The 57,058-nt window shown below is 59.3% G+C and carries 47 protein-coding genes, 3 tRNA genes and 2 pseudogenes (2 of these 52 running past the window's edge); 31 read left to right on the top strand and 21 right to left on the bottom strand.

Features of this window, described 5'->3' with window-relative positions; genetic code table 11:
• Window positions 1-750, top strand: the final stretch of a protein-coding gene (locus ACZ3GY_RS06525) for a UvrD-helicase domain-containing protein (protein ID WP_465909392.1). The gene continues 1,173 nt to the left of window position 1, outside the view; 750 of the gene's 1,923 nt are visible here — the last part of the coding sequence; the start codon falls outside the window, past its left edge; the stop codon is at window positions 748-750.
• Between the two features lie 44 nt (window positions 751-794).
• Here the strand turns inward: ACZ3GY_RS06525 and folD are convergent, their stop codons facing one another.
• Complete coding sequence (gene folD, locus ACZ3GY_RS06530) at window positions 795-1,649, bottom strand: bifunctional methylenetetrahydrofolate dehydrogenase/methenyltetrahydrofolate cyclohydrolase FolD (protein ID WP_465909394.1); 855 nt, start codon at window positions 1,647-1,649, stop codon at window positions 795-797.
• Between the two features lie 266 nt (window positions 1,650-1,915).
• On the opposite strand from folD, the gene ACZ3GY_RS06535 reads away from it, so the two are divergent.
• The 3 genes from ACZ3GY_RS06535 to ACZ3GY_RS06545 all read left to right on the top strand — a co-directional run bounded on the left by ACZ3GY_RS06535 (window position 1,916) and on the right by ACZ3GY_RS06545 (window position 2,252).
• Window positions 1,916-1,992: transfer RNA gene (locus ACZ3GY_RS06535), tRNA-Arg, on the top strand.
• Window positions 1,993-2,030: 38 nt separating this feature from the next.
• Window positions 2,031-2,106, top strand: a tRNA-His gene (locus ACZ3GY_RS06540).
• Between the two features lie 61 nt (window positions 2,107-2,167).
• Window positions 2,168-2,252 (top strand) — tRNA-Leu (locus ACZ3GY_RS06545).
• Between the two features lie 220 nt (window positions 2,253-2,472).
• Here the strand turns inward: ACZ3GY_RS06545 and ACZ3GY_RS06550 are convergent.
• The gene (locus ACZ3GY_RS06550) at window positions 2,473-3,357 is read right to left on the bottom strand and encodes a hypothetical protein (RefSeq protein WP_465909395.1); all 885 of its coding nucleotides are present in this window, start codon (window positions 3,355-3,357) and stop codon (window positions 2,473-2,475) included.
• A gap of 157 nt (window positions 3,358-3,514) precedes the next feature.
• Window positions 3,515-3,880 (bottom strand): site-specific integrase, encoded by a 366-nt coding sequence (locus ACZ3GY_RS06555; RefSeq protein WP_465910030.1) that lies wholly within the window; start codon window positions 3,878-3,880, stop codon window positions 3,515-3,517.
• Here ACZ3GY_RS06555 and ACZ3GY_RS06560 point away from each other — a divergent pair.
• The 8 genes and pseudogenes from ACZ3GY_RS06560 to ACZ3GY_RS06595 all read left to right on the top strand — a co-directional run.
• Window positions 3,798-4,213: pseudogene (locus tag ACZ3GY_RS06560) on the top strand (phage terminase large subunit family protein); the annotation flags it as partial. The gene ACZ3GY_RS06555 and the pseudogene ACZ3GY_RS06560 overlap by 83 nt on opposite strands.
• Window positions 4,214-4,226: 13 nt before the next feature.
• Window positions 4,227-4,346, top strand: a pseudogene (locus tag ACZ3GY_RS06565) (phage portal protein); the annotation flags it as partial.
• Between the two features lie 544 nt (window positions 4,347-4,890).
• Window positions 4,891-6,201: a trigger factor gene (tig, locus tag ACZ3GY_RS06570; protein WP_225832135.1), complete on the top strand. Its 1,311-nt coding sequence runs from the start codon at window positions 4,891-4,893 to the stop codon at window positions 6,199-6,201.
• A gap of 91 nt (window positions 6,202-6,292) precedes the next feature.
• A complete protein-coding gene (gene clpP, locus ACZ3GY_RS06575) occupies window positions 6,293-6,928 on the top strand; it encodes an ATP-dependent Clp endopeptidase proteolytic subunit ClpP (RefSeq protein ID WP_465909396.1) in 636 nt (211 codons plus the stop codon).
• 112 nt (window positions 6,929-7,040) lie between these two features.
• Entirely contained in the window at window positions 7,041-8,324 is a 1,284-nt protein-coding gene (clpX, locus tag ACZ3GY_RS06580; RefSeq protein ID WP_463564957.1) for an ATP-dependent Clp protease ATP-binding subunit ClpX, read from the top strand.
• A 149-nt stretch (window positions 8,325-8,473) separates the two neighbouring features.
• On the top strand, window positions 8,474-10,870 hold the full coding sequence (lon, locus tag ACZ3GY_RS06585; protein ID WP_463564956.1) for an endopeptidase La: 2,397 nt from the start codon (window positions 8,474-8,476) through the stop codon (window positions 10,868-10,870).
• 136 nt (window positions 10,871-11,006) lie between these two features.
• A complete protein-coding gene (gene hupB, locus ACZ3GY_RS06590; protein ID WP_172152308.1) occupies window positions 11,007-11,279 on the top strand; it encodes a nucleoid-associated protein HU-beta in 273 nt (90 codons plus the stop codon).
• A 217-nt stretch (window positions 11,280-11,496) separates the two neighbouring features.
• Window positions 11,497-13,356 carry a SurA N-terminal domain-containing protein gene (locus ACZ3GY_RS06595; RefSeq protein ID WP_465909397.1) on the top strand — a complete coding sequence of 620 codons (1,860 nt, stop codon included), beginning with the start codon at window positions 11,497-11,499 and terminating at the stop codon, window positions 13,354-13,356.
• Between the two features lie 142 nt (window positions 13,357-13,498).
• Here ACZ3GY_RS06595 and ACZ3GY_RS06600 read toward each other — a convergent pair whose 3' ends face one another.
• The 7 genes from ACZ3GY_RS06600 to gloB form a co-directional block, all read right to left on the bottom strand.
• Window positions 13,499-15,112, bottom strand: a complete 1,614-nt coding sequence (locus ACZ3GY_RS06600) for an ABC transporter ATP-binding protein (protein WP_465909398.1) — start codon at window positions 15,110-15,112, stop codon at window positions 13,499-13,501.
• 1 nt (window position 15,113) lies between these two features.
• The gene (locus ACZ3GY_RS06605; RefSeq protein ID WP_465909399.1) at window positions 15,114-16,133 is read right to left on the bottom strand and encodes an ABC transporter permease; all 1,020 of its coding nucleotides are present in this window, start codon (window positions 16,131-16,133) and stop codon (window positions 15,114-15,116) included.
• A gap of 1 nt (window position 16,134) precedes the next feature.
• Window positions 16,135-17,223, bottom strand: a complete 1,089-nt coding sequence (locus ACZ3GY_RS06610; RefSeq protein WP_465909400.1) for a microcin C ABC transporter permease YejB — start codon at window positions 17,221-17,223, stop codon at window positions 16,135-16,137.
• The gene (locus ACZ3GY_RS06615) at window positions 17,224-19,074 is read right to left on the bottom strand and encodes an extracellular solute-binding protein (RefSeq protein WP_465909401.1); all 1,851 of its coding nucleotides are present in this window, start codon (window positions 19,072-19,074) and stop codon (window positions 17,224-17,226) included.
• The gene (locus ACZ3GY_RS06620) at window positions 19,071-20,903 is read right to left on the bottom strand and encodes an extracellular solute-binding protein (RefSeq protein WP_465909402.1); all 1,833 of its coding nucleotides are present in this window, start codon (window positions 20,901-20,903) and stop codon (window positions 19,071-19,073) included. Before ACZ3GY_RS06620 ends, ACZ3GY_RS06615 begins: the two co-directional genes overlap by 4 nt.
• A gap of 107 nt (window positions 20,904-21,010) precedes the next feature.
• Window positions 21,011-22,567: a lytic transglycosylase gene (locus ACZ3GY_RS06625; protein ID WP_465909403.1), complete on the bottom strand. Its 1,557-nt coding sequence runs from the start codon at window positions 22,565-22,567 to the stop codon at window positions 21,011-21,013.
• A gap of 99 nt (window positions 22,568-22,666) precedes the next feature.
• Window positions 22,667-23,440 carry a hydroxyacylglutathione hydrolase gene (gene gloB / locus ACZ3GY_RS06630; RefSeq protein ID WP_465910013.1) on the bottom strand — a complete coding sequence of 258 codons (774 nt, stop codon included), beginning with the start codon at window positions 23,438-23,440 and terminating at the stop codon, window positions 22,667-22,669.
• A gap of 88 nt (window positions 23,441-23,528) precedes the next feature.
• On the opposite strand from gloB, the gene ACZ3GY_RS06635 reads away from it, so the two are divergent.
• From ACZ3GY_RS06635 to nudC, 7 genes are all read left to right on the top strand, one after another.
• Window positions 23,529-24,290 carry a methyltransferase domain-containing protein gene (locus ACZ3GY_RS06635; protein ID WP_465909404.1) on the top strand — a complete coding sequence of 254 codons (762 nt, stop codon included), beginning with the start codon at window positions 23,529-23,531 and terminating at the stop codon, window positions 24,288-24,290.
• A gap of 46 nt (window positions 24,291-24,336) precedes the next feature.
• Entirely contained in the window at window positions 24,337-24,789 is a 453-nt protein-coding gene (gene rnhA / locus ACZ3GY_RS06640) for a ribonuclease HI (RefSeq protein WP_225832163.1), read from the top strand.
• Window positions 24,782-25,525 carry a DNA polymerase III subunit epsilon gene (dnaQ, locus tag ACZ3GY_RS06645; RefSeq protein ID WP_225832165.1) on the top strand — a complete coding sequence of 248 codons (744 nt, stop codon included), beginning with the start codon at window positions 24,782-24,784 and terminating at the stop codon, window positions 25,523-25,525. The genes rnhA and dnaQ overlap by 8 nt, the downstream gene beginning before the upstream one ends.
• Before the next feature lie 115 nt (window positions 25,526-25,640).
• Entirely contained in the window at window positions 25,641-27,899 is a 2,259-nt protein-coding gene (locus tag ACZ3GY_RS06650) for an Orn/Lys/Arg family decarboxylase (RefSeq protein WP_463564948.1), read from the top strand.
• Window positions 27,900-28,093: 194 nt separating this feature from the next.
• Window positions 28,094-28,906, top strand: coding sequence for a crotonase/enoyl-CoA hydratase family protein (locus ACZ3GY_RS06655; protein WP_225832169.1), 813 nt, complete (start codon window positions 28,094-28,096; stop codon window positions 28,904-28,906).
• A gap of 38 nt (window positions 28,907-28,944) precedes the next feature.
• A complete protein-coding gene (locus ACZ3GY_RS06660; protein WP_225832172.1) occupies window positions 28,945-30,603 on the top strand; it encodes a FimL-related protein in 1,659 nt (552 codons plus the stop codon).
• On the top strand, window positions 30,603-31,433 hold the full coding sequence (nudC, locus tag ACZ3GY_RS06665) for an NAD(+) diphosphatase (RefSeq protein WP_225832174.1): 831 nt from the start codon (window positions 30,603-30,605) through the stop codon (window positions 31,431-31,433). The genes ACZ3GY_RS06660 and nudC overlap by 1 nt, the downstream gene beginning before the upstream one ends.
• Here the strand turns inward: nudC and ACZ3GY_RS06670 are convergent.
• Window positions 31,401-32,186 carry a TSUP family transporter gene (locus ACZ3GY_RS06670; protein ID WP_465909405.1) on the bottom strand — a complete coding sequence of 262 codons (786 nt, stop codon included), beginning with the start codon at window positions 32,184-32,186 and terminating at the stop codon, window positions 31,401-31,403. The genes nudC and ACZ3GY_RS06670 overlap by 33 nt on opposite strands.
• Before the next feature lie 98 nt (window positions 32,187-32,284).
• Here ACZ3GY_RS06670 and ACZ3GY_RS06675 point away from each other — a divergent pair, with 98 nt between their 5' ends.
• Window positions 32,285-32,932: a hypothetical protein gene (locus ACZ3GY_RS06675; RefSeq protein WP_465909406.1), complete on the top strand. Its 648-nt coding sequence runs from the start codon at window positions 32,285-32,287 to the stop codon at window positions 32,930-32,932.
• 11 nt (window positions 32,933-32,943) lie between these two features.
• Here ACZ3GY_RS06675 and ACZ3GY_RS06680 read toward each other — a convergent pair whose 3' ends face one another.
• From ACZ3GY_RS06680 to ACZ3GY_RS06695, 4 genes are all read right to left on the bottom strand, one after another.
• On the bottom strand, window positions 32,944-33,711 hold the full coding sequence (locus tag ACZ3GY_RS06680; protein ID WP_225832179.1) for an SDR family oxidoreductase: 768 nt from the start codon (window positions 33,709-33,711) through the stop codon (window positions 32,944-32,946).
• Between the two features lie 24 nt (window positions 33,712-33,735).
• Window positions 33,736-34,803, bottom strand: coding sequence for a phosphotransferase family protein (locus ACZ3GY_RS06685; protein WP_465909407.1), 1,068 nt, complete (start codon window positions 34,801-34,803; stop codon window positions 33,736-33,738).
• A gap of 189 nt (window positions 34,804-34,992) precedes the next feature.
• Window positions 34,993-35,304 carry an SCP2 sterol-binding domain-containing protein gene (locus tag ACZ3GY_RS06690; protein ID WP_463564945.1) on the bottom strand — a complete coding sequence of 104 codons (312 nt, stop codon included), beginning with the start codon at window positions 35,302-35,304 and terminating at the stop codon, window positions 34,993-34,995.
• Between the two features lie 57 nt (window positions 35,305-35,361).
• Window positions 35,362-36,060 (bottom strand): histidine phosphatase family protein, encoded by a 699-nt coding sequence (locus ACZ3GY_RS06695; RefSeq protein WP_463564944.1) that lies wholly within the window; start codon window positions 36,058-36,060, stop codon window positions 35,362-35,364.
• A 209-nt stretch (window positions 36,061-36,269) separates the two neighbouring features.
• Here ACZ3GY_RS06695 and sohB point away from each other — a divergent pair, with 209 nt between their 5' ends.
• Window positions 36,270-37,289, top strand: coding sequence for a protease SohB (gene sohB, locus ACZ3GY_RS06700; protein WP_042552598.1), 1,020 nt, complete (start codon window positions 36,270-36,272; stop codon window positions 37,287-37,289).
• A gap of 36 nt (window positions 37,290-37,325) precedes the next feature.
• Entirely contained in the window at window positions 37,326-38,318 is a 993-nt protein-coding gene (locus tag ACZ3GY_RS06705; protein ID WP_463564943.1) for a YhdH/YhfP family quinone oxidoreductase, read from the top strand.
• Between the two features lie 144 nt (window positions 38,319-38,462).
• On the opposite strand, the gene ACZ3GY_RS06710 is transcribed toward ACZ3GY_RS06705, so the two are convergent.
• A complete protein-coding gene (locus ACZ3GY_RS06710; protein ID WP_465909408.1) occupies window positions 38,463-40,841 on the bottom strand; it encodes a catalase in 2,379 nt (792 codons plus the stop codon).
• Between the two features lie 242 nt (window positions 40,842-41,083).
• Here ACZ3GY_RS06710 and ACZ3GY_RS06715 point away from each other — a divergent pair, with 242 nt between their 5' ends.
• Window positions 41,084-41,302 carry an AbrB/MazE/SpoVT family DNA-binding domain-containing protein gene (locus ACZ3GY_RS06715; RefSeq protein WP_465909409.1) on the top strand — a complete coding sequence of 73 codons (219 nt, stop codon included), beginning with the start codon at window positions 41,084-41,086 and terminating at the stop codon, window positions 41,300-41,302.
• 52 nt (window positions 41,303-41,354) lie between these two features.
• Here ACZ3GY_RS06715 and ACZ3GY_RS06720 read toward each other — a convergent pair whose 3' ends face one another.
• Together ACZ3GY_RS06720 and ACZ3GY_RS06725 are read right to left on the bottom strand one after the other, a co-directional pair.
• Window positions 41,355-41,852, bottom strand: a complete 498-nt coding sequence (locus ACZ3GY_RS06720) for a DUF934 domain-containing protein (RefSeq protein ID WP_042552602.1) — start codon at window positions 41,850-41,852, stop codon at window positions 41,355-41,357.
• The gene (locus tag ACZ3GY_RS06725; protein ID WP_465909410.1) at window positions 41,836-43,494 is read right to left on the bottom strand and encodes a nitrite/sulfite reductase; all 1,659 of its coding nucleotides are present in this window, start codon (window positions 43,492-43,494) and stop codon (window positions 41,836-41,838) included. The genes ACZ3GY_RS06720 and ACZ3GY_RS06725 overlap by 17 nt, the downstream gene beginning before the upstream one ends.
• Window positions 43,495-44,155: 661 nt before the next feature.
• Here ACZ3GY_RS06725 and ACZ3GY_RS06730 point away from each other — a divergent pair.
• From ACZ3GY_RS06730 to ACZ3GY_RS06740, 3 genes are all read left to right on the top strand, one after another.
• Entirely contained in the window at window positions 44,156-45,082 is a 927-nt protein-coding gene (locus tag ACZ3GY_RS06730) for a ZIP family metal transporter (RefSeq protein WP_465909411.1), read from the top strand.
• Between the two features lie 75 nt (window positions 45,083-45,157).
• Complete coding sequence (locus tag ACZ3GY_RS06735; RefSeq protein WP_465909413.1) at window positions 45,158-45,934, top strand: substrate-binding periplasmic protein; 777 nt, start codon at window positions 45,158-45,160, stop codon at window positions 45,932-45,934.
• Between the two features lie 38 nt (window positions 45,935-45,972).
• Entirely contained in the window at window positions 45,973-46,275 is a 303-nt protein-coding gene (locus tag ACZ3GY_RS06740; RefSeq protein WP_225832191.1) for a DUF1883 domain-containing protein, read from the top strand.
• A gap of 103 nt (window positions 46,276-46,378) precedes the next feature.
• Here ACZ3GY_RS06740 and ACZ3GY_RS06745 read toward each other — a convergent pair whose 3' ends face one another.
• Genes ACZ3GY_RS06745 through metH form a run of 3 tightly spaced genes read right to left on the bottom strand, consistent with a single transcriptional unit; the run spans window position 46,379 to window position 50,850 of the window.
• A complete protein-coding gene (locus ACZ3GY_RS06745) occupies window positions 46,379-46,798 on the bottom strand; it encodes a hypothetical protein (protein ID WP_465909414.1) in 420 nt (139 codons plus the stop codon).
• Window positions 46,799-46,825: 27 nt separating this feature from the next.
• On the bottom strand, window positions 46,826-47,137 hold the full coding sequence (locus ACZ3GY_RS06750) for a DUF5629 family protein (protein ID WP_463564935.1): 312 nt from the start codon (window positions 47,135-47,137) through the stop codon (window positions 46,826-46,828).
• Window positions 47,134-50,850: a methionine synthase gene (gene metH / locus ACZ3GY_RS06755; RefSeq protein ID WP_465909415.1), complete on the bottom strand. Its 3,717-nt coding sequence runs from the start codon at window positions 50,848-50,850 to the stop codon at window positions 47,134-47,136. The genes ACZ3GY_RS06750 and metH overlap by 4 nt, the downstream gene beginning before the upstream one ends.
• Window positions 50,851-51,049: 199 nt before the next feature.
• Between metH and ACZ3GY_RS06760 the strand changes: the two genes are divergently transcribed.
• From ACZ3GY_RS06760 to ACZ3GY_RS06780, 5 genes are all read left to right on the top strand, one after another.
• Complete coding sequence (locus ACZ3GY_RS06760) at window positions 51,050-53,329, top strand: fatty acid cis/trans isomerase (protein WP_465909416.1); 2,280 nt, start codon at window positions 51,050-51,052, stop codon at window positions 53,327-53,329.
• A 137-nt stretch (window positions 53,330-53,466) separates the two neighbouring features.
• Window positions 53,467-54,486 carry an acyltransferase family protein gene (locus ACZ3GY_RS06765; RefSeq protein ID WP_465909417.1) on the top strand — a complete coding sequence of 340 codons (1,020 nt, stop codon included), beginning with the start codon at window positions 53,467-53,469 and terminating at the stop codon, window positions 54,484-54,486.
• 71 nt (window positions 54,487-54,557) lie between these two features.
• On the top strand, window positions 54,558-55,142 hold the full coding sequence (gene nfuA, locus ACZ3GY_RS06770) for a Fe-S biogenesis protein NfuA (protein WP_225832197.1): 585 nt from the start codon (window positions 54,558-54,560) through the stop codon (window positions 55,140-55,142).
• Between the two features lie 207 nt (window positions 55,143-55,349).
• Window positions 55,350-56,351 (top strand): response regulator, encoded by a 1,002-nt coding sequence (locus ACZ3GY_RS06775; RefSeq protein ID WP_463564931.1) that lies wholly within the window; start codon window positions 55,350-55,352, stop codon window positions 56,349-56,351.
• Between the two features lie 5 nt (window positions 56,352-56,356).
• Window positions 56,357-57,058: the 5' portion of a GGDEF domain-containing protein gene (locus ACZ3GY_RS06780; RefSeq protein WP_463564930.1), read on the top strand. The gene runs 255 nt beyond the window's last position; only the first 702 of its 957 coding nucleotides appear in the window; it begins with the start codon at window positions 56,357-56,359; the stop codon falls past the right edge of the window.

Raw genomic sequence — 57,058 nt, forward strand, 5'->3', positions numbered from 1 at the left:
CCGCAGATCGTACAGTGGCTGCAGGCCGTGCATCGGCGCCTGGCTGGCGCGGCAACGGCGGTGAGCCTGATGGCCATCGGTGACGACTGGCAGTCGATCTATGGTTGGCGCGGCAGTTCGCCGGAGTTGTTCATGACCTTCGATCGGCACTTCCCGAGCAAAGGCAAGGGCAAGAGTGCGGTGCTGACGCTGCAGGCGAACTACCGCTCGATCGAGCCGGTGATCCGTGATGCCGAGTCGATTCTGCGCGAGGTCGCCTTCAAGCAGGAGAAAGCCACCGAGGCGATCAGGAGCGCGCCGCCCGGCGGGCATGGCGTACAACTGATAACACCATTCGATCTGGCCCGGCAGATGCCCGATCTGCTCAAGGAAATCGCCGCCCAGTGTGAGTACGCCAGCTCCATTGATTCCAAGGAGCGTACTGCGGTGCTGCTGCTGGGGCGGCGTAACGAGACGCTGAAGAATGTGCAGGCAGGGCTGGATCGCAAGCTTTCGGTAAAGGCCTACACCATCCATCGCGCCAAGGGGCTGCAGGCCGAGGTGGCGATCATCATCGACGACTGCCTGCCGCCAACGCCTCATCCGCTGCGCAACGCGCTGTACGCGTACTGCGGTTTCTTCGCCAACAGCTACGATCAGGCAATGGCCGACGAAAGCCTGCGTCTTGGCTACGTGGCGGTGACCCGCGGCGTGAGCCGGGTGCTTTGGTTCGTGCGCAAGCCTCAGGGGGCGACGAGCACACTGAAATAAAAACGGCGCCTCGAAGGCGCCGTTTTCATTACTGCGAGCCGCCATCAGGCGTGCAGATGTTCCGCTGCGTGCAGGGTGTTTTCCAGCAGGCAGGCGCGGGTCATCGGGCCTACGCCGCCTGGCACCGGGGTAATCCAGCCAGCGCGGGGCAGGGCGGTTTCGTACACCACATCGCCAATCAGCTTGCCGTCCGTCTGACGGTTGATGCCCACGTCGATGACGATGGCGCCTTCCTTGATCCACTCACCTTTGACCAGGCCGGGTTTGCCGGCCGCTACCACGACAATATCTGCCTGAGCTACGTGGCCGGGCAAATCCTTGGTGAAGCGGTGCGTGACGGTCACGGTGCAACCGCCCAGCAGCAGCTCCATGGCCATTGGCCGGCCGACGATATTCGAGGCGCCCACCACCACGGCATGCATGCCATAGAGATCCTGCCTGGTACTCGCCAGCAGGGTCATGATGCCCTTGGGGGTGCAGGGGCGTAGCAGCGGCATGCGCTGAGCCAGGCGACCGATGTTGTAAGGATGGAAGCCGTCCACATCCTTGTCCGGGCGGATGCGCTCGAGCAGCAAGGAGGAGTCGAGGTGTGCCGGCAGCGGCAGCTGAACCAGGATGCCGTCGATGCTGGTGTCTTCATTCAAGGAGTCGATCAGGGCGAGCAGTTCGTCCTGGCTGGTTTCAGCGCTCAGGTCGTAAGCGCGGGAAACGAAGCCGACTTCCTCACAGTCCTTGCGCTTGTGCGCGACATAAACCTCAGAGGCGGGATCGCTGCCGACCAGAATCACTGCCAGGCCGGGTGCGCGCAGTCCTTGCTGGCGTCTGTCGGCGACGCGCTGGGCGATCTGCTGGCGGATATTGGCGGCAATCGCTTTGCCATCTATCAGTTGTGCGGTCATTGCGCTTGGTTAACCATCGAAAGGGAGAAAAAAGGACGCGTATTCTCGCATGGCATTAAGGAGGGGCAAAGGCGCCAGAGAGTAGATTTGGTGTAACTCCTTTATCTAACTGAATTTTTTAGATTTGGGTGTTGACGACATAGGGGGCGCTCTATAAGATGCGCACCACTTGGCGAGCACAGCAAGTGACAGGGTAAAGCGGCAAAGGCAGCAACGAAAGTAGCCGCTCTAGTCGAAGCTTGAAGTCTGCTCTGGTGGATGGATAAGTGCCCGTAGCTCAGCTGGATAGAGCATCCGCCTTCTAAGCGGATGGTCGCAGGTTCGAGTCCTGCCGGGTGCGCCACTAGGTGAGTCGGCACAAGTAAGCAGTAAAGCAATATGGTGGGCGTAGCTCAGTTGGTAGAGCACAGGATTGTGGCTCCTGGTGTCGAGGGTTCGATCCCCTTCGTCCACCCCATATTCTGAAAGCGCCAGGCCCTAAAGCCTGGCGTTTTTGTTTGTAGAAAATGTATTACCACGCGGACGTGGTGGAATTGGTAGACACACTGGATTTAGGTTCCAGCGCCGCAAGGTGTGAGAGTTCGAGTCTCTCCGTCCGCACCATGTAAGTAGCTGATTCTAAAGGGCTGTAGGCTGATCGACCCTGAATTGGGAACGGATTTGGGAACACTCTGGGAATAGCGAACGAAAAAGGCAGCCTGAAAGGCTGCCTTTTGTCGTTTCTAGTGCCCCAAATTGCTTCGGACGTAGGCCTATCTATCGCTGAGTTGTCGATCAACGTGCAGGCCGCCCCTGTTCGGCTAGACCTGCATGATCACGTGTTCTATGCCCTTATCAACTGATCAGGGAAAGGATGTACGTCATCGGCTTGGATAACACCATAAGGGGTCAGCTGCCGTTGCTTCCTTCCCAGCCAAGAGCGTTTGCACTGAGAGTACGGCTCCATGTGCGCCTCTTCGAAGCCTGGGTAGGTTTCGAGCACCTCACGAACCATTTCATCAAATCGCTCTTCTGAAAACACTCGCATTGGCCCGCGTTGAAACATGTACCCGTACTGAAAGCCTGCGACCACAAATGGAGCATCGGGCTCTCCTATAAAGCAGTTCTCAACGTCGATTGGGATCAGCTCGCGGGGGCGATCCGGATGAAGCATGATGTTTTCCAGCCAGGGATCAAGGTGATAAATATTTAGCTGATTCAGGCCGGCAATCAGCTGAACGCAATCCGAAAGGAACTTCTCCATCTCATCTGGTTTGTCTTTGATGCTGTCAAGCCAGTCGATGCCGTTTACATACCCCTCAAGCAGATCGAAGAGGAGGTAGATCTCTTCAACAAGCCCCAGATTAGAGAGGCGATAGCCAAATCCCAAAAGGTCGGGTAGGCCACCTGAACGGGATATCACCTCGCAGCTATTGATCAACTCAGCGATTGGCCAATCCACTCCGCCGCGCCGCCGCTTTAGCCCAAACGTCATTCGCAAGCTGTGTTTCAGATCTCCTGCGGCAAAACGCTTAACGAAAAGACTTTCTTTATTGAGATGAAGTGCTTGGCTGGTACGCGACGCGTCAATTGACTGTTCGGAGACGCTAAGGTTGTTCAGTGCTGGCAGAAGTCCCTCAAGCTCGCACCCTTCGCGTAGGTGGAGCCTATATCTGCCGGAACTTTGTGAGACGCTAAATTTGTCAATATATTTTTTTAGATAGCGCATGAATCCTCATCTTGTTCAGCTCTTGTTCAGCTCTTGTTCAGCCAGCATACCTGTTGTGAAGAATTCGTGAATGACACCCCGTCTGACAACCGAATGAGCCTGCAATGGCTAGTTCTGTTTCAGTTCGTCTCAGAAAGGATTTTTTTGTGTCTGCGAGCTACACCTTCAAAGCATGCTTCAGGATGCCGGTCATGTCGGCGCCGTCACGGTTGATCCATTTGCCGTAGTGCCGCCAGATCATTGCGGTCGACGTGTGGCCCATCTGTTCCGCGATCCAGTCCATCGGCACCTCACTGGTGCTCAGAAGCTGGCTTGCGTAGGTATGTCGGCAGTTGTTCGGGCCGCGGTAGCGCACGTCCACCGCATGCAGGTGCGGCTTCCAGAAGCCCTTAGGCAGTATGTCCGAGCTTGAGTGAGCGGTGGTGGTGGTGGTGGTGGTGCAGGCGTTCAATAACTTGCTGATATGCCACTTCACGAATGATGGCGACAGCATCTTCCTGTTGACGATGCTGCAGCCGTGCATGGTGGATAGCTGGGATGTGTAGGAGGACTACAAGCCATTCGCGCCCAGACCGCTGGGCGAGCGGCAGGTGTGGATCGGTTATGACCCAGCGGAGACGGGCGGCAAGTTCTGCCTGATTGAAAAGCACCAGTTCCGGGGCATGGATTTCGAGGCGCAGGCCAAAACTATTGAGCAGATAACCAAGCGCTATTGGGTGGACTGCACCGGCATCGGTACCGGGGTATGGGCGCAGGTGTTGCTCAACTGGTTAAGCAGTTCTTCCCAGGGCTGCGGACGTTCAGTTACAGCCCGGAGGTGAAAACCAAGCTCGTGATGAAGGCGTGGGACGTTATCAGCCAGGAAGTTTACGTGCTGCCGGCGCAAGCACTACCAGAACGGCAATCATTCGGGGTTCATCCTGTACATGACGGACGCGGTGCAGGATGAATCGTTCGTCTCTGATCTGCGCGCGGCGATGAAGGACAGCTACTGACTTGGACAGATTGCCTTTGCTGGTGATTCTTGGTGAGTTGTCAGGTAATAAATTATTATCTGATTGTTTTTAAAGAGTTTTTATTTTTAGGGGCATTGCGCCGAGATTGAATAATGAGCTTACCTAGAAATTACCAAATTATTACCGTTAGGAAATCTAGGTAAACCTTTGATCTGTTTGGGTTTCAGCTCATAAATTCCACTCGATTACCAAAATTAACCTAAAAAGAGGGCTGAACTGAAAATTTGGTTGACCACGCCGGAGGCGCCTTTTAAAGTGCCGCTCCCCTTCGTTCTTGGGAACGACTTGGGAACAAATTCAGGCTGACGCTCTGAGCGCGAGCCAGAGAGAATGCGGGTTACACGTGTGGTGGGGGAGGCTGCGATGAGCTCGAGTCTCTCCGTCCGCACCATCTTTAGCGCCCCTCCCGTTTGCCACCTGCATCTAGGGTGACTTCTGCAACACCTCCCTCTAGAATGCATGCCCTTAAATGGGGTCGGTAAACGGCCGGCATACGTCTGTGCAACGAGGAATATCCATGCAAGTTTCTGTTGAAAGCACTTCCGCTCTCGAGCGCCGCATGAGCATTACTGTGCCGGCCGAGCGTATCGAGACTCAGGTCAACAAGCGTCTGCAGCAGACTGCACAGAAGGCCAAGATCCCTGGTTTCCGTCCTGGCAAGGTGCCAATGAGCGTGATTCGTCAGCGCTTTGAAGCCGATGCACGCCAGGAAGCCGTAGGCGACGTGATTCAGTCCTCCTTTTATGAGGCAATTGCCGAGCAGAAGCTTGCGCCTGCCGGTCAGCCGTCGGTCGAGCCGAAAGTGCTGGAGAAAGGTAAGGATCTGGAATTCATCGCTACCTTCGAAGTGTTCCCGGAAATCACCATCGGTGGTCTTGATGGCATCGCTATCGAGCGTCAGCAGGCCGAAGTGGCCGACACTGATGTCGATAACATGCTGGATATCCTGCGCAAGCAGAACACCCGTTTCGAAGCCGTCGAGCGTGCTGCCGAGAAAGACGATCAACTGAACATCGACTTCGTCGGCAAGATCGACGGTGAAGCCTTCGCTGGCGGTTCCGCTACCGGCACTCAGCTGGTTCTGGGCTCCGGCCGTATGATCCCAGGCTTCGAAGACGCCCTGGTCGGCGCCAAAGCTGGTGAAGAGCGCGTGATCAATCCGACCTTCCCCGAGGACTATCAGAACCTCGACCTGGCCGGCAAGACCGCTGAATTTACCGTCAAGGTGAACAGCGTCTCCGCTCCGCAACTGCCAGAGCTGAATGATGAGTTTTTCACTCTGTTCGGTATCAAGGAAGGCGGTCTGGAAGGTTTCCGCACCGAAGTTCGCAAGAACATGGAGCGTGAGCTGCGCCAAGCCATCAAGTCCAAGATCAAGAACCAGGTAATGGATGGCCTGTTGGCATCGAATCCGGTCGAAGTGCCTAAGGCGCTGATCGCCAGTGAAGTCAACAATCTGCGTGTGCAGGCTGTTCAGCAGTTCGGTGGCAACATCAAGCCTGACCAGCTGCCGGCCGAGCTGTTCGAAGAGCAAGCCAAGCGCCGTGTTTCTCTCGGCCTGATCGTTGCCGAAGTGGTCAAGCAGTTCGAACTGAAGCCTGACGATGCCCGCGTCCGTGAATTGATTCAGGAAATGGCTTCGGCCTACCAGGAGCCGGAGCAGGTCGTGGCGTGGTACTACAAGAACGACCAGCAGATGAACGAGGTTCGTTCGGTTGTACTGGAAGAGCAAGTTGTAGATACTGTTTTGCAGAAGGCTAACGTGACTGACAAGTCAGTCTCTTACGAAGAAGCAGTCAAGCCGGTAGAAGCTCCGCAAGCCGCCTGATCGTCTCTGCGCTAAGACGTACACCATAAGCCAGCCTTCGCGCTGGCTTATGCGTATTCAAGACATAACTATTTGGGAGTGACTGCAGAGCATGTTCCGTAATTCGTATATTCAGCAGAACTCTGATATCCAGGCCGCTGGCGGTCTGGTTCCGATGGTTGTCGAGCAGTCAGCTCGTGGCGAGCGCGCCTATGACATCTACTCGCGCCTGCTCAAGGAGCGAGTGATCTTTCTGGTGGGCCCTGTAGAGGACTACATGGCCAACCTGATCTGTGCGCAACTGCTGTTCCTTGAAGCGGAAAACCCGGACAAGGACATCCATCTCTATATCAACTCCCCGGGCGGCTCGGTGACCGCGGGCATGTCGATCTACGACACCATGCAGTTCATCAAGCCTAACGTGTCGACCACCTGTATTGGTCAGGCGTGCAGCATGGGCGCATTCCTGCTGACTGCCGGTGCGCCCGGCAAGCGTTTCTGCCTGCCGAACTCGCGTGTGATGATTCACCAGCCACTGGGCGGTTTTCAGGGGCAGGCGTCGGATATCGAAATCCATGCCAAGGAAATCCTCTTCATCCGCGAGCGTTTGAACACGCTGATGGCCAAGCACAGCGGGCACACCCTTGAGGAAATCGAGCGCGACACCAATCGCGATAACTTCATGAGTGCAGAGGCTGCTCTTGCGTACGGGTTGATCGACGAAGTCATCGCCCAGCGTCCTGCTTAAAATAAGCAGCTCTAAATAGGCGTGGTCGGTTGTATCGATCACTTGCGGGCTTGAAAAAGCCCGCAATAGCCTTCATCTTCTGTTGTAAGCCTATCGGATTTGGATCGAACGAATGACTGACACCCGCAACGGCGAGGACAACGGCAAGCTGCTCTATTGCTCCTTCTGCGGCAAAAGCCAGCATGAAGTGCGCAAATTGATTGCCGGGCCCTCGGTCTTTATCTGCGACGAGTGCGTCGACCTGTGCAACGACATCATCCGCGAGGAGGTTCAGGAAGCCCAGGCCGAGAGCAGTGCGCACAAGCTGCCGGCTCCCAAGGAGATCAGCTCGATCCTCGATCAATACGTGATCGGTCAGGAGCGGGCCAAGAAGATCTTGGCGGTCGCGGTCTACAACCACTACAAGCGCCTCAATCAGCGTGAGAAGAAGGATGACGTTGAGCTCGGCAAGAGCAACATCCTGCTCCTTGGCCCGACAGGCTCTGGTAAGACGCTGCTGGCTGAAACGCTAGCGCGGCTGCTGAATGTTCCATTCACCATCGCCGATGCCACCACCCTGACCGAAGCCGGTTATGTGGGTGAAGATGTCGAGAACATCATTCAGAAGCTGTTGCAGAAGTGCGATTACGATGTCGAGAAGGCCCAGATGGGTATCGTCTACATCGATGAAATCGACAAGATTTCCCGTAAGTCCGACAACCCGTCGATTACCCGTGACGTTTCGGGTGAGGGCGTGCAGCAGGCGCTGCTGAAGCTGATCGAAGGCACTGTCGCCTCGGTTCCGCCTCAGGGTGGCCGCAAGCATCCTCAGCAAGAGTTTTTGCAGGTTGATACCCGCAACATCCTGTTCATCTGCGGTGGTGCTTTCGCCGGTATCGAGAAAGTGATCCAGGGCCGCTCCACCAAGGGCGGAATTGGTTTCAGTGCCGAGGTGCGTACCAAGGATCTCGGCAAGAAAATCGGTGAGTCGTTACGCGAGATAGAACCGGATGATTTGGTCAAGTTCGGTCTGATTCCCGAGTTCGTTGGCCGCTTGCCGGTCATCGCGACGCTGGAAGAGCTTGATGAGGCTGCCCTGGTGCAAATTCTCACTGAGCCGAAGAATGCGCTGACCAAGCAGTACGGCAAGTTGTTCGAGATGGAAGGCGTGGATCTTGAGTTCCGTCCTGATGCTCTCAAAGCTGTTGCTCTGAAGGCGCTGGAGCGTAAAACCGGCGCTCGGGGTCTGCGTTCGATTCTTGAAAGCGTGTTGCTTGACACGATGTATGAGATTCCATCGCAATCGGACGTCAGTAAGGTAGTCATTGATGAGAGTGTCATCAATGGCACCTCCAAACCGCTGCTGATCTACGAGAACACTGAGGCGCCTGTTGCCAAGGCGGCGCCTGACGCGTAACGCGTCCGTCACATGTTGAAAGCAAGGGGCCTGCGGGCCCCTTTGTTTTTGCTGATAGCAGTGCTTGTTTTTTCCTGGGGCTACCCCCATCTTAACGTCAAGGGTATTCCCACTGTTTACGGCCGCAAGGCCGCTGTAGAGCCAAAATCATGAAGACAACCATCGAATTGCCTCTCCTGCCTTTGCGCGATGTCGTGGTCTATCCGCACATGGTCATCCCGCTTTTCGTGGGGCGCGAGAAGTCCATCGAGGCGCTTGAAGCCGCGATGAATGGGGAAAAGCAGATCCTGCTACTGGCCCAGAGAAATCCCGCTGACGATGAGCCGAGTGAAGAAGGGCTCTACCGCGTCGGCACCGTCGCGACTGTGCTGCAGTTGCTCAAATTGCCGGACGGCACCGTCAAGGTGTTGGTTGAGGGCGAGCAGCGTGGTGAGATCGAACAGTTCATTGAGGCTGACGGTTACAGCCGAGCCGAAGTTCAACTGCTTGACGAGGTCGATGCACCCGAGCGTGAGGCCGAGGTGTTCACCCGCAGCCTGCTGAGTCAGTTCGAACAGTATGTGCAGCTGGGCAAGAAAGTACCTGCCGAAGTGCTGTCGTCTCTCAACAGCATCGATGAGCCCAGTCGCCTGGTCGATACCATGGCGGCGCACATGGTGCTGAAGATCGAGCAGAAGCAGGAAATCCTCGAGATCGTTGATCTGCCAACACGTGTTGAGCACGTCTTGGCACTGCTGGATGCCGAAATAGATCTGCTTCAGGTTGAAAAGCGCATTCGCGGCCGCGTGAAGAAGCAGATGGAGCGCAGCCAGCGCGAGTACTACCTGAATGAACAGATGAAGGCCATTCAGAAGGAGCTTGGCGACGGCGAGGAGGGACACAACGAGCTTGATGAGATCAAGCGTCGCATCGAGAATGCCGGGCTGACCAAGGAAGCTTACGGTAAGGCTCAGGCTGAGCTGAACAAGCTTAAACAGATGTCACCGATGTCCGCTGAAGCTACGGTGGTGCGCTCCTACATCGACTGGTTGGTGAATGTGCCGTGGAAGGCACAAAGCAAAGTACGCCTGGATCTAACCCGTGCCGAAAGCATTCTGGATGCCGATCATTACGGCCTCGAAGAGGTCAAGGAGCGCATCCTCGAGTATCTCGCCGTGCAGAAGCGCGTGAAGAAGCTCAAGGGACCGGTTCTGTGCTTGGTTGGCCCGCCTGGCGTTGGCAAGACGTCTCTTGCCGAATCCATTGCCAGTGCTACCAATCGCAAGTTTGTGCGCATGGCCTTGGGCGGTGTGCGAGATGAGGCGGAAATTCGCGGTCATCGCCGTACCTATATTGGCTCCATGCCTGGTCGTCTGATACAGAAGATGACCAAGGTTGGTGTGCGCAACCCGCTGTTCCTGCTCGACGAAATCGACAAGATGGGCCAGGACATGCGCGGCGACCCTGCTTCCGCGCTGCTCGAGGTGCTCGATCCGGAGCAAAATCACAACTTCAATGACCATTATCTTGAGGTCGATTACGACCTGTCCGACGTGATGTTCCTGTGCACGGCCAACTCCATGAATATTCCGGCAGCCTTGCTGGATCGGATGGAAGTGATTCGCCTGCCGGGTTACACCGAGGATGAGAAGATCAATATCGCCGTCAAATACCTCGCGCCCAAGCAGATTCAGGCCAATGGACTGAAAAAAACCGAGCTGGAATTCGATAATGAGTCGATTCGCGACATTATTCGTTACTACACCAGAGAAGCGGGTGTGCGCAGCCTAGAGCGACAAATCGCTAAAGTCTGCCGCCGTGTCGTCAAGCAGCACATCAAGGAAAAACGCTTCCAGGTACTGGTAACGGCCGATATGCTCGAAGAGTATTTGGGCGTTCGAAAGCATCGTTATGGCCTTGCCGAGCAGCAGGATCAGATCGGTCAGGTAACCGGTTTGGCGTGGACTCAGGTGGGCGGTGAACTGCTGACAATCGAGGCCGCAGTGGTGCCTGGCAAGGGTAATCTGATCAAGACTGGCTCACTGGGCGATGTGATGGTCGAATCGATCACAGCCGCGCAAACAGTGGTGCGCAGCCGTGCTAAAAGCCTCGGCGTGGCTCCGGATTTCTACGAAAAACGTGATATCCACATCCACATGCCGGAAGGTGCCACGCCGAAGGATGGCCCGAGTGCGGGTGTCGGTATGTGCACTGCTTTGGTGTCGGCATTGACGCAGATTCCAGTCCGTGCGGATGTTGCAATGACCGGTGAAATCACCTTGCGAGGTCAGGTACTGGCGATCGGCGGTTTGAAGGAAAAGCTGCTTGCGGCGCATCGAGGTGGAATCAAAACGGTGATCATTCCTCAGGAGAATGTTCGCGATCTCAAGGAAATTCCGGAGAACATCAAGCAAGACCTGCAGATTAAACCGGTTAAATGGATTGACGAGGTCCTGCAAATTGCGCTGCAATACGCCCCGGAGCCCTTGCCAGACGCGGCTCCGGAGTTGGTTGCAAAGGATGAAAAACGCGAGACTGATTCCAAGGAGCGAATCAGCACGCATTAGCCGGCTGGCTTCCTTGACACTATTTTAGAGCCCTTGCTATAAAGCGGCTCTTACCCGTGTCGGCAGGCCATCCAGCACCCGATTCGCTTCCATTAAAATCAAGAAACAAACTCAACCGAAATTAAGGGGACTTAGAGTGAACAAGTCGGAACTGATCGATGCCATCGCTGCATCTGCTGATATCCCGAAAGCTGTTGCTGGCCGTGCGCTGGACGCAGTGATTGAATCCGTTACTGGTGCTCTGAAAGCTGGGGACTCCGTTGTACTGGTGGGTTTCGGTACTTTCGCTGTCAAGGATCGCGCTGCTCGCACTGGCCGTAATCCGCAGACTGGCAAGCCGATCAGCATCGCTGCTGCCAAGATCCCAGGTTTCAAAGCTGGTAAAGCACTGAAAGACGCCGTCAACTAAGCGTCTTCGGGCCTTTGCCCGCCGGGTCGGCTAACCCCGGCTCGGTTGTGGAGCGGCAATAAGACTATCTGGTCTGTGACGCCGGGGATTGTAGATTGATGATCCCGATCCGCTTCGCACGTTACGAGAAGGCGCATCCCAGGATGCGCCTTTCTTCTATCCGGAATTTACCCACGCTGCGCGGCCATTTTTAGTACGTGGTCGTTCTGGGGGAAGCATGCTGCAAAATATCAGGGACAATTCACAGGGTTGGATTGCCAAAACCATCATCGGCCTGATCGTCGTTCTTATGGCGCTGACCGGCGTTGACGCCATTATTACCGGTACCAGCAACAGCCAAAACGCTGCCGAAGTGAATGGTGAGGCAATCAGCCAGAACGAACTCAATCAAGCTGTGGAAATGCAGCGTCGCCAACTGTTGCAACAGCTTGGTCAGGAATTCGATGCATCGCTGCTGGATGAGAATCTGCTGCGTGAAGCTTCCTTGAAAGGGTTGATCGAGCGCTCACTGCTGGTTCAGGGCGCTGCCGATGCCAAGTTCGCCTTTTCTCAGCCTGCACTCGACCAAGTGATCGTACAGACGCCTGAGTTCCAGGTTGATGGCCGTTTCAACGCTGAACGCTTTGATCAGGTGATTCGTCAGCTCGGCTACAACCGCATGCAGTTCCGTCAGATGCTCGAGCAGGAAATGCTGATCGGCCAATTGCGTGCCGGACTGTCTGGCAGCGGTTTCGTCACCGATGAAGAAGTGACCGCATTCGCCCGCCTGGAGAAACAGACCCGCGATTTCGCCACCCGTACCATCAAGGTGGATGCCGGTGCGGTGCAGGTTAGCGATGATGACGTTAAAGCCTACTACGACGCTCAGCAGTCTCAGTTCATGAGCCCAGAGCAGGTGGTACTCGAATATGCGGAATTGAAGAAGGATGCCTTTTTCTCCGAAATTTCGGTTAGCGACGACGAGCTCAAAGCTGCTTACGAATCGGAAATCGCCAATCTGGCTGAACAGCGCCAAGCCGCACACATCCTGATTGAGGTGGGTGGCGACACCAGCGACGAACAGGCCAAGGCGAAGATCGAAGACGTGCAGAAGCGCCTGCAGCAGGGCGAAGATTTCGCTGCGCTGGCCAAGGAGTTTTCTCAGGATCCAGGTTCAGCCAGTGAGGGTGGGGATCTCGGTTACGCGGGCAAGGGTGTGTATGACCCCGCCTTCGAGGATGCTCTCTACGCATTGAACAAAGACGAAGTATCGGCACCGGTACGTAGCGAGTTCGGCTGGCATCTGATCAAGCTGTTGGGCGTGCAGGCTCCTGAAGTGCCGACACTCGCCAGCATGAAGGAAAAACTGGAAGCCGACCTCAAGACTCAGCGCGTCGAACAACGTTTCGTCGAAGCGACCAAGCAACTGGAAGACGCTGCGTTTGAATCCTCGGATCTGGCTCAGCCAGCCCAGGAGCTGGGCCTGAAAGTGCAAACAAGTGAGCCGTTTGGTCGTCAGGGTGGTGAAGGCATCGCCGGTAACCGCCAAGTGTTGCAGGCCGCTTTCAGCGAGGAAGTGCTGGAAAACGGTAGCAACAGCAGTGCCATTGAGCTTGATCCAAGCACGCTGGTAGTGGTTCGCGTCAAGGAGCACCGCAAGCCGCAGCAGCTGACGCTGGAGCAGGTGAGTGGCAGCATTCGCGAGCAACTGACCCAGACCCGTGCTAGCGAAGCAGCCAAGGCTGCTGGCGAGTCGCTGGTTACCGAGCTGCGTGACGGCAAGGGGCAGGTTCAAGATTCGGACTGGCAAGTGGTGGAGGCTGCTACCCGCAACCAGGAAGGTGTTGACCCGGCTGTGCTGCAGGCACTGTTCCGTATGCCCAAGCCGACTGGCGAAGCTTCAGAATTCAGCGGTATAGCGCTGAATAATGGAGACTTCGTGGTTATACGCCTGAAAGGTGTCAGTGAGCCTGAAGAGGCGCTGAGTGACGAAGAGAAGGCGATGTACCGTCGCTTCCTGGCCTCACGCAGTGGCCAGCAGGACTTCGCGGCCTTCCGCAAGCAGTTGGAAAGCAAGGCAGACATCGAGCGCTTCTAAGTGCCACTGCCCGCTTGAACAAACAAAGGCCCCGATTTTGGGGCCTTTGTGTTTTTGTGTGCTCCGTCTCGCCCAACTCACGGGCAAAGAAAAAGGCCCCGTCTTCCTGCGAAGCGGGGCCTTTTCTTTGCCCGTCATCAGTTCAAGCGCTGCTCGCTGGTAGGAGGAACGCTGCTTCCAGCAATTGCTGGGTGTAGGCGTGCTGCGGCGCCCGGAAGATCGCCTCGGCGTCACCTTGTTCAACCACCTGGCCCTGCTTGACCACCATCAACTGATGGCTGAGCGCCCGTACCACTGCCAGATCATGGCTGATGAACAGGTAAGTCAGGTTGTACTTGGTTTGCAGCGAGCGCAGTAGTTCAACCACCTGACGCTGTACGGTGCGATCGAGTGCCGAGGTCGGTTCATCCAGCAGGATCAGGGCCGGTTTGAGCACCAGTGCGCGAGCGATGGCAATACGCTGCCGCTGACCGCCGGAGAACTCATGGGGATAGCGATGGCGGCTTTCAGGATCCAGGCCGACCTCCAGAAGCGCTTCAGTGATGGCCTGCTCTTGCTCAGCGCCACTGCCGATGCCATGGATGCGCAAGCCTTCGCCGACAATCATACCCACGGTCATGCGCGGGCTGAGGCTGCCGAAGGGATCCTGAAATACTACCTGCATCTGGCGCCTGAAAGGGCGCACCAGGTTTTGCGACAGGCCATCCAAAGACTGCTTGTCGAAGCGAATGCCACCCTGGCTACCGATCAGGCGCAGAATGGCCAGCCCGAGGGTGGATTTACCCGAGCCGCTCTCACCGACGATGCCCAGGGTTTGGCCGCGCTGCAGGCTGAAATTGATGCCGTCTACCGCCTTTACATGATCGACGGTGCGGCGCAGCAGGCCTTTCTTGATCGGGAACCAGACACGCAGGTCATCGACCTCGAGCATGGTGTCGGCAGCTTGCGTCGCAACCGGGTTGCCATCCGGTTCGGCGGCCAGCAACTCGCGGGTATAGGGGTGTTGCGGGCTGGTGAACAGCGCCTCGCACTCAGCCTGCTCGACCAGTTCGCCGTTCTGCATCACGCAGACGCGGTGAGCGATACGCCGCACCAGGTTGAGGTCATGGCTGATGATCAGCATGGCCATGCCCAGGCGCGCCTGCAGCTCCTTGAGCAATTCGAGAATCTTCAATTGCACGGTAACGTCGAGGGCGGTGGTCGGCTCGTCGGCGATCAGCAGTTCTGGCTCGTTGGCCAGGGCCATGGCGATCATCACGCGCTGACGCTGCCCGCCGGAAAGCTCATGGGGCAGGGCCTTGAGGCGCTTCTGCGGCTCAGGTATGCCGACCAGCTCCAGCAGCTCCAGAGTGCGCCGTGTAGCCGCCTTGCCACTCAGGCCCTTGTGCAGGGCGAGTACTTCGTTGATCTGCTTCTCGATGCTGTGCAAGGGGTTCAGCGAGGTCATCGGCTCCTGAAACACCATGGCGATGCGGTTGCCACGGATGCCGCGCAACTTTTTCTCGCTGAGTTTGAGCAAATCCTGATCGGCGTAGTGAATGCTGCCACTGGGGTGCTGCGCCTGCGGGTAGGGCAGCAGGCGCAGGATCGAGTGGGCGGTGACTGACTTTCCTGACCCGCTTTCACCGACCAGTGCCAGGGTTTCGCCCCGGCGAATGTCGAAGCTGATGTTGTTGACCACCTGCCGATGGTTGTCGCCATTGACGAATGCCACGGACAGATCGCGCACTTCAACGAGGTTTTCGGGATCGGTCATCTTATTTCCTCGGGTCGAAGGCATCGCGGGCGGCCTCGCCGATGAATACCAGCAGGCTGAGCATGATGGCCAGCACAGCGAAGGCGCTCATCCCTAGCCACGGCGCCTGCAGATTGGATTTACCCTGCGCCACCAGCTCGCCAAGTGACGGTGAGCCGGCTGGAAGGCCGAAGCCGAGGAAATCCAGGGCGGTAAGAGTGCCGATAGCACCAGTGAGGATGAACGGCAGGAAGGTCATGGTCGAGACCATGGCGTTCGGCAGGATATGCCGGAACATGATCGAACCGTTACGCATGCCCAGTGCGCGGGCGGCACGCACGTATTCCAGGTTACGGCCACGCAAGAACTCGGCACGCACCACATCCACCAAACTCATCCAGGAAAAAAGCAGCATCAGGCCGAGTAGCCACCAGAAGTTCGGTTGCACGAAGCTGGCCAGGATGATCAGCAGGTACAGCACCGGCAGACCTGACCAGATTTCCAGGATGCGCTGCCCAGTCAGATCCACCCAGCCACCGTAAAAGCCTTGCAAGGCACCTGCCGCGACGCCGATCACCGAGCTTGCCAAGGTTAGCGAGAGAGCGAAAAGCACCGAAATACGGAACCCGTAGATCACCCGGGCAAGCACGTCGCGGCCTTGGTCATCGGTGCCCAGCCAGTTGTCCGCCGAGGGCGGAGCGGGGGCCGGCACCTTGAGATCGTAGTTGATACTGGAATAACTGAAGGGAATCGGTGGCCAGACCATCCAGCCATTCTTCTGCTCGATCAGCTCCTGGATATAAGGGCTCTTGTAGTTCGCCTGCAGGGGGAATTCACCGCCGAAGGTGGTTTCCGGGTAGCGCTTGAGCACCGGGAAGTAGAGCTCGCCGTCGTAACTGACGACCAGGGGCTTGTCGTTGGCGATCAGCTCGGCCCCCAGGGTCACGAAGAACAGGGCAAGGAAAATCCACAGCGACCACCAGCCACGCTTGTGGGCCTTGAACAGCTCGAAGCGGCGTTGATTGAGCGGGGAAAGTGCCATGTCAGCCCTCCCTGCTTTCGAAGTCGATGCGTGGATCGACGAGGGTATAGGTAATGTCGCCGATGAGTTTCACAACCAGTCCCAACAAGGTGAAGATGAACAGGGTGCCAAAGACCACCGGGTAGTCGCGGTTGATCGCCGCCTCGAAGCTCAGCAGGCCAAGACCGTCGAGGGAGAAGATCACCTCGATCAGCAGCGAGCCGGTGAAGAACAGGCCGATGAAGGCTGCCGGAAAACCAGCGATGATCAGTAGCATGGCATTGCGAAAGACGTGGCCATAAAGCACACGGGTGTTGCTTAGGCCCTTGGCCCGGGCGGTGGTCACGTACTGCTTGTTGATTTCATCGAGGAAGCTGTTCTTTGTCAGCAGGGTGAGGGTGGCGAAGTTGCCAATCACCAGTGCGGTGACGGGGAGTGCCAAGTGCCAAAAGTAGTCGAGCAGCTTACCGCTGAAGCTCAGTTCGTCGAAGTTGCTCGAGGTCAGCCCGCGCAGCGGGAACCAGTCGTAATAGCTGCCACCAGCGAATAACACGATCAGCAGAATGGCGAACAGGAACGCCGGAATCGCGTAACCAATGATGATCGCCGAGCTGGTCCATACATCGAAAACGCTGCCATGGCGTGTCGCCTTGGCGATACCCAGTGGAATGGAAACTAGGTACATGATCAACGTGCTCCATAACCCGAGGGAAATGGACACGGGCATTTTCTCCAGGATCAAATCGATGACCTTGGCGTCACGAAAGAAACTCTCACCGAAATCCAGTTGGGCATAGCTCTTGAGCATGATCCAAAAGCGTTCGGGCGCCGACTTGTCGAAGCCGTACATCTTCTCGATCTCGGCGATCAGTTCAGGATCGAGGCCCTGGGCGCCGCGGTAGTTGGAGCCCGCGGTTGCTACCTCACCGCCACCACCACCGGATATACGCCCCGTGGCGCCACCGGAGGCGGCATCGAAGCCTTCGAGCTTGGCAATCATCTGCTCGACTGGTCCGCCAGGTGCGGCTTGAATGATCACGAAGTTGATCACCAAAATGCCGAACAGGGTCGGGATGATCAGCAGCAAGCGCCGCAGGATATAGGACAGCATTTAGCGTTCTTCCTGCTCGGTGGTGGGCGTTTCTTCAGGAGTGACCACTTCGCCGACCGGCTTTTCCTGCCACCAGGTCATCAGACCGTAATCGTACAGTGGCGATTTCTCCGGGTGCCCGAAGCGCTTCCAGTAGGCCACGCGGTAGGCGTCGACGAAATAGTTCGGCACCACGTAGTTGCCCCATAGCAGTACGCGATCCAGCGCTCTTGTATGAGTGATCAGCGATTGGCGCGAGTCCGCACGGATCAAGCCATCGACCAATTGGTCGATGGCTGGGTCGCGCAGGCCGATCAGGTTGCGGCTGCCTGGATTGTCGGCGCTACTGGAGTGCCAGAACTCGCGCTGCTCATTGCCCGGCGAGCTGGACTGCGGCCAGATCGCCGAGGTCATGTCGAAGTCCCGCGAACGCAGGCGGTTGATGTACTGGGAGACGTCGACCCGACGAATCTGCAGGTCGATACCCAGTTCCGCCAGGTTGCGCTTGAACGGCAGAATCACGCGCTCCAGGTTGGCCTGGTGGTTGATGAATTCGAACGCAAGCTGGTTGCCATTGGCATCGACCATCTTGTCGTTCTCGATACGGTAACCGGCTTCAGTGAGTAGCTGATAGGCGCGGCGGGCCTGGTCGCGGATGATGCCGGTGCCATCGCTGACTGGGTTTTTGAAGGCTTCGGTGAACACCTGTTCAGGGATCTGCCCACGTAACGGCTCCAACAGCTTCAGTTCTGCTTCGCTGGGCAGGCCGTTAGCCGCCATTTCCGAGTTCTCGAAGTAGCTATGCGTACGCTTGTAGGCGCCGTAGAACAGCTGCTTGTTGGCCCACTCGAAATCGAACAGCAGGGCGATCGCCTCACGCACGCGTGCATCCTGGAACAGGGGCTTGCGGGTGTTGAAGACGAAGCCCTGCATGCCGGCCGGATTACGGTTGGGGAAGGCTTCCTGCACGAAGCGCCCGGCGCGCAGCGCCGGTGAGTTGTAGCCGGTGGCCCAATCTTTTGCCGAGTATTCGAGGTTAACGTCGAATTGGCCTGCTTTGAAGGCTTCCAGGGCGACGGCCATGTCGCGGAAGTACTCAATACGAATTTCGTCGAAGTTGTATTGGCCGCGGGCCACGGGCAGATCCTTGGCCCACCAGTCCTTGACCCGCTCGAAGCGGATCGAGCTGTTCGGTGAAAATTCGGCGATTCGGTAGGGGCCGCTGCCCAGAGGAATTTCCAGGCTGCCACGGGAGAAGTCGCGGCCAGTCCACCAGTGTTTAGGCAGGACTTGCAGTTGGCCAAGAATCAGCGGCAGCTCGCGGTTTCCGGCATGTTTGAAATTGAAGCGCACGGTGCGCGGGTTTTCGGCAATGACATCAGCGACATCGGCGTAGTAGTGGCGGTACATCGGATCGCCATGCTCGAGAAGGGTGTTGAAGGTAAAGATCACATCCTCGGCGGTGACCGGCTCGCCATCGTTGAAACGTGCCTTGGGGTTGAGGAAGAAGCGCACGTAGCTGTCATCTGCAGCCTTTTCCACTTTTTCGGCCAGCAGCCCGTACTCGGTGAAAGGCTCATCTGGAGAATGGTAGGTCAGGGTGTCATAGATCAGACCCAGGCGATCCGCCGCGTTGCCCTTGGGAATGAACGGGTTGAAGCTATCGAAGCCGTTGAGGCCAGGCAGACGCAGGATGCCGCCCTTGGGCGCATCGGGATTGACGTAGTCGAAATGTTTGAAGCTGGCCGGGTACTTCGGCGGCTCGCCGTAAAGCGTCAGCGCGTGTTGTGGCGCAGCCTGGGACAGGCTGGCAAGGCCAAGCAGCAACAGGGCGCTGCCATGCATCAGGAATGAGCGCAGTGGACGCGTCATCGGGCGGTCTCCGTGGGTTTCAGCCACCATGTGCGCAGCCCCAGCGTGTAGGGCGGCGTGGTGACGAATGCAAAGCGGTTGCGGTACGCCAGGCGGTGATAGTCGATGTACCAGTTTGGAATGGTGTAGTACTGCCAGAGCATCACGCGATCCAGGGCGCGGGTAGCGGCCATCTGTTCGTCGCGGCTACGGGCAGAGAGTAGTTTTTCGAGCAGGGCGTCGACCACCGGGTCGTTGATGCCTGCGTAATTCTTCCCGCCTTTGACGCTGGCCTGGCTGGAGTGAAAGTACAGTGACTGCTCCAGGCCCGGGCTGAGGGTTTGCGGCAGTGTCAGCAATATCATGTCGAATTCGAACTGATCCAGACGTTGCTTGTACTGGGCGCGATCCACCGTTCTCAGAGTGGCCTGGATGCCGATGTTCGCGAGGTTTTCAGTGAAGGGCTGGAGGATGCGCTCGAGATTGGGATTGACCAGCAGGATCTCGAAGCGCAGCGCCTGGCCCTTGTCGTTCATCAGGCGCTGGCCTGAGGGTTTCCAGCCAGCGTCGGCCAATAGACCGAGGGCGCGGCGCAAGGTTTCCCGAGGGATGCCACGGCCGTCGGTGACCGGCATCTGAAACGGCTCGGTGAACAGCTCTGGTGGCAGTTGGGCACGAAAGGGCGACAGCAGCAGCCACTCCGCACCCTCTGGCTTCCCTTTGGCGGAGAACTCACTGTTGGGGTAATAGCTCGCGGCGCGGGTGTAGGAACCATTGAACAGAGTGCGGTTGGTCCACTCGAAATCAAACATCAGACCCAGCGCTTCGCGCACGCGCACGTCGTCGAAGGTGCCGCGCCGCGTGTTCATGAACAGCGCCTGGGTCTGGGTGGGGATCTGGTGAGGGATTTCCGCACGTACCACATCGCCACGGGTGACCGCCGGAAAGCGATAGTTGTTAGCCCAGTTCTTCGCCTGCTGCTCGATGTAGAGGTCGAATTCACCGGCCTTGAAGGCTTCGAAGGCGACATGGCTATCGCGGTAGAAGTCCACTTCGACGCGATCGAAGTTGTATTTGCCGCGGTTGACCGGCAGCGAGGCCCCCCACCAGTCCTCGACCCGCTCGAAGCTCAGGCTGCGTCCGGGATTGACCCCAGTGATTCGGTAGGGGCCGCTACCCAGCGGTGGCTCGAAGGTGGTCGCCTTGAAGTCGCGATCCTTCCAGTAATGTTGCGGCAGTACCGGCAGCTCGCCCAGGCGCAGGATCAGCAGCGGGTTGTTCGAGCGCTTGAGTACGAAGCGTACGCGATGGCGATTGAGGATATCGACGCGCTTCACTTCCTGCAGATTGGTACGGTACTGCGGGTGACCTTCCTTGAGCAGCAGGCGGTACGAAAAGGCCACGTCGTAGGCAGTGATCGGTTTGCCATCGTGAAAGCGCGCTTCCGGGCGCAGATTGAATACCACCCAGCTGCGATCTTCGCTGTACTCCACCGATTGGGCGATCAGCCCGTAACTGGAGGCGGGTTCGTCACCTGAAGGGTCGTACATCCCGGTGCCGACCATCAGCGGCTCGTTCAGCTCGGTCACGCCATATTGCAGAAAGTTGGCCGTGGCGACCGGACTGGTGCCTTTGAAGGTGTAGGGGTTGAGGGTGTCGAAGCTGCCAGCAGCCATGATCCTCAGTGTTCCGCCCTTGGGCGCTTCGGGGTTTACCCAGTCGAAGTGGGTAAAACTGGCTGGATACTTGAGTGCGCCGAACTGCGCATAGCCATGGCTTTCGCTGAGCGTTGCCAGGGCCGGGAAGCTGGTGGCCAGGCCGAAAATCAGCGAGAGGAGAGGGCGTCTCAAGTGCAGTATCCGATCCGGGGCGGCAGAGGTCTTCGTACAGTAACAGCTTGTCTGTACAGGAAAAAGGCCGGCCCCGGCGGTGTGCATCAAGTGTGTCGCAATGAACTTCAGTTAGGCAGGCGCAGGGTCAGTACTTGGCCCGGTTTGAGCGCCTTGCCGGTTCTCGGATTCCAGCTCTGCAGGTTTTTCATCTGCACATTGAAACGCTTGGCGATCAGGTGCAGCGAGTCACCCTTGCGCACCTTGTAGTAGGTCACGTCATCGCGTTCCAGGCTGGCGACTGCCTGAGTGCCCGCCGTGCCCTGCAGCTTCAGATTCTGGCCGACACGCAGGGAATTGCCCTTGAGCGTATTCCAGCGCTGGATGTCGGTCACCGCGACGTTGTGGGCTTTGGCGATCTGCCACAGGTTGTCACCGTTGCGTACCTGGTAGCTGCGCGAGGCGATGGCGGTGTTGGCAGTGCGTTGCGGTGTCGAGTCCGGTGCTGGTTGCGCGGTGGTTGGCAGATTGAGGTGCTGGCCGACGCGGAGGGTATTGCCGGCGATCTGGTTGAGCTCCTTGATACTGGCAACGCTCAGCTCGTAGCGGTTGGCTATGCCGTGCAGGTTGTCACCTGGGCGCACCACATACTCCTGCCAGTTCTGCAGATCCTCTGGCTTGAGGGTCGACAGGTTGGCAGTCAGCAGCTCGACCTTCTGCGTCGGTACCAGCAGATGCTGCGGGCCGTCGACGGTGATGCGCTTCTTGAAGGCCGGATTGAGCAGATACAGCTCGTCTTCATCGACTTCGGCGAGGGCGGCGACACGGGAAAGATCCATGCGCTGCTTGAGCTCAACTTCCTCGAAGTAGGGCTCATTGGCGATTGGGCTCAGGCTCACGCCGTAAGCATTGGGCGCCATGATCACCTGGGAAAGGGCGAGCAGCTTGGGCACGTAATTCTGAGTTTCCTGGGGCAGCGAGAGGTTCCAGTAGTCGGTCGGCAGACCGAGCTTCTGGTTACGCTCGATGGCCCGGCTGACTCGACCTTCACCGGCGTTGTAGGCAGCCAGGGCCAGCAGCCAGTCACCGTTGAACATCTCGTGCAGACGAGCCAGGTAATTCATGGCGGCCTGGGTGGACGCTGTGACGTCGCGACGGCCGTCGTACCAACTGGTCTGGCGCAGGTTGAAGTTGCGCCCAGTAGACGGGATGAACTGCCACAGGCCAACTGCATCGGCTGGAGAGTAGGCAAATGGGTTGTAGGCACTTTCGATCATCGGCAGCAGTGCCAACTCCATCGGCATGTTGCGTTCTTGCAGACGCTCGACGATGTAGTGAATGTACGGGTTGCTGCGCTCGCCGGACTTCTCGACGAAAGACGGGTTGCTGGCGAACCACAGGCGCTGCTGTTCGATACGCGGGTTGACGCCGATGTTGTCCTGCAACTGATAACCCGCTCGCACCCGTTCCCAGATGTCCTTGGGTTGCTCAGCCTGAGCCGGCCCATTGATCCACAGAGGCTCGTGCGGCGTCCTGCCGCTCAGATCGACCGCAGGGGCTGAGTCAATGGTCTGTTGATCCAGGCTTTGACAGCCGCTGAGAATGGCAAAAATGGCCACTGCAAGCGCCGGATAACGCAAGGACAATGCCTTTGAATTCAGTGAGTTACAGGGCTGATAAGGCATTGGTTAGTGGGGGTATCCTGGATCGAAAGTTGGAGGATTCTAGAAACCGATCCAGGGGTGGTCAAGTTTTGACCAGAGTTTTTGCGGCCCAGTCGTGTTTCAGAAGTGATCTTTCCAGGCACGTAATGCCGCGAAAACCTCGGCCTCGCTGTCGATCGAGCGACCCTCGCGGCTGGCGATCATTTCTTTAACCGATGTTTCAGCGCCGCGCAGAAAGGGGTTGGTCGCGCGCTCCAGTTCCAGCACGGAGGGCAAGCTAATACGGCCCTGATCACGCCATTCGCTGACCTGTTGCAGGCGTTCGGTCACGGCCGGGTTGCCGGGTTCCACTGCGTGGGCGAAGCGCAGGTTGCTCAGGGTGTATTCGTGGGCGCAGTAGATCAGGGTGTCATCCGGCAACGCGACAAGGCGCTGCAGCGAATGGTGCATCTGCACGGGGGTACCTTCGAACAGCCGGCCGCAACCCGCGGCGAACAGGGTGTCGCCACTGAACAGCCAGTGATGGTCGCCTTGATAGAAGGCAATGTGGCCCAGGGTGTGGCCGGGCACCTCAATCACCTGCAGGGTCAGGCCGAGCACTTCTATATGCTCACCATCGACCAGCGCCTGATCGCGGGCGGGGATGTTTTCCTTGGCCGGGCCATAGACGCGCGCACCACTGTCACGGCGCAATTGCTCGACGCCGCCTACGTGGTCCGGGTGATGGTGGGTGATCAGGATATCGCTCAGCGTCCAGCCTGGATGCGCCTGCAACCAGGCCTGCACGGGCGCCGCATCACCGGGGTCGACCACAGCGACGCGCTTGTCCCGTTCATCCTGCAACAGCCAGATGTAATTGTCCGAGAATGCACTCAGGGCTTCGATCTTGATCATCAGGTGGTCGCCAAGTTGGGGACAAAGGTGCATCTTAGGTGTCATTGTTGAAGATGGCTATGCAGGTAATCCCTATGAACAAGCGTCCATGAGCGACAATCCCTTTGCCCAAGCTGATGCCGATTGGCTTCAGCTGATTGGTGCTGCCCGAGAGTGGTTCACCACCCCCTTGGGGCGTCTGCTGCTGGAGCAGGAGCAGCGCTTGCTGGATGAAGAACTGGCACGTTTCTTCGGCGGTTACCTGGTGCATTACGGCCCATGCGCCGAAACCTCCATCGAGACCCAGCAGATCCAGCGCAGCGTGCGCCTTGGCGCGCCGTTCGCGGGGGTCGAGATCGTCTGTGAAGAGCAGTCCTGGCCGCTGGTCGAGCAGGCCGCCGACGTGGTGGTGCTGCAGCATGGTCTGGACTTCTGCCAGTCGCCTCATGGTCTGTTGCGCGAGGCTGCGCGCAGCGTGCGTGCGGGTGGTCACTTGCTGGTGGTCGGCATCAACCCGCTGAGTGCCTGGGGCGCACGTCATCTGTTCGCTCATGACGTTCTCCACGACGCCCGCTGCATCGCTCCCGGGCGCCTTGCCGACTGGCTCAACCTGCTCGGCTTCGCGCTGGAGAAACGGCGCTTCGGATGTTATCGTCCGCCGCTTGCTTCCGCTGCCTGGCAGGCTCGGTTGGCCCCGCTGGAACGCTGGGGCGGTGCCTGGCAGTCGCCGGGTGGCGGTTTTTACGTATTGGTAGCGCGCAAGCTGGTGGTCGGCCTGCGCCCCCTGCGCCAGTCCCGTCGCGAGCCGATGGGCAAGCTGGTGCCCATGCCGGTTGCCAAGGTCAGCCGTCGCGAAAGCGATGCGCCCTGAGCCACTGCTGAAATCTCGAATCAGACCATAGATAGAAAGGCGCTGAATGTCCGAACAAGTTGAGCTTTACACCGACGGTGCCTGCAAGGGCAATCCTGGCGTCGGTGGCTGGGGCGCATTGCTGGTGTTCCAGGGTGTGGAGAAGGAGTTGTGGGGCGGTGAACTAGCGACCACCAACAACCGCATGGAGTTGATGGGCGCGATCCGCGGCCTCGCCGAGCTGAAGCGTCCCTGTGACGTGCGTCTGGTCACCGACTCGCAGTACGTCATGAAGGGTATTCAGGAATGGATGCCCAACTGGAAGAAGCGTGGCTGGAAAACCGCCGCGAAAGAACCGGTGAAGAACGCCGACCTGTGGCAGCAGCTGGACGAGCAGGTCAACCGCCACAACGTGACCTGGCAGTGGGTGCGCGGCCACATCGGCCATCCGGGCAACGAGCGTGCTGACCAACTGGCCAACCGCGGCGTCGAAGACATCAGGAGCATGAAGCGTGCGTAGAGTCGTACTGGATACTGAAACTACCGGTATGCCGGTAGGCGATGGCCACCGGGTCATCGAGATCGGCTGCGTCGAGGTTGAGGGCCGTCGCCTGACCGGGCGCCATTTCCACGTGTACCTGCAGCCCGATCGTGAGATCGACGAAGGCGCCATCGCCGTTCACGGTATTACCAGCGAAGACCTCAAGGACAAGCCGCGCTTCAAGGAAGTCGCCGACGAGTTCTACGAGTTCATCAAGGGCGCGCAGCTGATCATCCACAACGCGCCGTTCGACGTGGGCTTCCTCAACAACGAGTTCAATCTGATCGGTCAGCACGAGCGCGCCGATCTGGCTTCCTACTGCGACGTGCTCGACAGCCTGCAAATGGCCCGCGAGCGCCATCCGGGCCAGCGCAACAGCCTCGATGCGCTGTGCAAACGCTACGGCGTCGACAACTCCGGCCGCGAACTGCACGGCGCCTTGCTCGACTCGGAGATTCTGGCCGACGTCTACCTGGCGATGACCGGTGGGCAGACCAATCTGTCCCTGGCCGGCGATGGTTCGGAGGGCGACGGTAACGGCCGCCAGCAACCGACGCCGATCCGCCGTCTGCCGGCTGATCGCGCGCGTGGCGCCGTGATCGCTGCCAGTGCCGACGACGTTGCCGCACACGTTGCACGACTGGCCGCTATCGAGAAGTCCGCCGGCGCACCGGCGCTATGGGCGCAGCTGGAGCAGGGTACATCCGCCTCCTGAGCGGCGAATTGCGACCTTTTCGTATAGCACCGCCTGCGAGGGGTTCCGTCCTCTCCGGCGACCCTCTACCCTGAGGGCACAGCGGGCCAATCCCGTGTGACCTCAGGTGTAGCTGATGTACAAAGACCTCAAGTTCCCCGTACTCATCGTTCATCGTGATATCAAGGCCGATACCGTGGCCGGCGAGCGGGTACGGGCCATCGCCCAGGAACTGGAGCAGGACGGTTTCACCATCCTCTCCACCGCTAGTTCGGCGGAAGGGCATATCGTCGCGTCGACCCATCATGGCCTGGCCTGCATTCTGGTCGCCGCCGAGGGCGCCGGGGAAAACCGCCATTTGCTGCAGGACATGGTCGCGCTGATCCGCATCGCCCGTCGGCGTGCGCCGCAGTTGCCGATCTTTGCCCTGGGCGAGCAGGTCACCATCGAAAATGCGCCGGCCGAAGCCATGGCCGATCTCAACCAATTGCGCGGTATTCTCTATCTGTTCGAAGACACCGTGCCGTTTCTGGCTCGCCAGGTGGCGCGCGCTGCCCGCAATTACCTCGATGGCCTGCTGCCGCCGTTCTTCAAAGCGCTGGTGCAGCACACCTCGCAGTCCAATTATTCCTGGCACACGCCGGGCCACGGCGGCGGCGTGGCCTATCGCAAGAGCCCGGTCGGGCAGGCCTTCCACCAGTTCTTCGGCGAGAACACCCTGCGCTCCGATCTTTCGGTATCGGTGCCCGAACTGGGCTCGCTGCTCGACCACACCGGCCCCCTGGCCGCCGCCGAAGAGCGGGCCGCGCGCAACTTCGGCGCCGACCACACCTACTTCGTGATCAACGGCACCTCGACCGCCAACAAGATCGTCTGGCATTCGATGGTTGGCCGCGATGACCTGGTTTTGGTCGATCGCAACTGCCACAAGTCGATCCTCCACGCGATCATCATGACCGGGGCGATTCCGCTGTACCTATCGCCGGAGCGCAACGAGCTGGGCATCATCGGGCCGATTCCGCTGAGCGAGTTCTCCCGCGAGTCGATCCAGGCCAAGATCGATGCCAGCCCGCTGGCCCGCGGCCGTGAGCCGAAGGTCAAGCTGGTGGTGGTCACCAACTCGACCTACGACGGCCTGTGCTACAACGCCGAGCTGATCAAGCGTACCTTGGGCGATTCGGTGGAAGTCCTGCACTTCGACGAAGCCTGGTATGCCTACGCCGCCTTCCACGAGTTCTACGCCGGCCGCTACGGCATGGGCACCACGCGTGAGGCGGGTGGGCCGATGGTGTTCACCACCCATTCGACCCACAAGCTGCTGGCTGCCTTCAGCCAGGCGTCGATGATTCACGTCCAGGACGGAGGCGTGCGCAAGCTCGACCGCGACCGCTTTAACGAAGCGTTCATGATGCACATCTCCACCTCGCCGCAGTACGGCATCATCGCCTCGCTGGACGTCGCTTCGGCGATGATGGAAGGGCCGGCCGGGCGCTCGCTGATCCAGGAAACGTTCGACGAAGCGTTGAGCTTCCGCCGTGCCCTGGCCAACCTCGGTCAGAGCCTGAGCAGTGAGGACTGGTGGTTCAGCATCTGGCAGCCACCGCAGACCGAAGGCGCCGACGACGTATCGACGCCGGACTGGCTGCTGCAGCCCGATGCCGACTGGCACGGCTTCGGCGATGTGGCCGAGGATTACGTGCTGCTCGATCCGATCAAGGTGACCCTGGTCATGCCTGGGCTGACCGCAGGCGGTCGTCTCGATGAGCGCGGTATTCCTGCGGCGGTGGTCAGCAAATTCCTCTGGGAACGTGGCCTGGTGGTCGAGAAGACCGGCCTGTACTCGTTCCTGGTGCTGTTCTCCATGGGCATCACCAAGGGCAAGTGGAGCACGCTCTTGACCGAGCTGCTGGAGTTCAAGCGCAGCTATGACGCCAATCTGCCACTGGCCTCAGTACTGCCTTCGGTGGCCCGTGAAGGCGCCAGCCGTTATCAGGGCATGGGGCTGCGCGATCTGTGCGATGCGCTGCACGATTGCTACCGCGAAAACGCCACCGCAAAATCCCTCAAGCGCATGTACACCGTGCTGCCTGAAATTGCCTTGAAACCGGCCGATGCCTATAACCAGCTGGTACGTGGCGAGGTGGAGGAGGTGCTGGTCGATGACGTCGAAGGGCGCATCGCTGCGGTGATGCTGGTGCCTTACCCGCCGGGTATTCCGCTGATCATGCCGGGCGAGCGGTTCACCGCGGAAACCCGCTCGATCATTGACTATCTGCGCTTCGCCAGGGCTTTCGAGCAGCGTTTTCCTGGCTTCGATGCCGACGTGCACGGGTTGCAACGTCACCAGGGCGAGCAGGGCAGTTATTACACGGTCGATTGCATCATCGAGGCATAACCGCGTTACAGGCGTCATGCAGGAACATCGGCTTGGGCGAGGCGTGCTGTACGTCACACCGGGCGTGATCGACTTTCAGGCGCCGCTTGCTATAGTTGCGCGGTTCTCAAGCAGCTGCCGTCGCGGGGCTTACAAGCCGCTTTTAGATACTGAACGTACCGAGCGCCCAGCGCCGTCTGCCGAGGATGACTGCCATGACCGAGTATCAGGCCTTTCGTGTCGAGCTGTTGGACAAGGTCGCCCATGTGGTGATCAATCGTCCTGACAAGATCAACGCCATGAATGCCGCCTTCTGGACGGAAATCATCGAGATCTTCCGCTGGATCGACGAGACCGATGAGGTGCGCGCTGTGGTGTTGTCCGGTGCAGGCAAGCACTTTTCCTCGGGCATCGACCTCAGCCTGCTGGCGCAGCTCGGCACTCAGTTGGGGAAGGATGCAGGTCGCAATGCTCGTACGCTGCGGCGCAAGATTCTCGAGCTGCAGGCCTCGTTCAACGCCGTCGATGAATGCAGCAAGCCGGTGCTGGCAGCCATTCAGGGTTATTGCCTGGGTGGCGCGATCGACCTGGTGTCGGCGTGCGACATGCGCTACTGCGCCGAGGATGCCCAGTTCGCCATCAAGGAAATCGATATTGGCATGGCCGCCGATGTCGGCACTCTGCAGCGGCTGCCGCGAATCATTGGTGACGGCATGCTCCGTGAACTGGCCTACACCGGGCGTACGGTCGGCGCCGCCGAGGCGCGGGAAATCGGGCTGGTCAACCGAGTGTTCAGCGATGCCGACACGCTACTTGCGGGGGTCATGGACATTGCACGGGTGATCGCTGCAAAATCGCCGATTGCCGTGAGCGGTACCAAGGAAATGATTCGCTATATGCGCGATCATCGCGTCGACGACGGACTCGAATACGTCGCCACGTGGAATGCCGCCATGTTGCAGTCTGCTGATCTTCGCGTGGCCATGGCGGCCCATATGAGCAAGCAGCACCCGGAGTTCGCCGACTGATGCGGCTTCATATACCTGTGCAGGGGGCACAATAGCGAATGGTTTCTGGAGCATCGTCACTGGGGCTGGTTCGCAACGAACTGTTCGCCACGATCGAAGAGGCCGAAGCGAGCCTCGAACAGTTCATCGTCGAGCGCAATAACGGCAGCTTGCTGCAGCAGGCCGTGGACAATCTGCAACAGGTGCGCGGTACGCTCAATCTGATCGAACTCACCGGTGCCGAGCTGCTCGCCCAGGAAGTGCTCGACCAGGCGACTGACATTCCCGCCGGTGTGGGCTCCGAACGCGACGCCCAGTTGGCGGCGCTGAGCAATGCCCTGCATGTACTGCGTCGATATCTCGAAGGCCTGGACGCGCATCGTCAGGAAATGCCCGAACTGCTGCTGCCGGCGATCAATGATCTGCGCCAGGCCTGCAAGCAGCCACCACTACCGGAAAGCTTTTTCTTCAGCGTACGCCTCGACCAGGCCCGGCCGCGCATGGTGCCACCGGCCTTGGATGCCGCCGCCAAGGAAAGCGAAGGCCGCCGTTTACGACAGATGTACCAGGTGGGTTTGCTCGGTTTCATCCGCGAGCAAAATCCTGCCGCCAGCATGAAGTTGATGGGGCGTGCGATGAGCCGCTTGGACGGGTTGTTCGCCAACGAGCCGCGCGGTCGCCTGTGTTGGTTGAGTGCGGCAGCCCTCGAAGCGCAGAACGATGGCCAGCTGTTGCCGCGCAAATCGCGCAAGCAGCTGTTCTCGCGGATCGACCGCGAATTACGACAGATGCTCGTCAACGGTGCCTACGAACCGCCGCGCAGCCTGCTCAAGGAATTGCTGTATCTGGTCGCGCTGTCCGGTGGTCGAGGTGCGCTGGCAGGTGAGGTGCGCGAGTTGTTTGGCATCACGCCGTTGCCGTTCACCGATCACCTGCTGGAAGAGGAGTATCAGCGACTCTCCGGGCCCGGACAGGCGGTGATGCGTTCGCTCAGCTCGGCCATTCGTGAAGAGCTGGCCAGCGTCAAGGATTTGCTCGATCTGATCGAACGCGGCACTTTGCAGGAGGAGGGTTTGACCAACCTGCATGCATTGCTGGGCAAACTGAGCAAGACGCTGGCCATGGTCGGTCTCAGTTCTGCGGGCAATTCACTGTCAAACCAATTGCCGACGGTTAATGGCTGGTGTGAGGGCGCCCCAGCAGAGCCAGAACAATTAGTCGTTCTGGCTGACGTCGTGCTCTATGTCGAAGGCATGGTAGCAACGCTCGAGCGTGGTGAGCGGGTGAGCGTGCCACGCCCGGAACCCGAGATTTGTACCTTCGCCCAGCATCAGCTTTTCGAAGCACGGATCGTCGTCTTGGATGAAGCGCGTGCGGGCTTGGCGCTGGCCAAACGCGCGATCACCGCCTACCTCGAGGCGTCTGGTGACCGCATGCACCTGGCCAACGTGCCATTCAGCTTACAGGCGGTTCGTGGCGGCTTGTGGTTTCTTGGCCAGGAACGTGCGGCGGCGTTGGTCGGCGCCTGTGCGGACTACATCCAGACACAGATGCTCGATGCTGAGCAGATGCCAGCCGATGCGCGCCTGGAAGTGCTCGCCGATGCGCTGAGCAGCCTTGAATATTACCTGGAAGCCGATAACGGTTTGGCACAGCCGAGCGTGCTGGATCTGGCCGCGGAGAGCGTGCGCGCCCTGGGTCAAGAGGTGGCGGCCTGATGACCCCGAGCTGGTTGCCCGAGCTGCTGGATTGTGGGCAACCTGGAGGCTGGGTGCTGGCTCACCACCGACAGCATTTTCTGGCCGATACCAATGGCCTGCTGTTTCCCCGTGACTGGTTGAAGAAGCAGGGTCTGCCGGTAATCGCCGAGCATGGCCTCGGGCATTTTCGCGGCGATCCACTCTACCTGCTGGAGCTGGAGCACAAGGCCGAGCTGCCGGGGTGCAGCTGGCAGGGCCTGCGTCAGGTCATGCTCGAAGGTGATGCCGAACTGTTCCAGATGCTTGGCTACGCCGCGCAGATCGGCACCTGGGCCAGTGATAATCGCTTCTGTGGCGGCTGTGCCACTGCCATGGAGCCTGTAATAGGCGAGCGTGCGATGCATTGCCCACGCTGCCTCCTGCGCCAGTACCCACGCTTGTCGCCGAGCATGATCGTGTTGGTCACCCGTGGTGATGAGGTGCTGCTGGCTCGTTCACCGCGCTTCGTCATCGGCGTGTACAGCACCCTGGCCGGTTTCGTCGAGCCTGGCGAGTCGGTGGAGCAGTGCGTCGCGCGGGAAGTGCGCGAAGAGGTGGGCGTGGAAGTCTGTGATATCGAGTATCAAGGCAGCCAGAACTGGCCGTTTCCGCACTCGCTGATGCTAGGCTTCCATGCCCATTATGCCGGTGGTGAGATCGTCAGGCAGGAAGCGGAGATCGAAGACGCGCAGTGGTTTTCGGTACATGAGCTACCGCCATTGCCGGCGTCCCGATCCATCGCTCGTTACCTGATCGACCTGTATGTGGCGCGCCGCTTAGGCCGCGCCGAACCAGTGCTGCCAGACTAGCCGCGTAGTCAGGCCCAGAACCACCAGAATGAACACCGGGCGGATGAACTTCGAGCCGCCGCCAATCGCTGTGCGCGCGCCGAGAAAGGCGCCGCCCATCAGCGAAAAGCCCATGCACAGCCCCACCAACCAAGCCACCTGACCCGCCGCGATGAACACCACCAGTGCGCAGGCATTACTGATGAAGTTCATCGAGCGTGCCACGCCACTGGCGCGCACCAGATCGAGCGGATACATCAGTAGCGTGCTGACCGTCCAGAAAGCGCCGGTACCGGGACCAGCCACGCCGTCGTAGAAACCCAAGGTCAGGCTCTGCGGCCACTGGCGTTTTTTGGCGATCGGCAGGTCGGCATCCAGCGGTGCGCTGGGCGTCTTGCCGAACAGCAGATAGATGCCGCAGGCGAATACCACCACCGGCAGCATCTTGTTGATCCACTCCGCGGGTATCCAGTGCACCAGTACGGCACCGGCAATGGCGCCGATGGCTGTGCCGATCATCGCGTTGTACCACTTGGCCGGGGTGAACAACTTGCGCCTATAGAAGGCGTAGCCCGCGGTACCCGAGCCAAAGGTTGCGCAGAGTTTGCTGGTGCCCAGCACCAGGTGCGGCGGCATGCCGGTGGTGAGCAGGGCGGGAATGGTCAGCAGCCCGCCACCCCCGGCAATGGCGTCGATAAACCCGGCGATGAAGGCAACCAGGGCGAGCAGTAGCAACGTCGTGGGATCGACGGCCATTTCGAACGGGAAGGACATAAAAGGCGACCTGTATCCGATTGTGCGGTGTCAGCGCTATTCGCATGCGAATGCGCTGCGCATAATGCCGACATTTTCACGCACAAGGAATTGATTCCATGCAGTACAACGGTCTTGCCTGGGCAACAGCCCTACTGGCGCTGCTGGTGGTCTTCGTCGCAGTTCGTATCCTGTTTGGCGGGCGTTGGTTTCTGGCCTGGCTGCGCGGCACCTGCGGCCTGATCTTTCTGGCTGTCGCGGTGCTGGTCGGGCTGGTGGCCTATGACCTCAGTCGTTACGACCCCTGGCCGGCGGACAAGCCGCTGCTGACTCTGAGCTTCCATCGCGCGGGTAACGTTTATCAGGTCGATATCACCGAGGGCGGTGCCCAGCGCAGCGTCAACCTTGAAGGCGACCTGTGGCAACTGGATGCGCGCCTGCTGCAATGGAAGGGCTTGGCCGCCTTGATTGGATTGGAGCCGGGCTATCGGTTGGAGAAGCTCAACAGCCGCTTCCTGGCCATCGAGCAACAGAGCCAGGCTCGCTACACCCAGGTGGAACTGACCCAAAGCCTTTATGGCGTCGACCTGTGGCGCTGGCTGCGTGTGGGGCAGCACGACCTGTTCATGTTCGATGCCCAGGCCCGCCGCGTGACCTATCTACCGATGGCCGACGGGGCGGTGTTCAACATCAGCCTGACGCCTACCGGGTTGCTGGCCCAGCCGATGAACCAGGCCGCCCACCAAGCGCTGCAGGACTGGCAGTAAGGCATCCAGCTTCAGGACAGGAAGCCACCGTCGACATTCAGCGACACGCCGGTGGTGTAACTCGACGCGTCACTGGCCAGGTAGAGCACCGCGCCGGCCATTTCGCTCGGGTCGGCCACGCGCTTGAGCGGAATGCGCTGCAGGGCGAAGTTGAGGATCGCTTCGTTCTTGGTCAGCGCCGAGGCGAAGCGGGTATCGGTGAGGCCCGGGAGCAGGGCATTGCAACGGATGCCAAACTGCGCGCACTCCTTGGCGAACACCTTGGTCATGCTGATCACTGCGGCCTTGGTCACCGAGTAGATGCCCTGGAACTCACCCGGCGATACGCCGTTTATCGACGCCACGTTGATGATGCTGCCGCCGCCACCTTCCTTCATCAGCTTGCCGCCTTCGATGGACATGAAGTAATAGCCGCGGATATTCACGTCGACGGTCTTCTGGAAGGCGCCGAGATCGGTATCCAACACGTTGCAGAACTGCGGGTTGGTGGCGGCGTTGTTGACCAGAATGTCGAGGCGGCCGAAGCGCTCGCGAATTTGTGCGAATACCGCCTGGATCTGCTCCATTTCGCCAATGTGACAAGCCATCGCCACCGCCTTGCCACCTTTGGCAATGATGGCATCCGCCACCGTCTGACAGTCGTCCAGCTTGCGGCTGGCGACGATCACCTGGGCGCCTTGCTGGGCCAGCAGATGGGCGATCGCTTCACCGATCCCGCGGCTGGCACCGGATACGAAGGCAATCTTGCCATCGAGGTCGAACAACTGGGTCTTGGACATATGAGCCTCTCGTAATGGGTGACGTCAAAGTGACGAGCGAGCGATGACCCCAAGGGCCATATGTTCCAGCAATGCGTTCATCTGCACGAAGGAGGCGAAACGCTTGTCGGCGGTCTGACCGTGGTAGTAGCGGTAATAGATCTGCTGGACGATTCCGGCGAGGCGGAACAGGCCGTAGATGTAATAGAAGTCGAAGCGCTCGATCTCGATGCCGGAGCGTTGCGCGTAGTAGTCGACGAAGGCCTGGCGAGTCAGCATGCCGGGGGCATTGCTCGGCTGGCGGCGCATCATCTGCACGGCAGGTGGATCATCCGCCTCGATCCAGTAGGCCAGGGTGTTGCCCAGATCCATCAGCGGGTCGCCCAGGGTGGTGAGCTCCCAGTCGAGCACGCCGATGATGCGCATGGGATCCTGCGGATCGAGGATCACATTGTCGAAGCGGTAGTCGTTGTGCACGATTGCCGGTTGCGGGTGGTCGGCCGGCATCTTCTCCTGCAGCCAGTTCCTGACCTCTCGCCAGAGCGGGGCGTCGGGTGTGCGGGCGTTATCGTAGCGCTCGCTCCAGCCACTGATCTGCCGCACCACATAGCCGTCCGGCCTGCCAAGATCGGCCAGGCCGCAGGCGGCGTAATCGACCTGATGGAGTTCCACCAGGCGATCGATGAAGCTCTTGCACAGCGAGGTGGTCTGCGCAGGCGTGAACCCCAGCTCGGCAGGCAGATCGGCACGCAGGATGATGCCCTCGACGCGCTCCATCACGTAGAACTCTGCGCCGATGACAGCCTGGTCGGTGCAGTGCACGAAGGCCTGCGGGCAATAGGGGAAGGCGTCGCGCAACTGGTTGAGGATGCGGAATTCGCGGCCCATGTCATGGGCGGACTTCGCCTTGCTGCCAAACGGCGGGCGACGCAGCACCAACTCCTGATCGGCATAGCACAGCAGGTAGGTGAGGTTCGAGGCCCCGCCCGGAAACTGGCTGATCTGCGGCTCGCCGCTCAGGCCGGCGACATGAGCCTTGAGGTAGGCATCGATGGCCGTGGCGTCGAGTTCCTCGCCCTGGCGGATGGCGCTGGATCGGTCGGTGAGTGTCATCCCTATCCCTTTTAGTTGTCGTTGGCGGTGATGATCTGGCCAATCTAATCAGCCCAAGGCAGCGCCACAAGCACATCATCCGCTTATCTATATGGCTGTTGGCAGCGGATCAAGGCCGCTGATACGCCGCCGGCAGGCGAAAAAAAACCGGAATCACAAGACTCCGGTTTTGGCTGTCGAACGCTGGTCTCAGACCGGGAACAGTTCGCTCAGCTTGAGGGCCAGCATCATGTCGCCTTCGGCGCGCAGCTTGCCAGCCATGAATGCTTGCATGCCGTCGGTTTCACCGGTGGTGATGCCCTTGAAGGTCTCCTTGTCCATGATCAGGGTGACGCTGGCATCCGGGCTGTCGCCCTGTTTGACGTCGCAGGTGCCGTCCTTGACGATCAGGTAGTGGTTATCGGCATCTTCGATATTGAACTGGAAGACCAGATCCAGGCCTTCGGCGGCGCTGGGGTTGAACTTGGCCTGCATGGTTTGGACGATGTCTGCGACGCTCATGGTGGTTTCCTTTGTTTTCGGGTTGTTCTGCACCCTCACGGGTACGTTGACCGAGGCTCAGCGATAGGTGATGAGCGACGGTGTATTCAACAGCTGCAGATGGGCGAGGCTGTTGAACGAAGCCAGGGTCACCCGCTCGCCCTGAAACTTCAGGCAGCTTAGCGAGGTGTTGACGATTTGCCAGTTCATTGCGAAGGCGCTGGCGACCGGCATACCGGTCAGCAGGTGCAGCAACGCGGTGATGGTGCCGCCGGAGGTGAATACGGCGACTTTCTCTCTGGATGTTGCACTGCCGAGCAGGCGCTGCAAGCCGTCGTCAACCTGGTCGACAAAAGCCTGCCAGCTCTGCAGCCCCGGGACGTCGTAATCGCCGCCTATCCAGGTTTCCAGCAGACGCACGAACAAACGCTGAAACTCGGCGCGGTTGTGCGCCGCATTACGCATTATTTCGATGGCTTTCGGTTCTTCGGGCAACAGCGCCGGGAGCAGGGCGCGGATAACGCCTTCGGCGTCGAACTCGTTGAATGCCGGGTCAGTTTCCAGCGCAGGGGCCTGCTCCAGTTGTTCGAGTACCAGGCGGCCGGTATGGGCCTGACGCAACAGGCTGCCGCTGATCGCCCGATCGAGGCGTAGCCCGCCTTGCGCCAGGTGGCTGCCAAGCAGGCTGGACTGCTGCTCGCCCAAGGGCGATAGAACGTCGTAATCCTCTGCACCGAACGAAGCCTGGCCATGTCGAATCAGGTAGATGCTGCCCACGTCCGCTGTAACCCGGGAATCTTGAATGTTTGCCGAGGGTAGGAGGGTGGCCGGAGGCTGTCAACGAAAATTCATACGTTTGTTTGAATTCCTGTGTCGTGCATCCGCTGAAAGCCATGAACCTGTCTGGCCGTGCCCAGGTGGCGCCGGTATGCTTGGGCAACGCAAGGCCTCTGCGAGAGGCCATCGATTGGATATAGGGGAAGTGTGTGGAGTTTCTTGCTGATTACGCGGGGTTTCTGGCCAAGACAGTCACGCTGGTGGTGGCTTTCATCGTCGTACTGGTCGCCCTGGTTGCGGTGCGTAGCCGCGGCCGTCGTGGCGGCGGCCAACTGCAGGTGGTCAAACTCAACGATTTCTACAAGGCACTGCGTCAGCGCCTGGAGCAGTCGATCCTGGACAAGGATCAACTCAAGGCCCTGAGCAAAGAGGAAGCCAAGTCGGCCAAGCTGGCCAAGAAGAAGCCGCAGCAGAAGTCCCGGGTTTACGTGCTGGATTTCGATGGCGACATCAAGGCCTCGGCGACCGATGGCCTGCGTCATGAAATCACCGCACTGCTGAGCCTGGCCACGCCTCAGGATGAGGTCGTGCTGCGTCTGGAAAGTGGCGGCGGCATGGTGCACAGCTATGGGCTGGCCTCCTCGCAACTGGCGCGTATTCGCCAAGCCGGCGTGCCGCTAACGGTGTGTATCGACAAGGTCGCGGCCAGCGGCGGCTATATGATGGCCTGCATCGGCGAGAAGATCATTTCCGCGCCGTTCGCCATCCTCGGTTCCATCGGCGTGGTCGCCCAACTGCCGAACGTCAATCGCCTGCTGAAGAAGCACGATATCGACTTCGAGGTGCTGACCGCCGGCGAGTACAAACGCACCCTCACGGTGTTCGGCGAAAACACCGAAAAGGGCCGGGAGAAGTTTCAGGAAGACCTGGAAACCACCCACGAGCTGTTCAAGAATTTCGTGGCCCGCTATCGCCCGCAGCTCGAGATCGACGAAATTGCCACCGGCGAAGTCTGGCTGGGCATGGCTGCACTGGAGAAACAGCTGGTCGATGAGCTGAAAACCAGTGACGAGTATCTGGCCGAGCGTGCCCGCGACGCCGATCTGTTCCAACTGCACTTCGTGCAGAAAAAATCCCTGCAGGAGCGTGTCGGCCTGGCGGCCAGTGTGGCGCTGGATCGCTTCGCACTGACCTGGCTTGGCCGTCTCGGCCAGCAACGCTTCTGGTAACCAGCACCTTCCGCCAAGGCGGATGAGGAGGTTCGGATGACGAGTTTTTTCGCTCTACAGGCAGCCCCTGACGTAGGTGGCACGTTCACTCAGCAAGTGGTCGAACGCGATGTCATCGACTTGCCTGCGGGCGAGCTGCTGATCCGCGTTCAGTATTCTTCTCTCAACTTCAAGGATGCGCTGTCGGCCAGTGGGCAGCGGGGTGTAAGCCGTCACTACCCGCATACCCCTGGCATCGATGCCGCTGGCGTGGTGGAACATTCCAGCGCGGCCGAATTCAACGAGGGCGACGAGGTGATCGTCACCGGCTACGACCTCGGCATGAATACCGCTGGCGGTTTTGGCCAATACATCCGTATTCCGGCCGGCTGGGCGATCAAGCGGCCCCAGGGCCTGTCGCTGCGTGAGGCAATGATTCTCGGTACCGCAGGCCTGACGGCAGCTCTGTGCGTCGACAAGCTAGAGCGTGCCGGGCTAGCCCCGGATGACGGTTCGGTGCTGGTGACTGGCGCCACAGGTGGTGTTGGCAGCATCACGGTGATGTTACTGAGCAAGCTGGGCTATCAGGTAACGGCGGCGACCGGCAAGGCGCAGGAAAGCGAACTGTTGACCCGCCTCGGTGCCACGCAGGTGATCCCGCGTCTCGAACTGCAGGCCGGTGCCGATCGGCCACTGCTGCGTGAGCAGTGGAGCGGTGCGGTGGATACGGTGGGGGGCGACATCCTTTTCAACGTGCTCAAGGCCACCCAATACGGCGGCAGTGTCGCCTGCTGCGGTTTGACGGCCGGGGTCGAATTCCAGGCCAGCGTGCTGCCGTTCATCCTGCGTGGCGTGAATCTGCTGGGTGTCGACTCAGTCGAGCTGCCGCTGGTGGTCAAGGCGTCGATGTGGGACAAGCTGTCGCTGCAGTGGAAGCTGCCGAACCTCGATGATCTGGTCAACGAAGTGGGGTTGGCGCAGTTGCCGGAGGCGATCGAGCGAATTCTGCACGGTGGTCAGGTCGGGCGGGTATTGGTCAGGCTGGATTGACGTCGCCGGCTGGCTCAACGAAACGCCCGGTGCTTGCGCCGGGCGTTTTCATTTCAGCTGCCACCACGGCCTGTCTCTCATCGATCCATACCGTTGATCAGGCGAAAAAAGCCCGGCGGGTGCCGGGCTCAGATGTTGCGGGTATCAGACTTGCGGTGGATTGGTCTCGCGCGATGGATGGCGATGCTGGGCAATGCCGGCGATCAGTTGATCGATGAGCGCCTGATCCGCACTGCTGCCGTCGTAGACCCCCGCAGGGGCGGCCTGCAGTGGCACATCGGCCTTCTCCAGCAACTGCGTGCCGGCACCGATGGCGAGAATGCTCTTGCCGTGGCGGAAGCTGTCACGCACGAACTCCAGCGCACGCCCATCGGCCTGCAGCGTGTTGCTGGCATCCTGACCGTCAGGTACCACCAGCGCATCGAAGAGTGGCGCTGGCTGGTTTTCCAGCGAGCAGTCGGCTTCGATCACGCTGCCATCGGCGGCGGTGAACGGGCCGACCCGTGGACCAACCAAGCGCACCACCGCACCTTCGGCCTGCAAAGCGCTAGACACCGCTTGCAGCGAAGTGGCATCGACACCAGCAGCCAGCAGAATCGCCACCTGACGGGTGCGAATGCCGCCATCGCCTGGTCGTGCCAGCAGCGACAGGGCAGGAGAGTCATCGATTTCGGCCGCTATGGGCTGCGGATTGGCCTTTGGCAGCGGCTCCGGCAATGGCATGCCGAGACCATCGGCGACGCCCTGGGCCAGCGTTTCCGAGATATTGCGCAGCATCGCCAGGGTGCGATTACGGATGCCGGGCACTGTCACCTTGCTCAATTCGAACCGCAGCGCATCGATGATGTGCTGCTGCTCATGGGCTGCCTGGCTATTGAAGAACAGGGTGGCCTGGTTGTAGTGCTCGGCGAACTTCTCCGGCTTGCCACGCACTTCGTCGCCATGAACCGGCTCGGGGAAGGGGACGAAACCCATCTCGCCGTTCTGGAATGGGCAGCCACCAGCCAGGGAGTTCGGCTCGTAGGCGACCCGACCACGGTGGATGGTCTGGCGATGCATTCCGTCGCGCTGATTGTTGTGAACCGGTACCACCGGGGCGTTGATCGGCAACTCCTGGAAGTTGGCACCACCCAGGCGCGTGATCTGGGTATCCACGTAGGAGTGGATGCGCCCGGCCAGCAGCGGGTCGTTGCTGAAGTCGATACCCGGCACCACATGAGCGGTACAGAAGGCCACCTGCTCGGTTTCGGCGAAGAAGTTGTCCGGATTGCGGTTGAGCACCATGCGCCCGATCGGGCGCACCGGTACCAGTTCTTCGGGAATCAGCTTGGTCGAGTCGAGAATGTCGAAGCTGAAGGATTCCGCCTCGGCCTCGGAGATCACTTGTACACCCAGCTCCCATTCCGGGTACTCGCCGGCCTCGATGGCTTCCCACAGATCACGGCGGTGGAAGTCCGGGTCGGCACCGGAAATCTTCACGGCCTCGTCCCACACGTGGGAGTGGGTGCCCAGCTTCGGGCTCCAGTGGAATTTGACGAAGTTCGATTCCCCGGCTGCGGTGACGAAGCGGAAGCTGTGCACGCCAAAGCCCTGCATCATCCGGTAGCTGCGCGGGATGCCGCGATCGGACATGACCCACATGATCATGTGCGCCGACTCCGGCATCAGCGAGATGAAATCCCAGAAGGTGTCATGGGCGGAAGCCGCCTGCGGCATGCCGTGGTGGGGCTCGGGTTTGACCGCATGAACCAGATCGGGAAACTTCATGGCGTCCTGAATGAAGAACACCGGGATGTTGTTGCCCACCAGATCCCAGTTGCCTTGATCGGTATAGAACTTCACCGCGAAACCACGGGCATCGCGAGCGGTGTCCTTGGAACCACGCTCGCCGGCCACGGTGGAGAAACGCACGAAGACCGGAGTCTGCTTGCCTGCTTCGGCGAACAGCGACGCGCAGGTCAGATCCTGCAGCGAATCGTAGCTCTCGAAGTAGCCATGGGCTGCCGAACCGCGGGCGTGGACGATGCGCTCCGGAATCCGCTCATGGTCGAAATGGGTGATCTTCTCACGCAGGATGAAGTCCTTCAGCAAAGCCGGGCCACGCAGCCCTGCCTTGAGCGAGCTCTGATTGTCGGCGATGGGCACGCCGAGGTTGGTGGTCATGCCCTGGCCACCGCTGTCGGCCCTGACTCTCGGCAAGTGGCCACTGGCGGCGTTGACGCCTTGCTCGGGTGCGTCACCGGTCTTGTCGTTGGTATTGGTCTCGCTGACGGTGCTGGCACCCACACTGAAGGGGCAGCCGACCGTAGCACCCTGGCGTGGCTTGCTGGAGGCCTCGCCGTATTCGTCGGCCTTGTTGGCGTTGTGCGGCATGGCGTCGACGGTATCGCCGGTCGCGCGTTTCTGTTCGATGACGGCATTGCCGGTGCCGGCCGGCGGGGCCGCAGCAGCGGCGCTATCGCTCTTTAGATAGGCACTGTCGGCGGCAGAGGATTTCGGGGTGGAGGTTTTGCGCGAAGCCATTTGCTTTATCCTCATCAGGGTTGCCACGCATCGGTTGTGCGCAGCTGGTTGTAGACGAGGGCTATCGAGCGATTTTAGTAGTTGCTGTGGCTCGATGCCCATGACCTTGGTAGGCCTATGGGTATCGAATGACCTGATGCGGGTTAGGTTCAGGGTAAAGTCCTCAACGGTCGCAGGCCTTGTGCCACCTTAAAGAGGGTGTAACGATGCCGCCCACTCGATTCATCGATACAGGAGAAACCATGGATACGATGGCGGTTACAATCGAGGATTGGGATGGCGACGGTGCCATACGACTGCCCGATGAGGCGTTGCAGGAACTGGGCGTCGATGTGGGTGACAAGCTCTACCTTCTTGAAACCCTGGTGGGCAACCAGAAAGCCTTCATCCTCTCCAGACAGCCACAGATACCCGAGCGGATCGATGAGCTTGCCGAGCAGTTCGGCGAAGTCGACCGATAGCAGGAAGTCCGCGTGCAGAAAAAAGCCCCGCCAATTGGCGGGGCTTTTGGTTTCAGGCGCGGCGCCTGAACAGAGGCACCGGCTGGTCGCTGGAGGCTTGATACACCTCGGCGAACTCCTCGAAGGCTTTCAGCGCGTCTTCAGGATCCTTGTCTTCGCGCAGGGCGAAAGCATCGAAGCCGCAACGCTTGAGCGCCCACAGCTGGTCACGCAGCACATCGCCAATGGCGCGCAGCTCGCCCTTGAAGCCGTAGCGGGTGCGCAGCAGATAAGCGGAGGAGGAGTGGCGGCCGTCGGTGAAGGCCGGGAAGTTCAGCGCGATGAGCTGAAAGTCGTCCAGCGCGTCAACGATGGACTCGATTTCTTCCTCGGCATCCAGCCACACGCCCAAACCGCCGTCGCGGGCTTTCAGCGCGTTGCCATGCTCCAGCCAGAGCGCCAGCGGGACGATCAGGTCGTCGCAGTTGGACAACTCTTCGAAGGTGGTTTCCTTCGGCAGCAGGTGCCAGCTTTCGTCGACGATCTGGCCGTTCTTAATGATTCGCTGCATATACGCGCTCCTTGAACGGGGCGACACCGATACGGCGGAAGGTGTCGAGGAAACTCTCTTCTTCGGTACGTTGTTCGACATAGACGTTGACGATCTTGTCGATCACGTCCGGCATGTCATCCTGAGCGAAGGACGGGCCGAGAATCTGCGCCAGGCTGGCGTCACGACCGGCGCTGCCACCAAGGGAGACCTGGTAGAACTCCTGGCCCTTCTTGTCCACGCCGAGAATGCCGATGTGGCCCACGTGGTGGTGGCCGCAGGCATTCATGCAACCAGAGATGTTCAGGTCGATGTTGCCGATGTCGAACAGATAGTCGAGGTTGTCGAAACGACGCTGGATGGCTTCGGCGACCGGAATCGACTTGGCGTTGGCCAGGGAGCAGAAGTCGCCACCCGGGCAGCAGATGATGTCTGTCAGCAGGCCCACGTTCGGCGTGGCGAAGCCCTGCTCGCGCAGCTCGCCCCACAGGGTGAACAGCTGCTCCTGCTCAACGTCGGCGAGGATGATGTTCTGGTTGTGGCTGTTGCGCACTTCACCGAAGCTGTAACGGTCGGCGAGGTCGGCGATGGCTTCGAGCTGCTTGTCGGTCACGTCACCCGGCGCTACGCCAGTGGGTTTGAGCGACAGCGTCACGGCGACATAACCCGGCTTCTTGTGGGCGAAGGTGTTGCGCTCACGCCAGCGGGCAAAGCCTGGGTGCTCGGCGTCGTGGCTGACGAGGAGGGCGTCCTGATCCTGCAGCGCCTGGTAGGCCGGGTCGACGAAGTGCGCAGCGACACGCGCCACCTCTTCATCGGTCAGGGTGGTCGGGCCGTCCTTCAGGTGCGCCCACTCGGCGTTTACCCGCTCGGCGAACACTTCAGGGGTCAACGCCTTGACCAGAATCTTGATGCGTGCCTTGTACTTGTTGTCACGACGGCCATAGCGGTTGTACACACGCAGAATGGCGTCGAGGTAGGAGAGCAGGTGCTTCCACGGCAGGAATTCATTGATGAAGCTGCCAACGATTGGCGTACGGCCCAGGCCACCACCAACGGCGACGCGGAAACCCAGTTCGCCGGCTTCGTTGTTGACCGCTTCCAGGCCGATGTCATGCACTTCGATGGCCGCACGGTCACCGGCAGAGCCATTGACGGCAATTTTGAACTTGCGCGGCAGGTGGCTGAACTCGGGATGGAAGGTCGACCACTGACGGATGATTTCGCACCACGGGCGCGGATCGATCAGTTCGTCCTTGGCAACACCGGCGAACTGGTCGGTGGTGGTGTTGCGGATGCAGTTGCCGCTGGTCTGGATCGCGTGCATTTGCACGGTGGCCAGCTCGGCGAGAATCTCTGGCACGTCTTCCAGCTCTGGCCAGTTGAACTGGACGTTCTGGCGGGTGCTGATGTGGGCATAGCCTTTGTCGTAATCGCGGGCGATTTGCGCCAGCTTGCGTACCTGCGTGGACGACAGCAGGCCGTAAGGCACGGCGACGCGCAGCATGGGCGCGAAACGCTGAATGTACAGACCGTTCTGCAGGCGCAACGGACGGAATTCTTCACCGCTCAGCTCGCCACTGAGATACCGGCGGGTTTGATCGCGGAACTGCTTGACGCGGTCCTCGACGATTTGTTGGTCGTACTGGTCGTATACGTACATGGAGAATCCTGTTATCAGGCTGCTTGCCAGATCGGTGAAAGGCTACTGCGCGCAGCTGTGCGGTGTGGAAGTCAGTGTTGAAACGGTTAATCGCTCGTTTACTGACTCCGTTCCTGGCTAGCCGTCGCTCGCAACGTTCTCGATGACCTGTTACAGCAAATCTGCGCGCACGGCCGCGCACTCCAGGCGGAGCCGAGGGAAGATACCAGTTCGGGTTTATGCGCAAAAGTGAAGTTTTAATATATGAAAAGAACTTTTAGTGCTAAGCGAGCGCGCATGCATAACTGCGCTGGTCGAGACGGGTAAAGAAACCTTCAAAGTCATCATGAATGCCTCGCCAGCGCTGTGCTCTATTCAGGAACGGTTCGCAGTAGCCTGGTAAAACAAGAGCTTGAAGATCAGTTGGGGCCTGTTCTTTATCGGTACCAACCGAGATGCTAAAGGCCTTCGATTGGTTTACCCGTTACTCAGAACTGACGCTGGGCAACCCAGTGCGACTCGAAGCGCAAGCATACGCTCACCCTCATCTTCGGATAGCGTCATGACCGATGAGGTGGACGATCGGTACGTAAGGTTAAGATGAAACGCTCTGGATCATCGGGCTGTCGCAGCTATCAAGCAGGTGTTCAACGTCTTCACTCCATTCAATCAGAGGGGTTACATGCAAACGCTTCCACAGCCCACCAGTTTTCTGCAGGCTTGGCTTACCCAGGCGCGAGCATCACCCTGGGTCGCCGCTGGGCTCGGGGTCGCATTGCTGGTGGTGCTCTGGCTGCTTATAAGCAGCCTTTTCAATGTGTTCGAAGATGGTCACCCGGAGCGTATACGCTATGCCCTGTATGGTGGTGGTGCTGGGTTCGCGGCAACGGCAGTGGGGGCATTGGCAGCCCTGGTGCTTGGCACCATCAGCGTAAAGACCCAGGACAGCCTGCTCGGTTTTGCCGCCGGCATGATGCTCGCCGCTAGCTCCTTCTCGTTGATCATTCCGGGTTTGGAGGCTGCTGAAAATATCACCGGCAGCAGTATGTTGGGCGCAGCGACGGTGGTGGTGGGTTTGGCACTTGGCGTTCTGCTGATGTTGGGGCTCGACCATTTCACCCCGCATGAGCACGAGAGTACCGGGCCGCTTGGGCCGCAAAGCGAGCGACTGAGCAGGGTATGGCTGTTCGTGTTCGCCATCACCTTGCATAACCTGCCGGAAGGCATGGCTGTTGGCGTTGGTTTCGCCGGTGATGACATGAAAGTGGGTATACCCCTGGCGACCGCCATCGCCATCCAGGATATCCCCGAAGGACTTGCCGTCGCTCTGGCGCTGCGCACTACTGGTCTATCCGCGTTGCATGCGGCGCTGATTGCCGTCGCCAGCGGCCTGATGGAGCCGCTGGGCGCATTGGTTGGCGTCGGCATGTCCAGCAGCTATGCGCTCGCTTATCCCGTCGGTTTGGGTTTGGCGGCGGGCGCTATGCTGTTCGTGGTTTCTCATGAAATCATTCCGGAAACCCATCGCAACGGCCACCAAACACCGGCGACTTTAGGCCTGATGGGTGGCTTTGCTGTGATGATGTTCTTGGATACGGCATTGGGTTGATTGGCGTTTGCCTACGCCTGATGCACACTGCGGCGGGTATCGGATTGAGGTTCGCGTGTGCAAATAAGTGATCTCATGGCCTGCAGTCGTCGGGCTGGCTATGCGCTATTACTGGCCGGCGTTTTGGGCTGCGCAAGCCGCGTGCAGGCCGAGCCGCTGAATATTTATGTCGGCCAGGGGCAGATGCCGTTTGCCGACGGCGTGGCTGCGCGGGCGGGGCTGTTTGGCGATCTGATGCGTGAGCTGTGCGTGCGCACCGACCAACAATGCGTGTTTCGCAGCGTGCCTTGGCGTCGAGTCTTGAGCGACGCGAGCGATGATGAGCATGGCATCGTGCTGAATCTGGGGCGTACCGCCGAGCGTGAGGGTGATTTCGCCTGGTTGCTCGATGTGCTGCCTACTCCCTACGTGCTGGCTAGCGTCGATCATCCTTACAACAGCCTGGCTGAGGCGCTGAAGGCTGGCCCGGTAGCGGTTATGGGCGGTACGCCGAGAGCCAACGATATCAATGCCATCCGTACCTCGGGGCAACGGGTCGTCGAAGTCACTGATCCGCAGCAGGCCGCGCAACTGCTGCACAGCGGCCGCGTGGTCGCCTGGTTCGAGATCGACCTGCGTGCGCTGTATCTGTGGCGTGAGCTGGGGTACGAGGCGCCTCTGCTATTCGGCAAGCCACTCAGCCAGACACGCAGTCATATCGCTGCCAGTCTCAAGTTCGATGGCGCTGAGGCCTTGCGTCAGCGGATGAGCGATGCTTTTGTGCAAATGCGCAGCGACGGTAGCTGGCAGCGCATATTGGCGAGCTATCTGGGCTTGGAGAAGTCACAGGCTTTGCTGTCCGACGGCTGGTGAGTCATGCTATCGCCCTGAAAACACGCGTGGAGCGCCTGATGAAGTTCATACACCAGCGCGAGCACCTCAACGAAGACGATCTGGTCGTTATTGAATGCTCGCAAACCTGCAATATCCGTCTGATGAGTGATGCGAACTTTCGCAGCTTCAAGAATGGCGGTCGTCATTCCTATCATGGTGGTGCTTTCGACACGTTCCCGGCCAAAATCACCGTGCCGAGCAGTGGTTTTTGGAATATCACCATCGATACCGTGACCCAAAGGGCGATTAGCGTCACACGCAAGCCGACCCTGAAGCACTCGATCAAGATCGTACGCCGATCCGCCTCCCGGCTATCGTGATGATCGCGCCCGCCACGGGAGTGGATTAGCCGCCCGCGTGGCCTCGTACTGTCGCAAGGTCGATGTTTCGAAGCCCGTGCGTGATCCTGAAAATGTGCAGTCTTCAGATCACGCTGGTATTGAAACTCTCCTCGATGAGCAATTCCCCAGTGGCGGGCGTAAAGCTGCAAATCACTTCGAGACCCAGATAGTCAGTTTCCGCGTGGGTGGTTTGCTCCAGGCAGCGGATCTGAATCCACAACTGGTAATCGCCGTCGCCGCTGTAGCCTTCGAACGTTTGTGAGCCGATGTAGTAATGCCCCGACAGCTTGTTGCGGCAGGGAAATTGTTGCTCGTCGTTAAAGCACTGGCGCGGATCGTTGACGAACGTATTGAGCTGAGCATCAAGACTGGTGTGGATTTGCGCCAGCAGCGGCTGAAAAGCCCGCTGACTAGCCTCGCCATCGTCGCCTAGGTAGTCGATCACCTGACGTGCGTAGTCGGGTGCCCAGTGCGGCGGGTCGATGCGGGTCATCTTCAGCACGTGGGCATCTCCTTATGGGCGTGGCCGCTACTCGTCGTCGCTGCTGGCAGCGGTTGCGGAGAAACAGCGCAACTGATGGCCATCCAGAAGCCAGCTGTCGTCGGCTGCCTGATAGTCGGCTTCCATTACTGCGTTATAGCTGAACTGCCAACTTTTACGCTCGCGGCCGTCTTGTACTTCGATGTGTAGCACAGTGGCGTCGCTGGCGAATGGCTGGTCAGCTTCGGCGGCTGCATCGGCCTGGTCGAGTAGCCCATCGTCGAGTTGGAAATCAAAGGCATGTAAGCCATCGATTTCCAGCATGTCGGCAGTTTCCAGCTGGTCGAGTAGATACGTCATTCGTCATACCCCAGATTAGGTGCCAGCCAGCGCTCGCTGACGCTCAAGTCTTGCTGTTTGCGGGCGGTGTAACTGTCGATCTGATCCTTATCGACCTTGCCTACCGCGAAATACTGCGCTTGCGGGTGGGCGAAGTACCAGCCGCTGACCGAGGCCGCCGGGAACATGGCGTAGTGCTCGGTGAGGAACACGCCACTGCGCCCCGCTTGATTCTCTGTAGCGGCGGGGTCAAGCAGGTCGAACAGCGTGCCTTTTTCGGTGTGATCCGGGCAGGCCGGGTAGCCGGGGGCAGGGCGGATGCCTTTGTACTGTTCTTTGATCAGCGCCTCGTTATCCAGAGCTTCATCCTGATCGTAGCCCCAATAGGTTTTGCGCACCTGCTGATGCAGCCACTCAGCGCAGGCTTCAGCCAGGCGATCGGCCAGGGCTTTGACCATGATCGAGTTGTAGTCGTCGCCAGCGTTTTGATAGGCCTTGGCCACTTCTTCCGCGCCGATGCCAGCTGTGGTGATAAAACCGCCGACATAATCGGTCAGGCCGCTGTCTTGTGGCGCGACAAAGTCGGCCAGGGCGAAGTTCGGCTTGCCGTCCGGCTTGATAGTCTGTTGGCGCAGGTGGTGCAGTTTGGCCAGCGGCTGGCCGTCGTCGCCGTATAGCTGGATATCGTCGTCCTGCACCTGATTGGCGGGCCAGAAGCCGAATACCGCACGGGCACTGATCAGTTTTTCGTCGATCAGTTTGCGCAACATGATCTGGGCATCGTTGAACAGGTCGGTGGCGGCCTGGCCAACCACTTCGTCAGTCAGGATGCGCGGGTATTTGCCGGCCAGATCCCAAGAGATAAAGAACGGCGTCCAGTCGATGTATTCGGCCAGAACATTCAGGTCGATGTTGTCCAGCACTTTGGTGCCGGTAAACGTCGGCACGGGTGGCTGGTAAGTGCTCCAATCGAACTTGGGTTTTTTCGCCACGGCGGCGGCATAGGGCAGGCGCTCAGTGCGTGAGCTGCGGGCTGCGGTGCGCTCACGTACTTCGATGTAGTCGAGGCGGGTGCTTTCGACGAATCCGGCCTTCAATTCTTTGGACAGCAACTGAGTCGCTACGCCCACAGCACGCGAGGCGTCGGTGACATAGACCACGGCGTCGTTCTGGTATTTGGGTTCGATCTTTACTGCAGTGTGAGCTTTCGAGGTGGTGGCGCCGCCGATCATCAACGGCAAGTGGAAGCCCTGACGCTGCATTTCGCGTGCGACATGCACCATCTCATCCAGCGACGGGGTGATCAGGCCGGACAGACCGATGATGTCGCATTTTTCGGCGATGGCGGTTTGCAGAATTTTCTCCGCCGGCACCATCACGCCCATATCGACGATGTCGTAGCCGTTACAACCGAGCACCACGCCGACGATATTCTTGCCGATGTCGTGCACGTCACCTTTCACCGTGGCCATCAATATCTTTCCCTTGGCTTCCGGTTTGTCGCCTTTTTCCAGCTCGATAAACGGGATCAAGTGGGCCACCGCCTGCTTCATCACACGGGCGGATTTCACCACTTGCGGCAGGAACATCTTGCCGGCGCCGAACAGGTCGCCGACCACGTTCATCCCGGCCATCAACGGGCCTTCGATCACTTCAATCGGCCGCGCACATTGTTGGCGACATTCTTCGGTGTCTTCGACGATAAACGCGGTGATGCCTTTGACCAGCGCGTGCTTGAGCCGCTCTACCACGCTCCACGTACGCCACTCCTCGGTTTCGGCTTCCTTGACGCTGCCGTCGCCCTTGTAGTTGTCGGCGATGGCCAGCAGTGCATCGGTGCCGCCTTCATTGCGGTTGAGCACCACGTCTTCGACCGTGTCGCGCAGCAGTTTGGGAATCTCATCGTAGATTTCCAGCTGGCCGGCGTTGACGATGCCCATGGTCAGGCCGTTTTTGATCGCGTAGTAAAGGAACACCGAGTGGATCGATTCGCGTACCGGGTTGTTGCCACGGAACGAGAACGACACGTTGGACACGCCGCCAGAAGTCAGCGCGTAGGGCAACTCGTCGCGGATGTAGGCGCAGGCGTTGATGAAGTCGACCGCGTAGTTGTTGTGCTCTTCAATGCCGGTGGCGATGGCGAAGATGTTCGGGTCAAAGATGATGTCCTGCGGCGGGAAGCCGACTTCGTTGACCAGAATGTCGTAGGAGCGTTTGCAGATTTCTTTCTTGCGCGCTTCGGTATCGGCCTGGCCGGCTTCGTCAAAGGCCATCACCACCACGGCGGCGCCATAGCGCTTGCACAGCCTGGCGTGTTGCTTGAATTGTTCGACGCCTTCTTTCATGGAGATCGAGTTGACGATGCCCTTGCCCTGGATGCACTTGAGGCCGGCTTCTATCACCTCCCACTTGGAGGAGTCGATCATGATCGGCACCCGCGAAATATCAGGCTCGCCGGCGATCAGGTTGAGGAAGGTGACCATCGCCGCCTTGGAGTCGAGCATGCCCTCATCCATGTTGATGTCGATGATCTGCGCGCCGGCTTCTACCTGCTGCAGGGCGACCTCAAGGGCTTCGGTGTAGTTGTCTTCACGGATCAGGCGGGCAAACCTGGCTGAGCCGGTAATGTTGGTGCGCTCGCCGACGTTCACGAACAGCGAGTTACGATCGATGGTGAAGGGTTCCAGACCCGACAGGCGACACGCCTTGGGAATATCCGGAATGGCGCGCGGCTTGTATTTGGCCACCGCCTCGGCAATCGCCTTGATGTGCGCCGGCGTGGTGCCGCAGCAGCCGCCGACGATGTTCAAAAAGCCGCTGGCGGCAAACTCTTCGACCACCACGGCCATTTCTGCCGGGCTTTCATCGTATTCACCGAAGGCATTCGGCAGGCCGGCGTTGGGGTGCGCTGAAACGCAGGTATCCGCCTTGCTGGCCAGCTCTTCCAGGTAGGGGCGCAGTTCTTTGGCACCCAGAGCGCAGTTCAAACCGACCGAGATGGGCTTGGCGTGGCTGATGGAGTTCCAGAATGCCTCGGTGGTTTGCCCGGACAGGGTACGGCCGGAGGCGTCGGTAATAGTGCCGGAAATCATGATCGGCAACTCGAAACCCAACTGCTCGAAGACTTCCTGTACGGCGAAAATCGCCGCCTTGGCGTTGAGCGTGTCGAAGATGGTTTCGATCAGGATCATATCCGCGCCGCCTTCGATCAGGCCGCGGGTGGCTTCGATGTAGTTGGTTACCAGCTCGTCGAAGGTGACGTTACGGTAGCCAGGGTTGTTCACATCCGGCGATAGCGAGCAGGTGCGGCTGGTGGGGCCGAGTACGCCGGCGACGAAGCGCGGCTTGTCCGGGGTTTCCAGGGTTTTGGCATCGGCGACGCGGCGCGCCACTCGAGCGCCTTCAACGTTCAATTCATACACCAGGTTTTCCATGCCGTAATCGGCCTGGGATACCTGTGTGGCGTTGAAGGTATTGGTCTCCAGGATGTCGGCGCCGGCATCGAGGTAGGCCTTTTCGATGGCGGCGATGACATCCGGGCGCGAAAGCAGGAGCAGGTCGTTGTTGCCTTTGACGTCCTGTGGCCAGTCGGCGAAACGCTCACCACGGTAGTCTTCTTCCTCCAGCTTGTAGCTCTGGATCATGGTGCCCATGCCGCCGTCGAGAATCAGGATTCGATCCTTGAGTGCTTGCTGAAGTGCTTGGAGGCGGGCGCTACGATCTGACAGGGGCATGGAAAAGACTCTGAACGGGAGGCGACGACAAGGGCCGCGATCATAACAAAAGTTGCTGGTTTTTCTGCATCGCGCAGTTGTGCATGAATGATGCTCATGTTGGCCGGCGGGCAGCGGGTTAGTTTTCAGCGCGTGCAGGCATAGCGATAGCACAAGCGAGACGGCTAGAATAACCGGCTATTTTTGTGGAATTGCGACCATGCACTACCGGCTGCTATTGAGCGTTTGCCTTGTTTTTATCAGTCCGTTGGTGATGGCGCAGACCGTTTCCTACAGCCGTGACATCCAGCCGATCTTTACCCAGAACTGCGTAGCCTGCCATGCCTGCTACGACGCGCCGTGCCAGCTCAACCTGGGCAGCGGTGAAGGTGTCGAGCGCGGCGCCAGCAAGGCCACAGTCTATGACGGCACGCGCACCAAGACCCAGGCCACCACGCGGCTGTTCATGGATGCCCACGGCGAGCCGGCCTGGCGCCGCAAGGATTTCCACTCGGTACTCGATCAGCAGGGCGGCCAGGCCGCGTTGATGGCGCGCATGCTCGAGCTTGGGCACGCCACGCCGCTGCCTGCCAACAGCAAACTGCCGAAGAACCTGGCCATCGGCATCGACCGGGACAATCAGTGCCCGCTGCCGGGCGAGTTCGAGGCTTTCGCGGCGAAGAACCCCATGGCCGGCATGCCATTCGCGGTCACCGGCCTCACCGAACAGGACTATCAGACAGTGCAGCGCTGGCTGGAGCAGGGCGCTGCGGTGGATGAGCAGGCACTGGTCGCGAGTGCTGCCGAGGTGCGGCAGATCGCCGAGTGGGAGCGTTTCCTCAATACGCCCGGCGACGAGCAGGGCTTGGTCAGCCGCTGGCTCTACGAGCACCTGTTTCTCGCTCATCTGCATTTCCAGGGCGGCGAGCCCAGGCATTTCTTCCAGATGGTGCGTTCGCGCACGCCCAGCGGCCAACCGGTGGACATTATTGCCACCCGGCGCCCCAATGACGATCCAGGCACTACTGTCTACTACCGCCTGATGCCGATCCAGGGCGTGATCGTCCACAAGACCCACATCACCTACCCGCTGAGCGCCGAGAAACTGGCCCGGGTCAAATCGCTGTTTTTCGGTAGTGATTGGCAGGTGGGCGTGGTGCCGGGCTATGGCGTGCAGCGCCGCTCCAACCCGTTCGAAACCTTCGAGGCGATTCCTGCCCAGGCGCGTTATCAGTTCATGCTCGATAACGCCGAATATTTTGTGCGCACCTTCATTCGCGGGCCGGTCTGTCGCGGGCAGATCGCTACTGATGTGATTCGCGATAATTTCTGGGTGGTGTTTCAGGATCCGCAGCATGATCTCTATATCACCGATCCAGCCTACCGGGGCGAGACGACGCCGTTGCTATCCATGCCCGGCCAGCTCGACCAGATTGGCGACCTGCTCGGCCTGTGGCGCGCCTATCGCAACAAACGCAACGATTATGAGGCGTTGCGCACCGACGGTTATGCCGAAGCACCAGCGCCCGACTGGTCGCATATCTGGCGCGGTAACGATAATGCGCTGCTCTCTATTTTCCGCCAGCACGACAGCGCCTCGGTGCGTAAGGGGCTGGTCGGTGAGATTCCGCAAACGCTGTGGTGGATGGACTATCCGCTGCTGGAACGCACGTATTACCAGTTGGTGGTGAATTTCGATGTGTTCGGTAATGTCTCGCACCAAGCGCAGACGCGCTTGTACTTTGACCTTATCCGTAATGGTGCCGAGCAGAATTTCCTGCGCCTGATGCCTGCGGATGCGCGTTCAGGGCTGTTCAGTGACTGGTACCAGAACAGCGGCAAACTCAAAGCGTGGATGGATTACTACCCACTGGACAAGAAAACCCCAAGTGGCCTGCCGCTTTCCGGCGAAGATCCCAAGCGGCAGTTCGGCGAACAGTTGCTGCAGCGCTTCAGCGCGCTCAATGCGCGGCCAGATCCGATCAACCGTTGCAGCGATGGACGTTGCTATCGCGCCGTTCTGCCTGATGATTTGCTTGAGGCGGAACAGGCGCTCAGCCTCTTGGCATCACGACCGGCCTCGCAACTTAAAGTGATTCACCAGTTACCGGAGGCCACCTTACTGCGCGTTGAGGCAGGCAATGGCCGCCGTGAGGTCTACAGCCTGCTGCGCAACCGCGCCCACAGTAACGTGGCATTTATGCTCGGTGAGGATCTGCGCTACCAGCCACAGTTGGATACCCTGACCATCTATCCGGAAGTGATGACCAGTTACCCGAACTTCATGTTCTCGGTATCGGCCAATCAAGTGCCCGAGTTCGTCGCGGCACTGCAGCGGGTGAGCGATACCGCCAGCTTCGACAAGGTGGTCGAGCGCTGGGGCATCCGCCGCACCCATCCGCAGTTCTGGCGCTACTTCCACGATCTGACAGCGCATATCCGTGAACACGATCCGCTGGAGGCAGGCGTGCTGGATATGAATCGCTACCAGAACCTCTGATTGCCTGCGGGCTAGCGCTGCCAAGCTGGCCCGGGCATTTCCCTCGACCTTTCTCCCGCCGCTGCGGTCGGACGCTGTAGCAGCCTGATTCTGGGCTGTCGCGTACCGATTTCAACGAGAGGGAGAATGGCGGTTCTATGCTGATTTCAGTGCAGGCATTGCGGGCGTTAGCAGCCTGGGTAGTGGTTTTTCACCATGTCATGCAGGTGTTTTTCGATTTCAAGGCGGATAGCTTCATGGGCTATCTGTTTGCCGACAAGGGGGCCGTGGGCGTCGATATCTTCTTCGTCATCAGCGGGCTGGTAATCTATCTCTCCACTCAGGGAAAAAGCATCACGCCGTGGCGATTCATGCTTAACCGCGCACTGCGTATCGTGCCGGCGTACTGGCTGTATTCACTGATTGCTGCGCTGATCATCGCCTTCGCCAACCCGGTGATGCCAACTCAAGCATTCGACCTGCAGCACCTGATGATGTCCCTGCTGTTCATCCCCGCAGAGAACCCTGCCGGTTTTGGCCTGTATCCCACGCTCAATGTGGGTTGGACGCTGAACTACGAAATGTTCTTCTACCTGCTGTTCGCGCTGGCGTTCATCGTGCCGGAGCGCTTGCGCTTGCTGCTGATCACCAGCACCTTGCTGGTCTTCGGGCTGTTGGCAACGCAGCCGTGGGTCAGTGATTTTTACCGCAACAGCATCGTCTACGAGTTTCTCTTTGGTGTGTTGCTGGGCATGGTCTACAACCGCGGCTGGATTCGTCAGGGCCTGTGGCTGCCGCTGCTACTGATTGCCGGTTCACTGCTGGCCATCTATCACCTGGATAATTCCATGCGCCTGCTGCACTGGGGCGTGCCAAGTGCGCTGATCGTCGCCGCCTGTATCGCCATGGAGCCTTGGTTCAACGACAACCGTCTACTGGCGCGGATGGGCGATTGCTCCTACTCGGTGTATCTGCTGCATGTGATCGTGCTCTCACTGGGCTGGTACCTGCAGGCCAGCCTGGATCTCAATCCGTACCTGGTGATCGCCGCCTGTATGCCGCTGATTGCTTTAGCGTCCTGGGGCAGTTACGAGCTGATCGAAAAGCGGTTTTTCGTTCGCGCCAAGGCTTGGTTCAGTGAAAAAGCAGTCAATGGAAGGCCTCAGATACTATCCTGAGTAAAATAGTAGGACTTTATCCGAGGGCGCCATTTGGCGTACACTGCGCCACATGACCGTGAGGAGTTGCCATGAGCACAATTACCATTACCGATGCCGCCCATGATTACCTGGCAGACCTGCTGAGCAAGCAGAATACTCCGGGAATCGGCATCCGCGTTTTCATCACCCAGCCAGGTACCCAGTACGCGGAAACCTGTATCGCCTACTGCAAACCTGGTGAGCAGAAGCCCGAAGACCAGGCCATCGGTTTGGCCAGCTTCACCGCCTGGATCGACGCTGTCAGCGAGCCATTTCTGGAAGACGCAGTCGTCGACTACGCCACTGACCGCATGGGCGGCCAGCTGACCATCAAAGCGCCCAATGCCAAAGTGCCGATGGTCAACGAAGACAGCCCGCTCAACGAACGCATCAACTACTACCTGCAGACCGAGATCAACCCCGGTCTGGCCAGCCATGGCGGCCAGGTTACGTTGATCGACGTGGTCGACGAAGGCATCGCCGTATTGCAGTTTGGTGGCGGCTGCCAGGGCTGTGGCCAGGCTGACCTGACACTCAAGGAGGGGATCGAGAAAACCTTGCTTGAGCGTATTCCCCAGCTCAAGGGTGTGCGCGACGTAACCGATCACAGTAACAAGGAAAACGCCTACTACTAACAGGCGTGCTTGCAGATAAACAAGGCGACTTCGGTCGCCTTGTCGGTTTTAGGGTGCTAGCGTTCACGAAAGCAGGATAAAATCTGAAGTGTAGTGGCTTTTTGCTATAGTTTATTTAGCGCGCTCTAGGATGGGCCATCGCTGCAGGTATTTGCACCTCAGCGGTATACAGGCCGGACACAGGCTCACTTTCTTGAGGCGTTATTGATGCCAAAAGCATCTCTTCTCGTGTGTGACGATTCGAACATGGCCCGCAAGCAACTGCTGCGCGCTTTGCCCGTCGATTGGCCGGTGACGGTCAGCCAAGCCAGCAATGGCGAGGAAGCGCTCGAACAGCTGCGTACTGCGCATTTCGATCTCCTGTTGCTCGACCTGACCATGCCGGTACTTGACGGCTATGGCGTGCTGGCTGCGCTCAAGGCCGAAGGCCGTGCGCAGAAAGTCATCGTGGTGTCGGGTGATGTGCAGGACGAGGCCGTGCGACGTGTTCAGGAGCTCGGGGCACTGGCCTTCCTGAAAAAACCGGCCGACCCTGAGCTGTTGCGTCAGGCGCTGGACAAGCTGGGTTTGCTCAGTACGCCAGTGATGCCCACGAAACCGGTCAATACCGCGCTAAGCGAACCCACGGTGTCGTTCCGCGATGCTTTTCGCGAGGTAGTCAACGTTGCCATGGGCCAGGCAGCAGCGCTGCTCGCGCGAGTGCTGGGCGTGTTCGTGCAGTTGCCAATCCCCAACGTGAATATCCTCGAGGTCAGCGAACTGCATATGGCGCTGGCAGATGCCCAGCGCGGCAATGGATTGACCGCCGTTTGCCAGGGCTATATTGGTGGCGGTATCTGCGGTGAAGCCTTGCTGATCTTCCACGATTCGGAAGTGGCCGACATGGCCAAGCTGATGGATTGGCAGCAGCAGGACTACTCATCCATGGAAATGCTCCTGGATATGTCCAGCGTGCTGATTGGCGCCTGCCTGAGCGGTATCGCCGCACAGCTTGACGTGAGTTTTTCCCAAGGCCATCCCCAGATACTGGGCGAGCATGCCTCCATCGACGAACTGATCCGCATCAACGGTCAACGCTGGCGCAAGACCTTGGCAGTGGAGGTGAGTTACAGCATCGAGGGGCATAACATCCATTTCGACCTGCTACTGCTGTTCACCGAAGATTCGGTGCCGCTGCTGACTAACAAGCTCGCCTACCTGATGGAATGACAGACATGGCCGCGAACATGGATTTGAACGAATTCCACTGGCTACTGGCGATCGTGCAGAGTATCGACGTTGGCGTGGTGGTGCTGGATCGCGACTACCGGGTCGAAGTATGGAACAGCTTCATGGAGAACCATTCCGGCCGTACGGCTCGGGATGCGTCCGAGCGCTCATTCTTCGAACTGTTTCCGGAGGTCGAAGAAAGCTGGTTTCGCCGCAAGGTTGAAAGCGTTGCCACGCTGGGCACGCCGGCTTTTACCATTTGGGAGCAGCGGCCCTATTTGGTGCGCTTCAAGAACTACCAGCCGATTACCGGTCTGGAAGATTTCATGTACCAGAACACTACCGTTCTGCCGCTACAGGCTACCAACAGCAAGATCGAGCACCTGTGCCTCATCATCTATGACGTCACCAGCGTTGCGGTGAACAAGCGCCAGTTGCAGTCGATGAATGACCAGTTCAAGCACCTGTCACGCACGGATCGGCTAACCGGTCTGAATAATCGCGGGCACTGGGAAGAAGAACTCAAGCGTGAGCATGCCCGTCACCGCCGTTATGGCAGCGGCGCATCGCTGGTGATCTTCGATATCGATCACTTCAAGAAGGTTAATGACACCTACGGCCACCAAGCGGGCGATGCGGTGATCCAGGGGCTGGCAAGGGTGGTGCGTGAGCAGGTTCGCGATACCGACATCGCTGGGCGTTACGGT

The sequence above is a fragment of the Pseudomonas sp. PME37.24/006 genome, from assembly GCF_055556635.1.

Excerpts from the sequence above, each read along its gene's own strand:
- folD (WP_465909394.1), bottom strand. The coding sequence starts at position 1,649 with ATGACCGCACAACTGATAGATGGCAAAGCGATTGCCGCCAATATCCGC.
- ACZ3GY_RS06550 (WP_465909395.1), bottom strand. The coding sequence starts at position 3,357 with ATGCGCTATCTAAAAAAATATATTGACAAATTTAGCGTCTCACAAAGT.
- ACZ3GY_RS06555 (WP_465910030.1), bottom strand. The coding sequence starts at position 3,880 with ATGCACGGCTGCAGCATCGTCAACAGGAAGATGCTGTCGCCATCATTC.
- tig (WP_225832135.1), top strand. The coding sequence starts at position 4,891 with ATGCAAGTTTCTGTTGAAAGCACTTCCGCTCTCGAGCGCCGCATGAGC.
- clpP (WP_465909396.1), top strand. The coding sequence starts at position 6,293 with ATGTTCCGTAATTCGTATATTCAGCAGAACTCTGATATCCAGGCCGCT.
- clpX (WP_463564957.1), top strand. The coding sequence starts at position 7,041 with ATGACTGACACCCGCAACGGCGAGGACAACGGCAAGCTGCTCTATTGC.
- lon (WP_463564956.1), top strand. The coding sequence starts at position 8,474 with ATGAAGACAACCATCGAATTGCCTCTCCTGCCTTTGCGCGATGTCGTG.
- ACZ3GY_RS06595 (WP_465909397.1), top strand. The coding sequence starts at position 11,497 with ATGCTGCAAAATATCAGGGACAATTCACAGGGTTGGATTGCCAAAACC.
- ACZ3GY_RS06600 (WP_465909398.1), bottom strand. The coding sequence starts at position 15,112 with ATGACCGATCCCGAAAACCTCGTTGAAGTGCGCGATCTGTCCGTGGCA.
- ACZ3GY_RS06605 (WP_465909399.1), bottom strand. The coding sequence starts at position 16,133 with ATGGCACTTTCCCCGCTCAATCAACGCCGCTTCGAGCTGTTCAAGGCC.
- ACZ3GY_RS06610 (WP_465909400.1), bottom strand. The coding sequence starts at position 17,223 with ATGCTGTCCTATATCCTGCGGCGCTTGCTGCTGATCATCCCGACCCTG.
- ACZ3GY_RS06615 (WP_465909401.1), bottom strand. The coding sequence starts at position 19,074 with ATGACGCGTCCACTGCGCTCATTCCTGATGCATGGCAGCGCCCTGTTG.
- ACZ3GY_RS06625 (WP_465909403.1), bottom strand. The coding sequence starts at position 22,567 with ATGCCTTATCAGCCCTGTAACTCACTGAATTCAAAGGCATTGTCCTTG.
- gloB (WP_465910013.1), bottom strand. The coding sequence starts at position 23,440 with ATGATCAAGATCGAAGCCCTGAGTGCATTCTCGGACAATTACATCTGG.
- ACZ3GY_RS06635 (WP_465909404.1), top strand. The coding sequence starts at position 23,529 with ATGAGCGACAATCCCTTTGCCCAAGCTGATGCCGATTGGCTTCAGCTG.
- rnhA (WP_225832163.1), top strand. The coding sequence starts at position 24,337 with ATGTCCGAACAAGTTGAGCTTTACACCGACGGTGCCTGCAAGGGCAAT.
- ACZ3GY_RS06650 (WP_463564948.1), top strand. The coding sequence starts at position 25,641 with ATGTACAAAGACCTCAAGTTCCCCGTACTCATCGTTCATCGTGATATC.
- ACZ3GY_RS06655 (WP_225832169.1), top strand. The coding sequence starts at position 28,094 with ATGACCGAGTATCAGGCCTTTCGTGTCGAGCTGTTGGACAAGGTCGCC.
- ACZ3GY_RS06660 (WP_225832172.1), top strand. The coding sequence starts at position 28,945 with ATGGTTTCTGGAGCATCGTCACTGGGGCTGGTTCGCAACGAACTGTTC.
- nudC (WP_225832174.1), top strand. The coding sequence starts at position 30,603 with ATGACCCCGAGCTGGTTGCCCGAGCTGCTGGATTGTGGGCAACCTGGA.
- ACZ3GY_RS06670 (WP_465909405.1), bottom strand. The coding sequence starts at position 32,186 with ATGTCCTTCCCGTTCGAAATGGCCGTCGATCCCACGACGTTGCTACTG.
- ACZ3GY_RS06675 (WP_465909406.1), top strand. The coding sequence starts at position 32,285 with ATGCAGTACAACGGTCTTGCCTGGGCAACAGCCCTACTGGCGCTGCTG.
- ACZ3GY_RS06680 (WP_225832179.1), bottom strand. The coding sequence starts at position 33,711 with ATGTCCAAGACCCAGTTGTTCGACCTCGATGGCAAGATTGCCTTCGTA.
- ACZ3GY_RS06685 (WP_465909407.1), bottom strand. The coding sequence starts at position 34,803 with ATGACACTCACCGACCGATCCAGCGCCATCCGCCAGGGCGAGGAACTC.
- ACZ3GY_RS06690 (WP_463564945.1), bottom strand. The coding sequence starts at position 35,304 with ATGAGCGTCGCAGACATCGTCCAAACCATGCAGGCCAAGTTCAACCCC.
- ACZ3GY_RS06705 (WP_463564943.1), top strand. The coding sequence starts at position 37,326 with ATGACGAGTTTTTTCGCTCTACAGGCAGCCCCTGACGTAGGTGGCACG.
- ACZ3GY_RS06710 (WP_465909408.1), bottom strand. The coding sequence starts at position 40,841 with ATGGCTTCGCGCAAAACCTCCACCCCGAAATCCTCTGCCGCCGACAGT.
- ACZ3GY_RS06715 (WP_465909409.1), top strand. The coding sequence starts at position 41,084 with ATGGATACGATGGCGGTTACAATCGAGGATTGGGATGGCGACGGTGCC.
- ACZ3GY_RS06720 (WP_042552602.1), bottom strand. The coding sequence starts at position 41,852 with ATGCAGCGAATCATTAAGAACGGCCAGATCGTCGACGAAAGCTGGCAC.
- ACZ3GY_RS06725 (WP_465909410.1), bottom strand. The coding sequence starts at position 43,494 with ATGTACGTATACGACCAGTACGACCAACAAATCGTCGAGGACCGCGTC.
- ACZ3GY_RS06730 (WP_465909411.1), top strand. The coding sequence starts at position 44,156 with ATGCAAACGCTTCCACAGCCCACCAGTTTTCTGCAGGCTTGGCTTACC.
- ACZ3GY_RS06735 (WP_465909413.1), top strand. The coding sequence starts at position 45,158 with ATGGCCTGCAGTCGTCGGGCTGGCTATGCGCTATTACTGGCCGGCGTT.
- ACZ3GY_RS06740 (WP_225832191.1), top strand. The coding sequence starts at position 45,973 with ATGAAGTTCATACACCAGCGCGAGCACCTCAACGAAGACGATCTGGTC.
- ACZ3GY_RS06750 (WP_463564935.1), bottom strand. The coding sequence starts at position 47,137 with ATGACGTATCTACTCGACCAGCTGGAAACTGCCGACATGCTGGAAATC.
- metH (WP_465909415.1), bottom strand. The coding sequence starts at position 50,850 with ATGCCCCTGTCAGATCGTAGCGCCCGCCTCCAAGCACTTCAGCAAGCA.
- ACZ3GY_RS06760 (WP_465909416.1), top strand. The coding sequence starts at position 51,050 with ATGCACTACCGGCTGCTATTGAGCGTTTGCCTTGTTTTTATCAGTCCG.
- ACZ3GY_RS06765 (WP_465909417.1), top strand. The coding sequence starts at position 53,467 with ATGCTGATTTCAGTGCAGGCATTGCGGGCGTTAGCAGCCTGGGTAGTG.
- nfuA (WP_225832197.1), top strand. The coding sequence starts at position 54,558 with ATGAGCACAATTACCATTACCGATGCCGCCCATGATTACCTGGCAGAC.
- ACZ3GY_RS06775 (WP_463564931.1), top strand. The coding sequence starts at position 55,350 with ATGCCAAAAGCATCTCTTCTCGTGTGTGACGATTCGAACATGGCCCGC.